Below are 57,281 nucleotides of genomic sequence, written 5' to 3' on the forward strand. Positions count from 1 at the left end.
AACCACCAGTTAAACTGGTGGTTTTGATTCTTGCCATGACCCATAAAGTATCATATAATGAGTAAGATTATGGTATTGGCATAGGAGAAAAGGGAGGAATTGCCTTGGCAGGATTAGAATCAGCATTGGTATTTGACGTAACGATGATTTTGCAGGTCGTGCTCATCGATTTGGCCTTAGGCGGCGATAATTCCATCGTCATCGGTATGGCCGCCAAGAATCTGCCGAAACATTTGCAAAAAAAGGCTATTTTATACGGTACGGCAGGGGCTATTATCCTGCGCTTCATCATGGCCTTCATCGTGTCCTGGCTGTTCCAGGTACCCTTTTTGAAGACCCTCGGCGCCGTCCTCCTGGTTTTCATCGGAATCAAGCTCATCGGAGCCGATGATGCCGAAGAAGACGTTCACGTCGAAGCCAAGGACTCGTTATGGGCAGCTGTGCGGACGATCATGATGGCCGACGCCCTCATGAGTTTAGACAACGTCCTGGGCATCGTCGGGGTCACCGATAATCACTGGGGCCTTTTGATGTTCGGCATGCTTATTTCCGTTCCCATCATCGTCTTTGGCAGTACTGTCGTCGTGAAAGTCATGAATCGCTTTCCGATTTTGGTCTATATCGGTGGAGCCATCCTCGGCTGGGCATCGGGCGGCATGGTGGCCAGCGATCCTTATTTAGCCCAATATGTCGGCTGGGCCTCTGCCAATCCGTCGGCGATGAAGGGCATTTTGCTGGCCGTTACCGTTATCGGTGGCTTTCTCTGGAAGGCCTTTCATAAGAAGGAAACGGCGGCGGCTTGATGAAAGAAAAAACTTGACATTTTCCTTCAGTGTGATATTATATATAAGTCAGGTAACGGGGCGTGGCGCAGTTTGGTAGCGCGCTTGGTTCGGGACTAAGAGGTCGCAGGTTCAAATCCTGTCGCCCCGACCATTTTATATATCGGTATTGATCCCGAGAATACAGTAAGCGATATATAAGTCATGGAGAGCTGTCCGAGTGGCTGAAGGAGCATGATTGGAAATCATGTATAGGGCGAACGCTCTATCGTGGGTTCAAATCCCACGCTCTCCGCCATAAACGAAAAGACGATCACAACGGTGATCGTCTTTTTTTATGTCTCTTTTTCAAAGGATCGGCTGCCGTAGCCGATGAAGCGCAGCAGCATGGCCTGGATGGCAAACCAGTCGTCATCCTTTTTCCATTTGTGGTGCTGGTTGATGGCAAAGGCCCCGCTGACTAAAAAGAGGTAGAGATTTTCAGCTAATCGTTCATCGAGATGAAACTGCTTTTGAAAGAGGGGGACGACGCTGTCTTTTTGGTGACTGAAAATATACTGCAGGATGTAAGGGCCCAAGTCTTCATCGGCAAAGAGGGCCTGGTATTGGCCGTGATCGGCCACGCGTTGGCAAATGGGGAGCATGGCATAATTTTCTTTGATAAAAGCCGTGCTGTCTGCCTTTTGGCCGGCTTGCAGGACCATAGCCAGCATCGTTTCCGGGGCTACTTCGTTTTCGGATATTTCCAGGGCCTCGGTGAGCACCTCATCTAAGACGGCGTAGATGTCGACATAATGCAGGTAAAAGGTCGCTCTCGTGATGTCCGCCTGTTTGCAAATGGCCGTGACCGTCACTTTCGAGAAACGCTGTTTCTACAGGAGCTCTAAGAAGGACTGCTTGATGACTTGTCGCGTATAGCGCGTGCGCCGGTCTGTCTTTCGTTCCATGGTCTTCCTCCCATCGTTTCTAGACACTTTTTGAATACTGTCTATTATTTGACACTTTATGGAAAATGATTATTGATTAACTTTCTGCTCTGAGCATAATAGATATTGAACAGAGTGCCAATAAACTTTCATAGTGTTTAATAAATTACCTGATAGTCCCAAAAGGAAATCTACCATGAACATTCAACAGATTCGCAATGCAACCCTTAAAATTACGTATCACAGCAAAACGTTTTTACTCGATCCCTGGCTCTGCGGCAAGGGAGAAACGGGCAGCTTCAGCGATATTCCCGGCCAGCCTTTCATCATTCCTGACCCGGTCAAGATGCAGATTGCCATGCCCATCTTTCCGCTCCCCATGGATGTCCGCGACGTCCTGGACGGCGTCGATTATTACGTCGTAACCCACCTTCATCCAGACCACATCGACATCGTAGCCGACGGTACGGTCGGGGCACCTCTCGATAGGAGCGTACCGGTCTTTACGCAGCATGAAGGCGATGCCGCTGTCTTGAAAAAGTCCGGCTTCCAAGACGTCCGGGTAGTGACGTCGGAAGGCCTTTCGGTCGACGGTGTGAAACTTCAAAAGATGCCCGGTCGTCACGGCACCATCATTCCCTGCGGCGAAGCCATGGGCGTCCTGTTAAGCGCAGCTGATGAAGAACAGTTATACATTGCCGGCGATACGATTTGGTATGAAGGTGTCGAACAGATTTTAAAGACCTACAAGCCGGGCGTCGTAGCCCTCAATGCCTGCGCCGCTGAAACGGTAGAACACGGTAGGCTTTTCATGGGCGATGAAGACGTGGCCTGCGTGGCTCAGACCCTGCCTTCGGCCAAACTTTTCCTGACCCATATGGATACGGTCTCTCACGCATCCTTGACGCGCCGCTCATTGCGGGGCCTCCTGGCCATGCGCGGCGTAGTCGGGTATGTCATGCCGGAAGACGGCGAAAGCGTCGCTTTTTAAGCCTTGGGCCTGATGAAGCCTTCGACGAGATGACCGCCATTCTATGAACCCATCGATATTTTCCTTGCATTTCAAGACCCGATGTGATAAACTATTCTAGCATAGGTTTTGAATGATTGATCATAGAAAGAGGTGTAAGTGGTGAAAGAAGGTATTCATCCGAAGTATTATCCGAATGCCAAGGTAACTTGCGCATGCGGCAATACGTTTGAAACAGGTTCTACGAAACCGGAACTGCGTGTTGAAATTTGCTCTCAGTGCCATCCGTTCTTTACCGGTCAGCAGCGCGCTCAGCAGGCTCGTGGCCGTATCGAACAGTTCAATAAACGTTATGGTAAAACAGGTAAATAATCAGCAGTACAAGTGGGCAGCAGAGCAGAAATGCTCTGCTCTATTTGTATGTAGAGAAAGGGAGGTAGCGCTTTGAAGAAACCGAAGATTTATGTCGGCGGCCAGGCGGTCATCGAAGGGGTCATGATGCGTAGTCCCAAGACGATTGCGACGGCCGTTCGGACCCCGTCTGGTGAAATTACGGTAAAAAAGGATGCCATTCAATCGATTGCCGAGCGGTATCCGATTCTGAAGAAGCCCTTTTTGCGGGGCACCGTTGCTTTGGTCGAATCCCTTATATACGGTATGAAGAGCCTCTCTTATTCGGCACAGGCTGCCGGTGAAGAAGAGGAACAACTGTCGAGTTGGCAGATGGCCCTTACCATGGGCATTTCCGTGCTCTTGGCCATCGTCTTTTTCCTGGTCATCCCTACGTATGCTGCTAAATTCATTCCCGGCGTTTCTGATAGTGCCTTCCGGCTCAACGTCGTCGAAGGCGTTTTGCGCCTGGCTATATTTCTATTATATATATGGGCTATTTCATTGACGTCGGACATTCGCCGCGTCTTTGAATACCACGGGGCCGAACACAAGACGATTTGGACCTATGAATCGGGCGAAGAGCTGACCGTTGAAAACGTACAGCGTCACAGCCGTCTTCACCCGCGGTGCGGCACGAATTTCCTGCTCATCGTCATGGTCGTCTCGATCTTCGTCTTTGCCTTTCTGGGCTGGCCGAGTTTTATCGAACGAATCATATCCCGTATCGTCCTCATGCCCGTCGTCGCCGGCATCAGTTATGAAATGATACGCCTGGCCGGACGGACGACAAGCCCCGTCATTCAAACCATCTTCCGTCCGGGGCTGTGGCTCCAGTACCTGACGACCCGCGAACCGCACGCCGACCAGATCGAAGTCGCCATCGAAGCCATGAAGGCGGCGAAACCCGCCGACGAAGGCGACGTAACTGAAATAAAGTAAGGAGAGAATTATGAGCTCATTTATGGATAAAGTACAGGCCGTGGAAAATAAATTCATGGACCTCGAACAGCAGATCAGCGACCCTTCGGTCATCGCCCGCCAGGAAGAATGGCAGAAACTGACGAAGGAACACGCGTCGCTCATGCCCCTCGTCGAAACGTTCCGCAAGTATAAAGACATCACCCATACGATTGAAGGCGATCAGGAAATCTTAAACGATCCCGACAGTGATGATGATCTCCTGGCCATGGCTAAGGAAGAAATGAACGGCCTGGTAAAGGAACAGGCTGAGCTTGAAGATCAGCTGCACATCCTCATGCTGCCGAAAGACCCGCGGGATGATAAGAACGTCATCATGGAAATCCGCGGTGGTGCCGGCGGTGATGAAGCGGCCCTCTTTGCCGGCGATCTGTTCCGCATGTACATGAAATATATTGAGAAACAGCCCGGCTGGAAGACGAGCATCATCAGCTCTAACGAACCGGAGTTAGGCGGCTTTAAAGAAGTCGTATTCTCCATCGAAGGTTCCGGCGTCTTCGGTAAGCTGAAGTATGAATCGGGCGTTCATCGCGTCCAGCGTGTCCCGGTCACCGAAGCCGGCGGCCGTATCCACACGTCGACGGCGACCGTTGCCGTCCTGCCGGAAGCGGAAGATGTTGAAATCGACCTCAATATGGACGACGTCCGCGTCGACTATTTCCGTGCCTCCGGTGCCGGCGGCCAGCACGTCAACAAGACGAGTTCCGCTGTCCGCATGACTCATATCCCGTCGGGATTGGTCGTCGAATGCCAGGATGAACGGTCCCAGTTGGAAAATAGGGCCAAAGCCCTGCGCGTCTTGAAGGCCCGCCTCCTCGACCAGGCTCAGCAGAAAGCCGATGCCGAATTGACGGAAGAACGGCGCAGCCAGGTCGGTACGGGTGACCGCAGTGAACGAATCCGCACGTACAACTTCCCGCAGGGCCGGGTAACGGATCACCGCATCAACCTGACCCTGTACAAACTCGATAACATCTTAAACGGCGATATCGACGAATTTATCCAGGCTCTGGCCGAAACCCGCCGGGCCGAACTGATGAAAGAAGCGGAAAATGAATAAGATTTGGACGATCGGTGCCTTGCTGCAATGGACTCAGCAGTACTTTGCAGAAAAAGGCATCGATTCACCGCGCCTGGATGCAGAAATCCTCTTGGCCCACGTTTTAAAAAAAGAGCGGATTTACTTGTATGCCCATTACGATGAACCCATGAACGGTGACGAACTGGCGGCGTATCGGGAACTCGTAAAGAAACGGGGAAGCCGCTTGTCCGTTGCCCATATCCTGGGTACCCAGGCTTTTATGGGCCTCGATTTTAAGGTAAGTCAAGATGTGCTCATCCCGCGTCCGGAAACGGAAATGCTCGTCGAAACCGTAATCGAAGCGGCCAGGGGGACGGCGCCGGTCATCATCGATATCGGCACCGGGAGTGGCGCCATTATCCTCAGCCTCTTGTCCTATTTGCCGGAGGCGACGGGATTTGGCGTCGATATTTCTCCAAAAGCCCTGGCCATGGCTTCCGAGAATGGGGAACACTTAGGTCTTACGGACCGCGTGACCTGGATGGAAAGCGACCTTTTCACCAAGGTTCCGTCCATGGCCTGTGACTGGCTGGTATCGAATCCGCCGTATTTGACGGCTCAGGATATGGCCGAGCTTCAGCCTGAAGTTCGCTATGATCCGGAACTTGCCCTATACGGCGGCGACGACGGCCTTTCCCTTTATCGGAGACTGGCTGAAGCCTCGCCGGCCTATGTCAAAGCCGGCGGTCACTGCGCCGTTGAAATCGGTGCCGGCCAAGCCGAGGATGTCATCGATATTTTCTGCCGGACCGGTTCCTATGATCATGAAAAGACCGTCAAGGATTACGGCGGTATCGACAGAGTCCTATTATTTACAAGAAAAGAGTAGACTATGAAGCAGACGAAACTTGTAGAAATTACGGATATAGAGCAACAGAAAGAAGTTCTTGAAGAAGCAGGAAGGATTATTCGCGACGGCGGACTGGTCGTCTTTCCGACGGAAACGGTGTATGGTATCGGTGCCAATGGCCTTGATGCCGACGCCTGCCGCAGCATTTATGAAGCCAAGGGCCGTCCCAGCGACAACCCCTTGATACTGACCGTTCCCGACGAAGAAGGGGCCCTCCAGGCGGCGGCTGAGATTTCACCGACGGCACAGAAATTGATGGATTATTTCTGGCCCGGCCCGTTGACCATCGTCCTGCCCAGAAAACCTATCGTTCCCGATGCGGCGACGGGAGGCCTCGATACGGTAGCCCTTCGCTGTCCCGATCACGATATCTGCCGGGCTTTTCTGCGCTATGCCGGCGTTCCCGTTGCCGGACCCAGTGCCAATTTATCGACCCGGCCCAGCCCGACGACGGCAGCCGAAGTCATGCACGACATGGACGGGCGCGTCGATATGGTCATTGACGGCGGACCCTGCCACATCGGCGTCGAATCGACGATCGTCGAATGCAGCGGCGACGACAAGGTGACCATCCTTCGTCCCGGCGGCGTCACCATTGAAATGCTGAAGGAGATCGTACCCGTCGTCGAAATGGATACGACCTTGGTGACCGGCAAAGGCGTCCCCAAAGCGCCGGGCATGAAGTATCGCCACTATGCCCCGTCGGCACCGATGACGGTCGTCGTCGGGACGGAAGATAAGGTAACGGCCAAACTGCAGTCCCTGTACGAAGGGCTTAAGGCAGAAGGGAAGACCGTCGGCTTCTTGGTCAGTGAAGAAGTGGGCAGCCATTTCCCGCACAAGAACATGTATGTCTGGGGCCATCACGACGATAAAGAAGCCCTGGCCAACCAGCTCTATACGGGACTCCTTTCCTTTGACAGCGACGTCGTCGACGTCATCTTAGCCGAAGGTGTCGATGATGAAGGTTTGGGCCTGGCCATCATGAACCGCATGAAGAAAGCAGCCGGCGGTCATGTCATCCTCGTCGATTAAGGCTTTTCCGAAGGCCTGGGAAGATGTATAATAAACTTGAATTATACCAGCATACACAGGGGAGGAATCATTGATGAAATTAGTACTTGGCGCCGATCACGGCGGATTTGAACTGAAAGAAAATATCAAAGAATATTTGAAAGAAGAAGGCATTGAATTTACCGACTACGGTACCTTGACCGGCGACCGCTGCGACTATCCCGACGTTGCTAAAAAAGTAGCGGAAGCGATTGCCGACGGTACTTTTGACCGGGGCATCCTCTTTTGCGGCACCGGCATCGGTATCGGCATTGCTGCCAATAAGGTTCACGGCATCCGGGCAGCGCTCTGCCACGATACCTTTTCGGCAGAATTCTGCCGTCGCCACAACGACGCCAACATTCTGACCATGGGCGGCCGTGTCATCGGACCGGGCCTGGCTCGAGAAGTCGTTCGTATTTTCCTGTCCACCGGCTTTGACGGCGGCCGTCACGCTGAACGCGTTGCCAAAATTGCCGACATGGATAAATGAGGAAGGAGTATTCACACATGCACGTACAAGTAATGGATCATCCGCTTATTCAGCATAAAATCACGCTCATGCGCAAAAAGGAAACGGGGTCGAAGGATTTCCGCAACCTCTTAGAAGAAATTACCATGCTCATGGGCTATGAAATCACGCGGGACCTGCCGCTGGAAAATGTAGCCATCGAAACGCCGGTGGCCTCCATGAACGGCAAGCAGATCAGCGGCAAGAAACTGGGCATCGTCCCCGTCCTCCGCGCTGGTCTGGGAATGGTTCAGGGTATGCTCAACCTCATCCCCATGGCTAAAGTAGGTCATATCGGCCTCTACCGCGACCCGCAGACACTGGAACCGGTTGAATATTACTGCAAACTGCCTGACGTTGAAAACCGTGACTTCATCATCGTCGACCCCATGCTGGCTACTGGTGGCAGTGCTTCGGCAGCCATTACCCTGCTCAAGGAAAAGGGCATCAAGAACATTAAGCTCATGTGCCTGGTAGCGGCTCCCCAAGGCGTCCAGAAGGTCAATGCCGACCATCCCGACGTCCGCATCTACGTCGCAGCCCTCGACGATACCTTGAATGATCAAGGCTATATCGTTCCTGGTCTGGGCGATGCCGGCGACCGTATCTTCGGTACGAAATAAGACATCTTTATTACGGACATATAAAAAAATCGCCTCCCATCTTGCTTGGGAGGTGATTTTCTGTCTCTTAATGGCCGCAGGACGCCAGGCTTTGAATCGATGTTAATTCATAGGGCGTTTCCTGATAGACGATATTCAGCCAGTTGTGGTAAAAGAGGTGGGCATAGCTGCACCACGTGAAGTACGGTTCCTTAGTATCGTTGTCGCCCGGGTAGTAGTGCTTGGGAACGGCGATAGGAAGGCCTTTTTTCTTATCCCGCAGGTATTCTTCCTCGAGGGTCCGACGGTCGTATTCGAAGTGGCCAAGGACGAAGAAGCGGCGGTGGTCCGGCGTGCCGATGATGTTGATGCCGTTTTCGGCTGACCGTGACAAGATTTCCAGTTCCGGTCTATTGTAGACGGCGATGTCGTCGATGGCCGTGTGACGGGACTGGGGAATGAAGTAGCGGTCGTCGAAGCCGCGCAGGAGCGGATGGTGCTTCTGGGTCAGTTGGTATTCGAAGATGCCGAAGAGCTTGGCTGAGAGATCCCTTTTGTGGATGCCGTAGTAGTGATAGAGCCCGGCCTGGGCACCCCAGCAGAAGAGGAGCGTCGAAAAGGCGTGGGTCTTGGCCCAGTCGAGGTAGGTCTTCATTTCCGGCCAGTAGTCGACGGATTCGAAGGGCATCTGTTCGACCGGTGCGCCGGTGATGATGAGTCCGTCGTAATAGCGGTCCTTGATGTCGTCGAAGACACAGTAGTTTTCATCCAGGTACGACGCATCGGTATGGGTGCTTTGATGCGTCTTTGTATGGCAGAAGTCGACTTCGACCTGGAGCGGTGAGTCGCCGAGGAGGCGCAGGAGCTGCAGCTCCGTCGGCTTCTTTAAGGGCATCAAATTGAGGATGAGAATGTGCAGGGGCCGGATGTCCTGATGGAGGGCCAGACCCTTATCAATGGTGAAGATTCCTTCGTCATGCAGTTTTTCTTTGGCGGCCAGGCCGTCGGCGATTTTTATCGGCATCGTCTGTCCCTCCTTTACAATACGAGATTAGATCGAAGCCAGGGCTTTTTCGACGGCCGTTAAGAGGTCTTCGATGTTTTCGAGGCCGATGGAGATGCGGACCGTGCCCGGCGTGATGCCGCAGGCGCGCTGGGCTTCTTCAGAAAGCTGCTGGTGGGTCGTCGAAGCGGGGTGAACGAGGAGCGACTTGGAGTCGCCGACGTTGGCCAGATCCGAGAAGATATCGGCGCTGTCGATGAATTTGCGGGCAGCCGTGTAGCCGTCTTTGAGTTCAAAGGAGAAGATGGAGCCCGTTCCCTTGGGGAAGTATTTCTGAGCCAATTTGTAGTACGGCGAAGACGGCAGGGACGGATAGTTGACCTTGGCGACTTTCGGACTATTTTCTAAGAAATCGGCGATTTTCTGGGCATTTTCAACGTGGCGTTCGATGCGAAGCGACAGCGATTCAAGGCCCTGGATGAGGAGCCAGGCGTTGAAGGGGCTGATGCAGGCGCCGAGGTCGCGGAGGGCTTTGGCGCGGATGCGGGTGACGAAACCAGCGCCGGGAATGTCTTTGGCGAAGTTGACGCCGTTGTAGGACGGATCGGGCGAAGCGAAGTCTTGGAAGCGGCCCGATGCAGCCCAGTCGAATTTGCCGTTTTCAACGATGAGGCCGCCTAAGGTCGTGCCGTGGCCGCCGATGAATTTCGTAGCCGAGTGGACGACGACGTCAGCGCCGTGATCGAGAGGACGGAAGAGGTACGGCGTAGCAAAGGTATTGTCGACGATGACCGGCAGGCCGTTTTCATGGGCAATGGCAGCGATGGCTTCGAAGTCGGGAATGTTGATGGCCGGATTGCCGAGGCTTTCGAGGTAGATGGCCTTGGTCTTGTCGTTGATCTGTTTGGCAAAGGACTGCGGATCATCGGGATCGGCAAAGTGCGTCGTAATGCCCAAATGTTTAAAGGTTTCGGTGAACAGTTCAACCGTGCCGCCATACAGGGTCGGAGCGGCGATGATTTCGTCGCCGGCACCGGCTAAGTTGATGATCGAGTAGGCAATTGCCGAGGCGCCGCTGGCCGTAGCCAGGCCGGCCGTGCCGTTTTCAAGAGCGGCGATTCGTTTTTCCAGGACGTCCTGGGTTGGATTGGTCAAGCGGCTGTAGATGAAGCCCGGATCTTTCAAGGCGAAGCGGTCTTCGGCCTGCTGGGTATCTTTAAAGACGTAAGATGTCGTCTGGTAAATCGGAACGGCACGGGAACCCGTCGTCGGATCCGGAACCTGACCTGCATGCTGTTGTAACGTTTCGAATTTGTAGTTTTTGTTTTCGCTCATAATACATTTCCCCCTGATATTTAAAAAAATATAATGTAGTATAAACTTGAAAGCCTTGTAATAAAAAAAGCTTCCATCCCTATGTAAGGGACGGAAGCACCGTGATACCACCCAATTTCACCTATCCTTCGCAGGATAAGCCTCTTCAGGTACGCAGGCAAAACTGCCCTCAATACCATAGCACTGTAACGGGTGCGCCCGGACGGTCTAATTATTCGACCAGCCTGCTCGGAGTCCATCTTCCACCATGCTTCTTGCTTTCCCTTTCACCGAATCGGGAACTCTCTGTGCCAAGTCCTATCGTGTACTCTTCTCTTCATTGCAACACTATCAAGTTGTTGACGTAAGTCTATCACCAAATGAAGGCCTTGTCAAATAATTTTTCGAAAAAAATAAAAGAAATTTTAGGTTAAACGTTCTAATATAAAGGTACTGCTTAAATATATAATGATATATACGGTATGCGAAAGATGTATCGACGATTATGCCCAAGGAGAAATGCCGCTTTCCTCGGGCGGAAGGCGGGGAATAGCTGAAAAAAGTAAAATAATTGTTGACAAGGACCGGTGAAATCTGTAAAATAAATAAGTAAGCTTTTCACTTGGACTCCATTAGCCCCGGAGAAAGAGCACCAAAAGCTTGGTCAGTTAGTTAATCAGGGAGGAATTACACAGCATGAAAACTACATTTATGGCCAATGCAGGCAACATCGAACGTAAATGGTTTGTTGTTGACGCTGAAGGCCAGACATTAGGCCGTCTTGCTGCCGAAGTAGCTAAAGTTCTTCGGGGAAAACATAAACCTACTTTTACCCCGCATGTCGATACAGGCGATTTTGTAATTGTAGTCAACGCAGCAAAAGTTAAATTGACTGGTAAGAAATTAATCCAGAAGACCTATTTCCATCATTCCGGTTATCCCGGTGGATCTAAATTCACTCAGGCCGGCCATCTGCTCGAAACGCGGCCGGAACGTGTTGTTGAAATGGCAGTTCGCGGTATGCTCCCGAAAAATAAATTGGGTGAACAGATGTACCGTAAACTGAACGTCTATGCAGGCGCTGAACATCCGCATCAGGCTCAGCAACCTGAAGTTTTGAAGTTAAACATTCGCTAATTAATACCGGGAGGAAGATTTCATGGCAGTAGCACAGTACTACGGCACTGGCCGTAGAAAGACATCCGTTGCTAGAGTTCGTCTGGTTCCGGGTCAGGGTAATATCACCGTCAATAAAAAAGAATTGAACGAATATTTCGGTCGTAAAACGCTGGAATTGGTTATTAAACAGCCCCTCGTACTCACAGGTGTAACCGAACAGTACGACGTCATCGCTGACGTTAAGGGCGGCGGCCCGTCCGGCCAGGCCGGCGCAATCCGCCACGGCATCAGCCGCGCTCTGTTGGAAGTCGACAGCGATTTCCGTCAGGCTCTGAAAAAAGCTGGTTTCCTCACGCGTGACCCGCGTGAAAAAGAACGCCGCAAATACGGCCTCAAGAAAGCTCGTAAAGCTTCTCAGTTCTCGAAACGTTAATATTTTTCCAAGATATTTTCGTCAAACCTATGCAATTAAAAAGGGGTATCTCACAATGGATTTCCATTCTGGGACCCCTTTTTTGTATCTTTTTGAAGGGAAGCCCTTGGTTGACCGAAAGGGTCCCGGCACGTGGTGCGGGGCCTTTTTGGCGTAGGGAAAACTGGCCTCAGGGCCTCAAAGATGATAAAATGGATAAGAAAATAAACTAGTGATTTGCCGTGAAGGGGGACTTCGTATGTTTACCTATTATATGCCGACGCAGGTGTTTTTTGGAAAAGGCTGTATTGCTGAATCCGGTCAGGTCTTAGCCGATTTGGGGAAGCGGGCCTTATTGGTCACGGGCCGCCATTCGGCCAAGGTCAACGGCTCTCAGGATGCCTTTACCGGAAAACTCGATGAATTGGGCATTTCTTGGTATCTGTTTGACGATGTTGAAAACAACCCTTCTATCGATACGATTCGAAGAGCGGCTGCTTTTGCCAAGGAGAAAGGCGTTGATTTCGTTGTCGGTATCGGCGGCGGTTCACCCATGGATGCCGCTAAGGCCATTGCCCTTCTCTGCACGGATGATCTCGATGATGAACAACTTTTCAAGGGGCCTTATAAAAAGCCTCTGCCCATCGTGGCCGTGCCGACGACAGCCGGAACGGGGAGCGAAGTGACCAAAGTCAGCGTCCTCACCAACGTTCATGCCGGGACCAAGCAGTCCATCAATACGCCTTTGATTTTCCCGGTCTATGCCTTTGCCGACCCGTCCTTTACGGAAAGCGTATCTCAGACGGTTACCATCGATACGGCCATCGATGCCTTGAGCCATGCGGTGGAAGGCTATATGTCGAAACTCTCGACGCCTATGAGTGACGTTTGGGCTGAAGAAGCCATGCGCTTTATCGGCCTCCATCTGACCGACTTGAAGGGCGCTATCGCCTATCCCGTCCGAGAAGACCTGCTCTACGGTTCCATGCTGGCCGGCCTTACGATTGCCCAGACCGGGACGACCATGGTTCACAGCATGGGCTACATGCTGACCTATTATCGCGGTATTACCCACGGCCGGGCTAACGGCCTCCTTTTGCCGGCTTATATGAAGCTCATGGAAGAATCGATGGCGGACAAGGCCGAACGGGTCTGGTCCATCCTCGGCCTTTCCGGGAGCGATGATTTTGCGGCCCTCATGAAAGACCTTATGGGCGACACCGTCGGCCTTAAAGATGATGAAATTAAAAAATTCGTGACCATGACCATGCCGACCAGCGGCATCAAGCGGACGCCTTATGACGTAACGGCCGCTGATTTGACGACGATTTACAAAGCGCTGTAATCGGGCCGGGCCTGATTCAGTATAGGAGGAATAGTATGGCAGAATTATTAGCGCCGGCAGGCTCTTTGGATAACGTACTTACGGCCATTGATGCCGGTGCCGATGCCGTTTATTTTGGCGGTAAGAGCTTCAATGCCCGCCGCTTTGCACATAATCTCGACGATGATGAAATCGTCCAAGCCGTAAAAACGGCTCATTTATTTGGCGTAAAAGTATACGTCACGGTCAATATTCTCATGGCCGATACAGAACTCGAGGCCCTGACGGCCTATTTACAGTCCCTCGATGCGGCCGGTGTCGACGGCATCATCGTCCAGGACCTGGCCGTAGCTCTCCTGGCCCGGCGCGTCGTGCCCAACCTGCCCCTGCACGGCAGTACGCAGATGACCGTTGCCGATGCGGACGGCGTCCGCTTCTTGGAAGAGAACGGCTTTACGCAGGCTGTCTTATCCCGTGAATTATCCCTTGCTGAGATACAATCCGTCTGCGCATCTTCGCCCCTGGCTATTGAAGTCTTTATCCACGGGGCGTCCTGCATGGCCTATTCCGGCCAGTGCCTGATGAGCAGCTTCCTCGGCGGCCGCAGCGGCAATCGCGGTGCCTGTGCCCAGCCCTGCCGTCAGCCTTATACCTTGGTCCGCGACGGCAAAGAAGTCATGAAACAAGAGGCTTACGTGCTCAGTCTCAAGGACTTAAAGGCCCTCGATTATATCGACGACCTCCTCGATGCCGGCGTCACGTCTTTTAAAATAGAAGGCCGTATGAAAGGCGATACCTACGTGCGGACTGTGGTTACGGCCTACCGCAAGGTCATCGACGCCCATTACAGCAGCCCCAAGGCTCGCAAAAAGGCCCATGCCGAAGCGCAGGCCTTATTGACGGCGGCCTTTAACCGCAGCTATCAGGACGATTTTTTGGCAGATACGGTCAGCCGTCGGACCTTGACCGAGAAGAATCCTTCGGGACGGCAGACGGCAGACGATGCCGCCATCGGTCTGACGCGAAAGCTGCCCATTTACGCCTACGTCGACGTCGATGGAGAAGGGCGATTGACACTTACGGTTTGGGATGAAAAAGCCCATACGGCAGTCGTTACGGCAGACTTTCAGCCGCAGCCGGCTTCGAAGCGTCCGGCAACGATCGATTACCTGAAAAAACAGCTGGGCCGTCTTGGTGAGACGCCCTTTGCCCTTACGGAAGTGACGGCCTGGGATGAAACCAAGATGATCCCGGCCAGCGTCCTGAACGAACTGCGCCGAGACGCTGTCGCCAAGCTGACGGAAACGATTTTGGATGACTACCAGCGGCCGGCAGCCGGAACGGCGGCACCTATGCTGGAAAGGGCCGATGTGCCGCAAAAAGGCAAGGCCATGGAACTCGTCGTCCGCTGTGATACCGTCGACGCCGTCAGGGCAGCGGCTGAACAGGGGGCTGACATCATCATTTTTGGCGGCGAATCGTACCACCATCGTCCGTTCCTTAATGCAGACTGGCAGCAAGCCGTGAAGGCGGCTCACGATCACCAGACGGCCTTATGGGCCGGGACGCCGCGCATCGTCGACGAAAGCCACCGGGCTGCTGTACAGCAGGAACTCGAACGGGCCGTCGATTCCGGCATCGATGGGATCTACGCCGGGGCCATGGCCGTCTTTACCATGGCGAAAAGAGTCGGAAAAGGCCTTCCCGTAAGGACCGACTGGTCCCTCAATATCTTTAACAGTCAGGCCGCGTCGGCCTATGCCGCCCTGGGCTGCCAAAGCGTCACGGCGTCTTTGGAAGCAACATTGCGCCAGATGCGCGATATGGCCCGCAAGGATCCTTGTCCCATTGAAGCCGTCGTAGAAGGGCGGGTGGAAATGATGGTCACCGAATCGTGCGTCATCTCGTCCTTTGCCGGCAATGGCCAAAAGAAAGGCTGTCCCAACATTTGCCAAGGCGGGGCCTACGCCCTGCGTGACCGGCGGGATGAAGATTTTCCCGTCGCCACCGACCAGTATTGCCGCAACCATATCTTAAACAGCCGTGACCTCGACATGGCGCCCTACTATAAAGACCTCGTCCGGGCCGGTCTCGCTGCCATTCGCATTGAAGGCCGGGGCCGCAGTCCTAAGTGGCTGGCCGAACAGGTTTCCCGCTATCGCCGTCTCTGTGACGGGACGGAAACCCTGGTCTTGGGAAAAGAAGACCAGACCGTTACCCGGGGCCACTTCTTTCACGGAATTTTATAATACAGGAGCAACCAATAGATGAATAAACGAAGTATGAGAATTTTGGGATTTTACCAGGTTCAGCACATGTTGGTGCGCCTGGCGCCGTCCCGCTTGTCCAAGGAAATCGCCCGTCGCCTCAAACCGATGAGCGATGCCGAGGCCATCGACCGGCAGCTGACCGATACGGAAGAAGCCGTCCGCTGCACCCAGACCGAGACCAGTACTCCTTTTGGCGGCATCGTCGATATCCGGCCGGCCCTGGAAAAAGCCAAGCGGGAAGTCACCCTTGATTCTCATGAGTGTATCGATATATGGAACAACCTTCAGCATTATGGTGAAATCAGTTCCTTTTTTGCCGATCGGGCCGGGGAGTACCCCCATCTGGCCGAACAGGCCGGCGTCATCGGCGACTTTTCGCAGCTCTCCCATGCCTTTGCCACGGTCTTTGACAATAACCGCCAGATCCGCGACAATGCATCGCCCCAGCTGATGCGCCTTCGCAGCCGTATCGTAGAACTGGAACGGCAGACCAAGCGCTACGTCAATAACGTCCTGCAAAATAAAGAATATCAGAAATATTTCCAAGATGCCCTGGTCACGGTGCGCAACAACCGCTACGTCATTCCCATCAAGCAGGAATACCGCCACGCCTTTCCCGGCATCGTCCACGATACGTCAGCCAGCGGTTCGACCCTCTACATCGAACCCTTGGCCATCGTCAATGCCAATAATGACCTGCAGTCGGCCCGCATTGAAGAAACGCGGGAAATCGAACGCATTTTCCGCCGCCTGACGGCTAAGGTCCAACAGCAGTATACCGACCTCCACGACAGCACCCTGTGTGTCGGTCAGCTGGAATTTATCTTTGCCAAAGCCCAGCTCGCCCGGCAGATGAAGGCCTGCCGTCCCGGCGTATCCAAGACGCGGCAGATCAAGCTCATTCAGGCCCGTCATCCCCTCATCGATGCCAAGTACGTCGTGCCCAACACCATCGTCCTCGGCGGCGACTACCGGATCCTGCTCATTACCGGCTCCAACACCGGCGGCAAGACCGTATCCATGAAAACCCTGGGTCTCTTGGTCCTCATGCATCAGGCAGGCCTCTTCATTCCCGTCGAAGAATCGTCAGAACTGCCTGTCTTCCGCGACGTCTTTTCCGATATCGGCGACGAACAGGATATTTCTCAGAACCTGAGTACCTTTTCCAGCCACATGAAGCAGCTGGTCTATATCTTGAAGCACTGCGGTCCGGACGACCTTATCCTGGCCGACGAACTGGGCTCCGGGACCGACCCGGCAGAAGGCAGCGCCATTGCCATTGCCATTTTGGACTCCCTCTATCAGAAGGAATCCTACGTCATGGTCACGACCCATTACAACGATTTAAAAAATTACGCCTACAATACGCCGGGCATTGAAAACGGCCACGTCGAATTCGATATGGAAACGCTGAAGCCGACGTATAAGCTGCGCATCGGTTCGGCCGGCAGTTCCCACGCCTTCAGCATCAGTGAACGCCTGGGCATGCCGAAGACTGTCCTCGAAAAGGCCAAGGAACTGCGCAGCAAGGCCCAGGACATGGATATGGAAAAGGTCCTGACCCAGCTCAATGCCCAGGCCAAGAAGCTGGACGAAGAACAGGCAGAACTGGCCTATCGCCTGAAAGAGGCACGGAAACTGGAAGACGACCTGCGCCGGGAAAAAGACAAGGTCACGTCCAAGCGGCAGGACATCATCGATGCCAGCCGCCGCGATGCCGTCGACCTCAAGCGCAGCCTTCGCGTCGAAGCTGAAAAGATCATCCGCGAACTCAAGGCCCAGACCAAGGAAGATACGACGGACCGCGAAAAGGCACGGGCTATCGAACAAGCCCGACGGGCCATCCAGCAGATTTCCCTGCCCGAAGCGGAAAAGCCGCACCGCGATCCCATTGACCGCAGCCAGTTAAAAGTTGGCCAGCAAGTCTTCGTCAATACCTTGGGCAGCATCGGCACCGTCGAAGAAATGGGCAGCAAACAGCTGACCGTGTCCCTGCGGGGCATGACGGTCCGCGTCAAATTCAGCGACGTCAGCGCACCGTACCTTGACGAATTGAAGAAAGAAAAACAGGCGGAAAAGAAGGCCGCTGCCAGCTCTTCCTATCGGCCTATCCGCTCGTCTCGCGTGGCGACGGAACTCAACATCATCGGCAAGACCTTCAGCGAAGCCCTGCCCGATGTCGAACGCTTCCTCGACCAGGCCCTGGCCGCCGGTTTCAGTCCGGTAAAGATCATCCACGGCAAGGGAAGCGGGGCCCTGCGCCGCCAGATCCACTCCTTTTTGGACGACCAGCCCTTTGTCAAAAAGTATCAACTCGACGACGTCGACGGCGGCGGTGCCGGCGTTACCTTAGTTTATTTTTAATTACGATCTCCTTCCTCTCGATGAGTATTTTCATCGAGGGGAGGGAGCTTTTTTATAAAACGAATTGACAAGGATAATGTAATATGATATATTACATCTAGAATAAATGTAACTAAAGATATTACAACTAACGACGGATCATCGCCGAGGTTTATGATGGAATAAGGTATTACAAACAGAAGGAGTGTTGTATGATGACGAAAAAAATCGCGGTCTTAGCAGCTAGTGGAAAAGTATCTCGCAAGGTGATTACGGAAGCGGTTAAACGAGGCTTTGACGTAACGGCTTTTGCCCGGAAACCGGAAAACATGACCGATGCCCAGCATTACGTCCAGAAAGATATTGCCGACTTGACGGCCGATGACTTGAAAGGCTTCGATGCCGTCGTCAACGGTTTTGGCACCTGGTCGCCAGAAACGCTGCCCCAGCATTCGACGCTGACCGAACACCTGTGCAGCATCCTCAGCGGCAGCCCGGTCCGTCTGCTCATCGTCGGCGGTGCCGGATCCCTCTTTGTCGACAAAGAACACACGACGACTTTGATGGAAACGCCGGACTTCCCTGATGACTACAAACCCGTTGCCGGGGCCATGGGCCAGGCGTTGACCGGACTGCGCCGTCATGACGACGTCAACTGGACTTATGTCAGCCCGGCTGCTGATTTTCGTGCCGATGGCGAACGGACCGGAAAGTACATCCTGGCCGGTGAAGAATTTACCTTGAACGGCAAAGGCGAATCGATCATTTCCTATGCCGATTACGCCATCGCCATGGTCGATGAAATCGAAAAGGGGAACCACATCAAGCAGCGCATCAGCGTCGTCGAAGCATAAGGACTTCCATAGAAAAAGCTTCCATGATTTTTCATGGAAGCTTTTTTTGCGTCTGCGCTTATGCTTCGGCCGTCTCTGTGATTTCGCGGGCAAAGGCTCTGGCGTGGTCGGCTTTTTTGTCGTCCATAAAGACCGTCTTATAGCCTAAATGGCGTTCGGCAAACATCGAAAGGTACTGGAGCTTCGAGTGTTTGCAGTAGCGCTTGATGCCTTCTTCAAAGAGGTCGGCTCCGTGTTCCGGTTTATAGCCGCAGGTCACAAACAGGGCCACCTTTTTGCCGGCCCAGAGGGACGGGCCGACTTCGTCGCCGTAATACTTGTTGAAGCCGTAGACGAAGCGGTCGAGGACGTTTTTCATCGGGCCCGGACAGTACCAGGAGTAGATGGGCGTGGCCAGGACGATGAGGTCGCTGGCGAAGACGGCGTCGGCAATGGGTTCGAGGTCATCGCGGCGGACGCAGGCAAAGTGCTGCCAATCCTTCTGACAGCCGCGGCAGGCGTAGCACGGATCTATTTGGTAGTCATAGAGCCAAAAGATTTGGTACTCGTGGCCGAGGTTTTTCAATTCGTCGCAAAAGGGATCGAGACACTGCTTGGTGTTACCGTTCTTTCGGGGACTGCTCATGAGAATGGTGATTTTCATCGGAATTTACCTCCTAAAGATGGTTTTGCTTTTGGAAAAGGCCCGAACCTTTAGGGGCGGCGGTGCCTTTTGTGCCGTAAATATAGTTTGATTTTATCCTATCATGGAAGATGCCTATAATCAATTGAAATATTGTATGGATTATAAAGTCGTGTCGATATGCCGGTTTTTCATAATACATACAATTATCTCATTGAATATATGCTTGGGCTATGCTACTATCGACGTATAACATGGACATACGTCTATCTGCCGGTGAAGGGGACGTCGCGCCGGTATTTGCTGAACCGTTATTTTTTCGTGAGACGGGAGGAATAGAATATGGCGTACACAAAAGCTGGTTTTACCGTTAAAAACGGCGTAGCTACGATTGAAATGAATGCTCCGGACACGCTCAATCCCTTGGATTTGAAGATGGCTCAAGACTTGTCCAAGGCCTTTGAAACCTGTGAGCAGCATGAAGATGTCAAGGTCATCGTCCTGACCGGGGCTGGCCGCGTCTTTTCCGGCGGCGGGGATATCCGCTACATGATGGATGAAGTCGAGGCCGGAAACTTTGATATCGGGCCCCTGGTACGGACGCTGACGGCTTTGACCCAGCGTCTGCGCCAATACAGTAAGCCCGTCCTCTGTGCCGTCCAAGGAGCGGCTGCCGGAGGAGGCTGTAATTTGGCCTTAGCCTGCGACATGATTTATGCCGAAGAAAAGGCGCAGTTCATGCAGGCCTTCGTCAATATCGGCCTGACGCCTGATACGGGCGGCGCTTATATCCTGCCGCGCCTCATCGGCAGGACCCGGGCTTTTGAACTGTTTGCAACGGGCCGGCCCCTTTCGGCACCAGAGATGTATGATCTCGGCCTCATTACCAAGGTGACGAAGAATGGAGAGGTTCTTGAAGAAACGATGAAGATGGCCGAAAAGCTGGCTGCCGGGCCGAGTCTCGTCTATAAGGGGATTAAAGAATTGTTGTGGCAGAGCTCTTTTCCGGATTTTGATGCCTTTATGATGGCCGAAGCGGCGATTCAAGTCCGTTCGACGAAGTCTGACGATTTTGTCGAAGGAATCCGGGCTTTCCTCGAAAAGCGGCCGGCTCGCTTCAAAGGAAAATAACCGCATGAATGGTTGAAGGAACGTTGGGGTGCCCGAGAAATACCCTGTTATACCTGCGCATACTGCCGGAGGATTTCCAGGCCGCGGGACAAGGTTTCTTCCGTATCGACCGTCGACAGGGCGATGCGAAGGTAGCGGGCGTCTTCATGGTGACCGCTGAGAAAGCGGTCGGAATGGTAGACCCGGATGCCGTGGGTCAAAAGTTCTTGTTCGATCTCCGCTCCCCGTCGTGTATCGGCAATGGGCAGCCAGCGGAAAAAGCTGTAGGGATGGCCGCAGTTGCCACCGTTTGGAAAATAACGGTCGAACAGGGCCTGGCGTTTCTTCGCTAAGAGGCGTTTCTTTTCGACGATTTCCCGGGCCTTCCCGGAGGCGATGACGGCGGAAATGATTTCGGCATCGACGGACGACGTCTTGACGTTGATGTTGTATAAAGCTTTTAATAAGTTTTCGCGAAAGGGTTCGCCAAATACCATATAGGTCACGCGCAGACCTGAGCAGATCGACTTTGACGTCCCGCAGAGGTAGACGGTCTGGTCCGGTACCAAACGGTATAAAGGTCCTTGGTAATCAGGGAGCAGGCCAGCCGTCAAAAAAGCCATAATATCGTCTTCAATCAGGATAAGGCCATGGTCTCGGATAATCCGGGCCAAGGCCTTTTTTCGCCTGTCGGTCATGGTGACCGTCGTCGGATTGTTGCACGACGGGACTAAGAAGAGGCCCCGGATCGGATTTTGGCGGCACTGGAATTCCAGGGCCTCGGGCGACATGCCCTCGGCGTCGCCGCGGATGGGGACCAGGCGCAGGCGGTACATTTTGGCCAGTTCAATGAAGTTGGCATAGGCATAGGTATCGACGGCGATGCGGTCGCCCGGTGAAAAGAGGGCCAGCAAGGCCAGGGCCAGGCCGTTCTGGGTGCCGGAAACGATGGCCATGTGATTGGCATCGGTATGGACGCCCAAGGATTCGAGCCAGCGCAGGCCCATGTCCTTGTGCCGGGGAAGTCCGGTCGGAAAGTCGTAAGTCGCCAGGGAGGAGAAATTCTGCTGGGCCAAGGCCTTTTTGGCCGTCGCCGTCAACAGTTCATTGCAGCTTTCAAAGGAACTGACGAAGCCTAAGTCGATGAGGGGCGCTGAGCCTAAATTTGCTGCCAGGGTGACCTCATTGGCTTCGCTGGCCGACACGAAGGTGCCGCTGCCGGTGACGGCATAGATGAGGCCCTTCAGTTCGCAGATTTTATAAGCCCGGGTAACGGTCGTAAAGTGGATATCGAGGAAGTTGGCCAGTTCCCGCTGAGGCGGCAGCTTGGTTCCGGCCGGAAGGGCCCCGCTGGCGATATCGTCTTCGAGCGCTTTGGCCAGAGACTGGTAGACCGGACGGGTGAGCCGCTCTCTTTCCGGTTTCCAGGTCAGTAAGTATTCATAATCATAGTGAAAGGTTGCCATAGAAATCCCTCTTTTTTATAATGCATACAATAAAATTGTTGAATGTATGTATAACTGGTGCTATCATCATATCAGTGAAAGGGATAAAACACAAGGGGGAATTCAATATGACAGCAGATAAGGTTCGTTTATTTTTTGCAGGGAAGGGGCTTGCCGATCGGATCACCGTCCGCGATAAAGTCAGCGATACGGCGGAACATTCGGCAGCCGTCATCGGTTGTGACATCGGGCAGATTGCCAAGACACTGTCCTTTTTACAGGACGGAAAAGTCGTCATCATCCTCATGTCCGGCGAAGCCAAGGTCGATAATAAGAAGTATCAGCATCAATTCGGCATGAAGTCCAAGATGGTGCCCTTTGCCCAGGTTGAAGACGTCACCGGTTACGCGCCGGGCGCCGTTTCGCCGTATCTCTTAAAGGCGGGGACCGAGGTCTACCTCGACGTGTCGCTTCAGCGTTATCAGGTCCTGTACACGGCTGCCGGCAGCCTCAACAGCACCGTACGCCTCACCATGGATGAACTCCTCGACTGTACGAACGCCAAGGGTTTTGTCGACGTTTGCAAAAACTGGCAGCCTGCGGCTATAGCAGCTTCCTAACTTTTAATCTTTATATACAGCACACAGCCCCGACAGGTTTAATCAGGAAACCTGTCGGGGCTGTTTCGTTTGCGTGAAAGATGATTCGATCAGAGTTCAATGTGGCTGAAGACGTCGCCGATGGCATCGTGGAGGACCAGGTCTGCCGCGCTGTCCATATCGGTCGTCGACTTATTGATGAGGACCAGTTTTTTGCCGCGGTAGTAGCGGACCAGGCCGGCGGCGGGGTAGACGACGAGGCTCGTGCCGCCGATGATCAGCATGTCGGCCTGGCTGATGTAGTGCAGGGACTGTTCGATGACGTCGTTGTCGAGGCCTTCTTCGTAGAGGACGACGTCAGGCTTTATCGTGCCGCCGCAGGCGTCGCACTTGGGAACGCCGGTGGAATCTTTCATATATTGGGCGTCGAAGAATTTATGGCAGTGCATGCAGAAGTTGCGGTGGACACTGCCGTGGAGTTCGAGGACGTTCTGGCTGCCGGCTTTTTGGTGGAGGCCGTCGATATTCTGGGTGACGATGGCTTTTAATTTCCCGGCCTTTTCGAGTTCGGCCAGTTTGAGGTGGGCCATGTTGGGTTTGGCGTCGAGGGCCAGCATCTTGTCGCGGTAGAAGCGGTAGAATTCTTCCGGTTGTTCTTTAAAGAAGGTGTGGCTCAGGATCGTTTCCGGCGGATACTTATAGTGCTGGTTATAGAGGCCGTCGGTACTGCGAAAATCGGGGATGCCGCTTTCGGTGGAAACGCCGGCGCCGCCGAAAAAGACGATATTGTCCGAATGTTTGACCATGTCGACGAATGTTTCAATTGCTGTCATAGAAAAAAACTCCCTTCGTTACACGCCATAAGTCTGTTTCAATAAGTCGAGTCCCGCCGGAGTGCGGAACACTTTTTCTTTAAAAGTCCGAATGGCTTCGGGCTTTAGTTGATCTTCATAGGCATTGACTAAGAAGTCGGCTTCCAGGAGGATCTGGTAATCGGCGCCGTCGACACCGCGGTAGGTGTGGTGGTGGGCGATGAGGAAGCAGACCCTGTCGATGAGCTTTTCATCAGCTCCCAGTTCTTCCAGGATAGCCCGCGCCGGTGCCGGCCCTTCGAGCTCTTGAAAATGGCCGGATGACGAGCCGTATTTTTCTTCGGCCGGATGAATGCCGATGTCGTGGAGGACGGCAGCCGTTTGGAGGACTGTTTGTTGGTCTTTGGAGAGACCTTCTAGCCGGCCGATGGTATCGGCATAGGCATAGACTTTAAGGAAATGGTGGATACGTCTGGCGTCGCCCTTATCGTAGGCGATAGCCTTTTGGATGACCTGCTCGATGGATATCATAAAAACGCCTGCCTTTCTACCGCCATTATACTACACAATGAATGAATATAAAAATATCCTGTGCTAATTTGTCAAAAACCATTGACAAAGTGTCCATTTATATCTTATGATTTTTTATAGGAATTGTTACATTTATTTATCATTTTTTACTATGGTTAGGAGTGGTTTTATGGTCATGGACGTCCTGAATTACCTTGACGATGTCCTTTATTATCCGATTTTAATGGTCATCCTCGTCGCAGCCGGCCTCGTTTTCTCCTGGAAAACACGGCTCATCCAGCTTCGCATGTTCGTTGAAAGTATTCGCGTCGTCATGGAAAAACCGACGAAAGACGGAAACGTATCGTCTTTCCAGGCCCTCATGGTTTCGACGGCATCCCGCGTCGGTACGGGCAACATCATCGGCGTATCGACGGCAATCTGCCTCGGCGGTCCGGGTTCGGTATTTTGGATGTGGATCATCGCCATCATCGGCGGTGCTACGGCCTTCATCGAAAGTACCCTGGCTCAGGTTTACAAACGCCGCAACGCCTTAGGCCACAGCTACGGCGGCCCGGCTTACTACATTGAAACGGCCATGCACAATCGGGGTCTGGGCGTCCTCTTTGCCTTATCCTTGATCCTTACCTATGCCGGCGGCTTCAATCTCCTCTGTTCGTTTAACATGCAGTCGACCTTCCTGGTTTACGACTTCTATGATCCTACGATGACGCCGTGGATCCTCGGCGCTGTCTTTGCAGCCCTCGTCGGCTACTGCCTCATCGGCGGCGGCCAGCGCATCATCAAAGTCACGTCGATCATGGTTCCGGTCATGGGCGCCATTTACATCCTGGCAGCCTTGGTCGTCGTCGTGGCCCACATTTCCAGCCTGCCTCAGGTATTTACCATGATCTTCGCCGATGCCTTTGACTTTGAAGCTATCTTCGGCGGTGTTTCCGGTTCCTGCCTCATTTACGGTATCAAACGCGGCCTCTACTCGAACGAAGCCGGTATCGGTTCGGCTCCGAATGCGGCAGCTGCTGCTGACGTCAGCCATCCTGTCAAACAGGGGTTGGTCCAGATGCTGTCGGTCTTCATCGATACCCTCTTAGTCTGCAGTGCTACGGCTTTCATGGGCCTCTTCTCGGGCGTTCCCATCACCAAAGAAGCTGCCGGTGCCGCTTACGTACAGGGCGCCGCTTCAGCCGTCTTCGGCGGTTTCGGACCGCTCCTCATCACGGTCTGCATGCTCCTCTTCGGGTTCTCGACGCTCATCGGCAACTTATACTACGTCGACAACTGTATCCGCTTCATCCATAAAGGGGCTCCGTCTCAGAGCTTCGTCCATACCTTCCGCATCGTCTGCATCGCCGTTGTCTTCATCGGCGCCGGCATGTCCATGGCTGCCGTTTGGGCTATTGCCGACATCCTGATGGCCATCATGTGCTTCATCAACATTCCGGCCTGCTTTATCCTCAGTAAAGTCGCCGTCAATGCCATGAAAGACTACCAGCAGCAGCGTGATGCCGGACAGATTCCGGTCTTTAAGGCGGCCTCGATCGGTATTGACGAAAGTACTGTACAGTATTGGAAATAAATCCTCTTGACAAATAGGGGGAGAGACCTTACAATACGCTTATATACAATGAAAATTGTATTAAATAATTAAGTGTAAAAGCTATGAACAAGACGGCCAGTATGGCGCAGCTTTTTTAGCGAACCGGGGATGGTGAGAGCCCGGCAAAGGCTGTATACTGGCGGATCACTTGGGAGCTGCAGCTGCGAACCAGCTGCCGGGCCGCGTCGTTATTGCGCGTCAAAGTGGCTGCATGAGCAGTCAATAGGGTGGTACCACGGTGATTACGTCTTCGTCCCTTTTTGGGGCGGAGACGTTATTTTTTTTCACACAGACAGAGGAGGAAGCATCATGGATTACGGTAAGACTTTACATCTGCCTCAGACGGAATTCCCCATGCGCGGCAATCTGCCGAAACGGGAACCGGACTTTTTGAAATTCTGGCAGGATCATGACATTTATAAAAAACGCTTGCAGAAACGGGACGGAGCGCCTAAGTTCATTCTGCACGACGGCCCTCCCTATGCCAATGGCAAGATCCATATCGGCCATGCTTTAAACAAAGTATTAAAAGACATTATCCTGAAATATAAGACCCAGCAGGGCTGCTATACGAAATACGTTCCCGGCTGGGATACCCACGGCCTTCCGATTGAACACGCCGTCATCAAAGATACGGGCCTCAATCGCCATGAAATGACGCCCCTCGACTTGCGAGCCAAATGCCGCGACTACGCCTTAGCCCGCGTCGAAGAACAGAAGAAGGACTTCATCCGCCTCGGCGTCCTCGGCAACTGGGAAGATCCCTACCTGACCCTTCGCAAACACGTCGAAGTCGCACAGATCGGCGTCTTTGGCGAAATGGCCAAGAAAGGCTATATCTACAAAGGCCTGAAAACGGTTTACTGGTGCCCGCACTGCGAAACGGCACTGGCTGAAGCCGAAATCGAATATAACGACGATAAATCGTTCTCCATCTACGTCAAATTCAAATCCGTCGACGTCAGCGGCCACATGCCGAAAGATGCCGATCCGGAAAAGGTATTTGCCCTGATCTGGACGACGACGCCCTGGACCATTCCTTGTAACCAGGCAATCAGCGCCAACGAAAATCTGGAATACGTCTGGGTTCGCGTCGGCGATGAATATCTCCTGATGGCCAAGGAATTGGTCGACGTCACCATGCAGGCCGGGAAAGTAACGGACTACGAAGTCCTGCCCGACGTCATGACCGGCAAGCAGCTCGAAGGCATGGTCTTCCTGCATCCCTTCTACGACCGCAAGGTTCCCATCATTCTCGGCGACCACGTCACCCTCGAAGCCGGCACGGGCCTCGTTCACACGGCTCCTGACCACGGCCAGGATGACTTTGACGTCTGCATGAAGTATGAAGCCTGGGGCCTCAAACCGATGGGCACTGTCGACGGTTCCGGCCGTTATACCGATAAGGTTCCCGGCTTTGAAGGCCAGTTCGTCTTCGATGCCAACGTACCGGTCATCAAGAAATTGGCTGAACAGAGTGCTCTCTTTGCCAAAAACACCTTCCGCCATCAGTATCCGCACTGCTGGCGCTGCAAGAACCCGATCATCTATCGGGCGACGGAACAGTGGTTTGCTTCTGTCGACGGCTTCCGTCAGAAAGCCCTCGAAGCCATCGATACGGTCAAATGGATTCCGTCCTGGGGCCATGACCGCATCTACAATATGATCCACGACCGCGGCGACTGGTGCATCTCCCGTCAGCGTGTCTGGGGTGTTCCGATCCCGATCTTCTACTGCGAAGACTGCGGCGAACACATCATCAACGATGACACCATCGGCCACTTGCAGAAGATGTTTGCCAAAGACGGTTCCGACGCCTGGTGGATGTACGACGTCAAGGAATTGATGCCTGAAGGCTATAAATGCCCGCACTGCGGCGGCACCCATTTCCGCAAGGAAAGCGACATCATGGACGTTTGGTTCGACAGCGGCAGCACCCATCAGGGCGTCCTGAAGCACGATCCCGATCTCGATTATCCCTGCGAAATGTACCTCGAAGGCTCGGACCAGCATCGCGGCTGGTTCAACAGCTCGCTCTTAACGTCCGTGGCCGTCAACGGCTACGCTCCGTATAAATCGGTCCTGACCCACGGCTTTACCGTCGACGGCGAAGGCCGCAAGATGAGTAAATCCGTCGGCAACACCGTAGCTCCCCAGGAAGTCATCGAAAAATACGGTGCCGATGTCCTCCGCCTGTGGGTTTCGTCGGCTGACTACCAGGGCGATATCCGCCTGTCGCCGAAGATCTTGAAACAGCTCTCCGACGTCTACCGCAAGATCCGCAATACCTTCCGCTATCTCTTGGGCAACCTGGCCGACTTCGACCCGTCGAAAGATGCTGTTTCCTACCAGGATATGACCGAACTCGATAAATGGGCACTCCTCCGTTTGGAACAGGTCTTCGAAGAAGTCACCGACGCCTATGAAAACTATCAGTTCCACGTCATGTACCACGCCATCCACAACTTCTGCACCGTCGATCTGAGTGCCATGTACCTCGACGTCATCAAAGACCGCCTGTACACGGAAAAGACCGATGCTCCGATTCGCCGCAGCGCCCAGACGGCGATGTACATCATCTTGGATACGCTGGTCAAGATCGTATCTCCGGTCCTGTCCTTTACGGCAGAAGAAGTATGGCAGAATATGCCGGCCGTCGATGGGAAAGAAGAAAGCGTCCTCCTCACGGATTGGCCGAAAGCCCATAAAGAATACCTGAATGCCGACCTCGACGCTCGTTGGGACCATTTCCTGTCCTACCGCCGCGACCTGACCCGTATCCTCGAAGGCGCCCGTCAGGAACACAAGATCGGCCACGCCCTCGACGCTGCCGTCACCATCTATGCCGATGGGGAAGACTACGATTTCCTCAGCTCTTGGCAGGATCAGCTGGCAACCTTGCTCATCGTCAGCGAAGCTAAACTGGTCAAAGGCGAAGCTCCGGCCGATGCCGTTGCCGGTGAAGACCACAGCGATATGAAGGTCGTCGTAGAACCGTCGAATGCCGAAAAATGCGAACGCTGCTGGATGCACACCGATACCGTCGGTTCCGATGCCAGCCATCCGACACTCTGCGCTCGCTGCGCCGGTGTCTTGAGCGAATAATTTTTCACACCATAAAGCTTTAGTCCGCGGGACTATCGCAAATTTACTTATCATGAATAGCCTGTGTCTGTCTCTGACAGCATAGGCTATTCATTTTTTTTGTATTGAAATTTTGTAGATTTTATTCTATAATGAAGTAAGTGTTCTGTTATAATGTACATTTGTGTTTTTGGAACGATATGTTCTATGGGAGGTTTTTGGTATGCATAGTTTATGGAGTGCCCTGAATCGCATCAGCTTGATTAAGCAGATCATCGTCGGCTTGATCATCGGCATTGCCGTAGCCCTGGGTTTCCCTGCCGCCGCTCGCGAATTGTCCCTGTTAGGGGTTATCTTCGTCGGCGCCTTGAAGGGGATTGCTCCGGTCTTAGTCTTTGTATTAGTTGCTTCGGCCCTTAGCCGGAAACAAGAAAATCATGAGTCGAAAATTAAAGACGTCATCATCTTATATCTCATCGGCACCTTTTTAGCTGCCTTTTTCGCCGTCATGATCAGCTACGTTTTCCCGCTGACTCTCCAGCTCGACGTATCGGCTGCCGACAATAAGGCTCCGGAAGGCATTGCCGAAGTCCTTACGACGCTCCTGAAGAATATCGTCGATAATCCGGTCCACGCCTTGATGACCGGCAACTATATCGGTATCCTCGGCTGGGCCGTCCTCTTTGGTGTCGCCGTCCGCCGCGTGTCGGAATCGACCAAGGCCGTCCTCGACGACTGTGCCAATGCGGTCACGACCTGTGTCCAGTGGGTCATCCGCCTGGCTCCCCTCGGCATCATGGGCCTCGTTGCTGATTCCATTTCTTCTAACGGCATCGAAGCCATCGTCGGCTATGCTCAGCTTTTAGCCCTCCTCGTAGGGACGATGCTCATCTTTGCCTTCGTCGTCAATCCGATCATCGTCTATGCCAAGCTTAGAAGAAATCCCTATCCCCTGGTTTGGAAGTGTATTTCGACCAGCGGCGTGACGGCCTTCTTTACGCGCAGCTCGGCAGCGAACATCCCGGTCAACATGGCTCTGGCGAAAGAACTCGGCATCGACCCCGATACGTATACGGTCACCGTTCCCCTCGGGGCTACTATCAATATGTCCGGTGCGGCCATCACCATTTCCATCATGACCTTGGCGGCCGTTCATACCTTGGGTATCGCCGTTGACTTCCCGACGGCGCTCCTGCTCAGCGTCTTGTCGGCCATCGGCGCCTGCGGCGCATCGGGTGTTGCCGGCGGATCTCTGCTCCTGATCCCCATGGCCTGCAGCCTCTTCGGTATCTCCAACGACATTGCCATGCAGGTCGTCGGCGTCGGCTTCATCATCGGCGTCCTTCAGGACTCGACGGAAACAGCCCTCAACTCGTCGACGGATATCCTGTTTACGGCAGCGGCTGATTTTGCAAAACGTTCATAGAAAGCCATCCCAGGCTATTAAAAAGGCCCTCGGGCGTCGGACTCAGTCCGGCTCTCGAGGGCCTTTACCTTTCGGTAGTTATTTATTTGATGATATAAGCGGCGACGATTTCGGCGTAGTAAGCCGTGTGGCTGTCGCGGTTGGCACCGTGGAAGCTGCCGTCGACGTTCTGCGGGTAGAATTCGTCGTTAATGTCTTTGGGAATATCGGCTAATTCCTGGTCTTTTTGGAAGAGGACCCTGCATTCCAAGGTAAGGGGCAGTTCTTTGATGCCCGGTACGGAGATGACTTCGGGATCTTCCAGGGTAAGACCTATTTTTTCAATCTTGTCGCCGTCGTGGCCGCTGGTCGTGCCGGCCTTTCCCAGGATGGAGCGGTCGAAGGCGCCGACCGGGATGTTGACCGTAAATTCCGGGTTCTTAGCCAAATGTTCATGGGTGAAGCGGTTCTGGCGGATATAGATCGTGAAAATGGTCTTGCCCCATTCGACGCCGAGGGTTCCCCAGCCGATGGTCATGGTATTGACACGGTCGCCGGCCTTGGTCGTCAACAAGACGCCCTTGGGCAGATTGGTTAAGATTTCCGGTGCTTTTTCAAACACGTTGATTTTTTCTTTCATGGCAATCTCTCCTTATATATATAAATAACTAAATATGTCTTTTCTTAGGATAGAAGTATGATACCATAGATCGATAAACTTAGGAAGTATGCACTTAAAAGTGCGATACTGTCTAAATGGGAAGCATTAAGAAAAATACTGGTTTCTTTGAAGTTGTCTGGCGTTATTTTTCATGAGATTTAAAATAGATTTTCGGTAGGGATTAGGCCTCCAGCGGCAGGGGATTGACAAGAAGGGGATTTTTGCTTTATGATGTATATACATCTAATGGGGAGGAGAATAGAAGCATGGGCAAGAGAATCGACAACACGGTCTGCCATTGTCTGAAAATGCGAAGAAGTGCCGAAAATGTAATTCATTTTTATGACACCATTCTTGCGCCTTCTGGGGTAACGGTACGGCAGTATTCTTTGCTCAATGCCATTGCCGAACATCGTGGCTGCAACGTTCGCGCGTTAGCGGAAATCACCCTGCTCGACCGATCTACGCTGGCAAGAAGCCTTAAGCCGCTTATCCAATCTGATTATATCACAGATAATAAAGCGGCAGGGACCAGAGACAGTGTGTTGGAACTGACCGAGAAAGGGGTGTCTGTCTGCCGGGAAGCGGCGGCTTTGTGGGAACAGGCACAGCGCAAGTTTGAAGAAAAATTGAGCGAAGAACAATTAGCAGCCTTAGAAGGGGCTTTGACACTACTGCAGGACTTATAATCTTTTTTTACCTTGTTTGATGTATATACAACATACATACCGATGAGAAAGGAGTGTCGAGATGAGGACTTACATGGGAGGTGTGATTGGATGACGATCGAAGAGGTTTTTAATCTTCAGCCAGGGGCTGGCGGATTGCATAATTTGCTGGATTTACATCGGGCTTTTTGGGATGAACAAGGCCTGTTTACGTTGGAGCTGCAGGTCACAGAGCAGCTGCTTAACCCTAAAGGGACCGTTCACGGCGGAACCTTATTTGCCTTATGTGACAGTGCTGTCGGTACCTACATTACCCTTCAAAATCAATGGGCGGTTACACTGGACAGTACCATCCATTTTTTCCGACCTGCCTTTTGCGGCGATACGCTGCTGGCCAAGGTGTTTGAACGAAAAAAGGGGCGCACGGTTTCGACCTTTTCTGTTGAAGTATATAATGACAAAGATAAGAGCATTGCTGACGCCAGTTTTACCATGTACTACACGAAGTAGGTATTATTTTTTTGTTATTTTTGATGTATATACAACATAAATAGGAGGAATTTCTATGGCAACGATGATGTACACACCTTTTTATTTGGGGAAAAAGCAAATCTCGAATCGTCTGGTGGCCAGTGCCATGTTTGAGTATGGCGCCGACAAGGGGAAAATTACCGAAAAAATCAAAGGACGCTATGTTGAACTCGCCGACGGCGGAAGCGGTTTAATCATTACGGGAATGCACGCTGTCAGCGCATCGGCTGCCGTCGCTCCGGTGATGGTCAATACCCGCTGCGATGGGTATGTCGAAGACCTGGCTGAGATTGCGCAAGCTGTCCATGGACGGGGCGGAACGATTTTGGTGCAGTTGCAGCACTGCGGAGATAAAACGTATTCCGGTGAAGGCTATGATCGATTGGCTGTATGCGATAAAAAAGTATCCGACGGCAGAACATATCACCAAGCGACAAAAGAAGAAATTCAAACAGTGGCTGCCGATTTTGCGGCTTCTGCCCTGCGGTGTAAACAAGCCGGTGTCGACGGAATCCAGATTCACGGCGCCCATGGCTTTTTAATCAATACTTTTCTTTCGCCATCGACGAATCATCGGACGGATGAATATGGCGGCTGCATTGAAAACCGGGCTCGGATTTTGTTTGAAGTGTATAATGCCATTCGACAGGCCGTCGGAAGTGACTTTATTGTCGGGGTGAAATTTCCCTTCAACGATTTGAATGAGCATTCCATTCGGGAAGAAGAATCCCTTTTTGTGTGCCAAGAACTTGAGCGCCAAGGCATCGATTTTATCGAAGTATCTTCGGGGATGGTCATGGACAATTCTGAGGCCTCCTTTACTCCTGTTGTCGGTAGGGATAACGAGGCGCCCTTCTTAAAATATGCAGCCCTTCTTGCTGACCGCGTAACGGTCCCGGTTATCAGCGTCTGCGGCTATCGGACGCCTGACGTGGTAGAGCGCACCTTGAGTGAAACCAAGGTGTCTGCCGTGTCCTTGGGGCGGCCTCTGGTGAGGGAACCGGACCTTCCCAATCGCTGGAAACGGGACAGACGTCCGGCTGCGTGCATATCCTGCAATCGCTGCTGTAACTCTTTTGGTGACGGCATTATTACCTGTCAAATTAAAAAGCAGATGGCCGCTGGAGCTCGTTAACCATATACAATGAGCAAGGCCTGTTAAAAAGATAACAGAAACGCCGGAAGCCCGTATAAACCTAGTGTTCATACGGGCTTCCGGCGTTTTCTAAGCTCTCAGTCGATAGTTTTCGATTGGCTGTGAGAGCCAGAAGGTTGCTGTTTTTATCTTATTTACCGCTTTCTGCGATGCAGTCGTTGATGTCGGCAATGAGGGCATCGACGTCGATGCCGTGAGCACCGGCACCCTGACCGATAGTTTCAAAATGAGCAGCCATGCAGCCGACGCAGCCAAGGCCGTACTGCTGGAAGATTTCGATGATCTGCGGGTGTTTCTGAACGGCTTCAATAATACCCGTATCTTTGGTAATCTGTGCCATAGTATATTTCCTCCTTCTTGGTTAAATACAACCCGGATGGTTTTGAAGGAACGTCCGGATTGAATCTATTATATCACACTTTTTTTATTTGTGTGAAGAAATGCTTCGTTCCTCTAATAATTGACCGTCGGGCAGGAAACTACGGAAGGTCAGGATGTCTGCCGTTGCTTCCAAGGTCATGTAGTTATCTGTTTCCGGCTGAGGTGCGACGTATTCATCGAGGCTGTGCTGCTTCCACAGGCTAGGATAGCGGACGTTGCCGGCGACGCCGGTGATGATGTACAAGGGGCCGCTTTCATCGCGCTGGAAGTTCTTGATATGGCCGCGGTCGCGGTAGGTGTGGAGATGGGCCGACAAGACGGCATCGACGCCGTACTGGTCAAATAAGGGCATCCACAGCCGCCCTTCCGGAGAAAAGCCTTCTTCCCGCGGTTCCGGACGGTTGGCAAAGCCGTACTGCAAAGGATCCTTGTGCATCAAGACGATCTTCCATTTTTTCGTCGTCTTGGCCATGTCTTCTTTAAACCAGGCGACTTCATCGTCATTTAATGAGGGCTCGAAGTCGGCCAGTTCCTGGGCCTGGGTGTTGAGGACGACGAAGTGGATGTCACCGTAATCGAAGGAATAGAACTGGTTCTGGTATTTTTCCATGTCAATCGAGGGCAGGGCGAAGAGGTGGGTGTAGGCTTCGGGCATGCGCATCTTCCAATCCGTGTTGTACGTTTCGTGATTGCCCATGAGAGGCGCTACAGGGATGCGGGAGATCATGGGGGCCACGGCGTCGAACCAGGCGTTCCACTGATAATGAGACTGTCCGTTATCGACGAGGTCACCCATGTTGATGAAGAACTGGGCATCCTGATTGCGCTGCCAGGCGGCTTGAGCCATAGAAGACCAACCGCTGTAATCGCTGGATTGGGAATCGGGGAAGATGAGGGACTTGAAGCTGCTGCCTTCGGCCGTATGGAAGGACGTCCAGGAACTGCGTTTGTCGCCGTAACCGACGCGGTATTCATAAGCCGTGCCCGGTGCAAGGTCGGTAACTGTGGCCGTGTGGATATAGGTCGTCACGCCGTCATCGTTGAAGGCGTCGCTGGAAGCGGGTAGGGCCATGATCGTATCGTCATCGCCGGTCTTGCGGTATTCCACGACGGGATTGTCTTCGGCGTAATCCGACTGCCACATAAAGGTCCGCGACGTCGTGCTGTCAGCCGTAATGACTTGGCGGATGTTCGAGGCATCGACGGATTCCGTCGGCAGGTAGTGGGCGGCAGCGGCTTTGGTGGCTCGAAGGCCCTGCTTAGCGACGGCCTTGGTGCCCGGCAGCCAGAGATAGGCGGCGACGGCGGCGACAGCCAGGACGGCTACGATGGGGATGATTAGTTTTTTTCGGGTGAATTTCATGTATTCCTCCTGTTCAAGGATCGCGTAATTAGAGTTATTTTCAATATTGTAGCTATTATAGACGATGGAGCCAACTCCAAGTCAAGAAAAACTTGACAAGGTCCGGCCTTCGATATAAGATAGATGCATCAAATAGGATATATAACGTCGATGAACGGGAGCAAGTACCGTCATGACACCCTTAACAGCGAGCCGGTGGCAGTGGAAGTCCGGCAAGAGGCCATGATTGGGAATGGGCCCGGGAGATGCGGACTGAACGCAGTCAGTAGGTTCCGCCGGAATTTTCACCGTTACCTTGAAAAGATGCATTATTGTGCATAAGAGCCGGGCCATATTGGCCAACCAGGGTGGTACCGCGGAGCTGACTTTCCTTTCGTCCCTATTTATAGGGGATGGAAGGTTTTTTTTATGAATCAGGAGGTACCATCATGGCAGTTATTTTTTCTGGCATTCAGCCCAGCGGTAATCTTACCTTAGGCAACTATTTAGGCGCACTGCGCAACTTTTCAAAAATCCAGGACGGCAACGAATGTTACTACTGCGTCGTCAACCAGCACGCCATCACCGTGCCCCAGGACCCGAAGCTTTTGCATCAGAGGACGAGGGAACTGGCTGCTATCTATTTGGCTTCCGGTCTCGATCCGGATAAATCGACCCTGTTCGTCCAGTCCGAAGTACCGGAACACGCCCTCTTAGGCTGGATGATGATCACGTCGTCCTACGTCGGCGAATTGGAACGGATGACCCAGTATAAGGACAAGGCCGCGAAACAGGGCGACTCCATTCCGGCCGGTCTCTTGACCTATCCGCCCCTCATGGCAGCCGACATCCTCTTATACCAGACCAACTTCGTTCCCGTCGGCGACGACCAGAAACAGCATCTGGAAATCACCCGCAACCTGGCTCAGCGCTTCAACCGCCTCTACGGCGAAGATATCTTCACCGTTCCTGACATCTACCTCGGCCAGGACGGCACGCGAGTCATGAGCCTCCAGGAACCGACGAAGAAGATGAGTAAGTCCGATGACAACGAAACGGCGACGATTTATCTCCTCGACGAACCGAAGGCCATTGAAAAGAAAATCAAACGGGCTCAGACGGACAGTGAAAACTCCGTCCACTACGATAAAGAACAGAAACCGGGCATTTCAAACCTCATTGAAATCCTCTCGGCCCTGACCGACCAGACCCATGAACAGGTCGAAGCGGCTTACGTCGGCAAAGGCTATGGCGCCTTTAAAAAGGACGTTGCCGAAGCCATCATCAGCACCCTGGAACCGATTCAGCAGCGCTATCGCCAGCTGGTCAGCGAACCGGAACTGGACGACATCCTCGACAAGGGGGCAGCCAAGGCACATGCCAAAGCCAGCCTTACCTATGAAAAGGCCTGCAAAGCCATGGGCTTGTTCCGTAAATAACTTCATACAACAGGTACAAAAAAAACGAGACCCGAAGGTCTCGTTTTTTTGTTGCCTATATGAGAGGTGCTTACATGCCGACTTTGTTCATCAGCTGCTGGATGAGAGCGCGCTGCTGTTCGAGTTCAGCTTTCTGGCTGCTGACCTGGCTGGCCAAAGCCTGGTTTTCCTGACGGAGGGTATTGACTTCCGACGTCAGAGCGCTGACATCGACGGACGTACCCTGACGATAGATGCGGTCGCCTTTGTTGCCGAATTTGAAGGAAACGCCGACGTTGAACATCTTTTCATCGCTAAGGGTCGTGCCGAAGCTGACCATCGTATCTGCATTGGGGCGATAGAAGGCGCCGAGGGCTAAGGCGTTTTCACCTTTGTAGTTACCCATAGCGGCAGAGGCTGAAAATTTATCTTCCGGGTTGAATTCCAACGGATGGAGACCGGCTAATGCGGCAGCACCGGCACCGACTTTGTCGACGCGGTCGTTCAAGCTGCTGACGCGGCCGTCTAAGCTGCTTACCTGGTCCTGCAAGTTGCTGACGTCACTGTTCAAGTTGCTGACGCCCAAGGTATCTTTCCAGCCCTTGATGTCCGTTTCCGTCAAATTAGAGCCGTCGCGGTCGGCTTTCTGGTCGAGTTCCGGCTGGATAGCGTCTTTAATGGCACTGTCATCGACAGAAATCTTATAATTTACACGGGATTTATCGTCGTTATAAGTGCTTTCGATTTTTACATTATCCCCTTCAGACAAGGTGATGGCATCGACGTAGCCGACCGTATTGGTTTCAATACCTAAGGCTTCCTGCCATTTTGCAACCTGGTCCGGAGTAATGTTGCTGGCATCAAGGTTAGCTTTTTTAGCGGTTTCATCAGCGACACGTCTGAGCTGAGCGACGTTGACGGCATCCGTATCAGTCGTGCCGGCTGCGACGTTGGTGATCTGACGAGTCAAGATGGAGCTTACGCGGCCGTCGCTGGTGTAGGTCGTAGCACCGACGCTGACGGCACCGCCAGTCGATTTGAAGACGCCCAGTTCCGTACGCTGCTGGCCTAAGGCCGTCGTAAAGTCCTGATTCTGAGCCGTCCAAGCGTTTATGGCATCGGTAGCAGCGACAGCTTCAGCTTGAGCTGCGGCCTTGGCCGTTACGGCTGCTGCATATGCTTCTTGTTCAGATGCAATGGTACTGCCCTTCGTATTCTTAATAATTTCGTCTTGTTTATCAACTTCAGCCGAAGCTGTATAATAAGCTTGATTCAATTCATTATACTTTGCGATTTGAGTGGCATAGGTGGTAGCGAAAGTTTTGGAAACGTCGCTGGCGCTGATGGCACCGGCCAAGGCCTCTGCCGTGCTCGGTACGTAACTGCCGTTGCCATCGTCAGCAAAGGGAACGTAGCCGATGGTGTTAGCTGCACGGTCAGCGACTGAGGAAAGGCCTAAGGCCACACCGGTCGAAACCTTTACATTCGCATTCGTGCCTAAGGCGACGCCGCTGTAAGCAACCTTAGCGCTCTGACCTAAGGCGACACCATATAAGCTGTTGGTCTGGGCATTCTTACCGATTGCGATGCCGCCGATAGCCGTAGCGCCGTTGCCGATAGCCATGCTGTCGACAATAACGCTCGTATTTTGAACGCCGTCATTTTGAAGGTATTTATAGAAGAGGCCTGCCGTAGCGCCCTGGCCGATGGCGAGGCCTGAAGATGAACGGGCCCCAAAGCCGATGGACAGACCGTTGACGTTGGAATAGGCATTTTGACCAAAAGAAACACTCTTTTGAGCAGCAAAAGCACCGGCGCCTACGGTCGTGGAGTTACTCATAGCAGTAGCATAGGTACCGATAGCTGTGGCGTAACCGCGGGCAGCGTAAGTACCGAGGCCGATGGCTGTATTGCCCGTACCGGCGCCGTCAATGTCATTACCTTCTGAAACACCGTCGACGCCTTCGCCGTTGGCGTTGTTGTTTTTCGGTGTTCTTTTCATAGTACTATCACTTGAAGAATTATAGGTCTGGCGATAGTCGACGATCTTCGTTTCTGTCGACTTGACTTCTGCGCCTTTATCGACGACCTGCGTACTGGTAGGTGCCTTGCCGACACCGACATAAGAGCCGGTCAAGCCGGCAGCATTGACGGAGGACGTCCCGCCGATGGTAGCCATGCCCAGGAGCATGACGGCGGCGACTTTCGCGAGAAGGTGCTTTTCGTTTTTGGTGTTCATAGTGAAATCCTCTTTTCTTGTGGTATGATTTTGATGAAAATGGTCAGATTTATACTATCATAAAAACCTTCACAATCGCCATAATCAGTCGCTTTAAGTCTATCTTGTTTCAATATAGACACGTGAAATTTTATAATGAATCCAGTGGCTCTTAATGGGTATGAAGGTTTTTTGATACGAGAATGGTACAACAAGGTGTGATTTTTTCAAGCCTATTATATCACTTTTAAGACACAGTTCAAGATATTTTTAAGGAGTATGTATATCTTTTTTGGATAGATAATCGTAATTTTGAGCTGTAAAAGCGATGGAAGTGACATTTTATCGTCTTAAAACAAAATATTGTGGATTTAAGAGAAAAAGACGATTAATAAATATTAACTTGAAATAGCTTATATATGAATACAAATAAGAATAATATGGGCGTAAATTAATAAAAATAAAATGTTTGCCGAATTATGAAATGCGGCACTGCCTAAACGATGAATAATGACTTAAGATTATAGTTGATAAACACACTTCGGATTGCAAATAAATAGCAAATAACAACAAGCTAATATCTATGGATTGTAAATACTACTTATTAAACCTGATTTATCTTATCCTATATAACGGTATGTGTCAATATAATTTTGTCATTTTTATATTTTTTTTAGGATGAATCAGGAGATTCGTGACATAATTATGTCTGACTCTTTAGGGGATGGAGTAGTAAGTGACAGGTTACTGTTTTAGGAATGCTTTATTCTTTTAATGTATTATATAGAGGAGGGAGATGATGAGCGATGAGATTCTCTCTGAAAGGGAAAGGAAAGAGTAGCTTTTATTGACAGCTATGGTATACTCTGGGTAGGCTCTAAATCGCTTTGCCATCGGGCGTATTTGGGGGCCGGACAGCTCTGCCGGAGGGCGTTCTTTTTCTTTCGCCGAGAAGGAATTTGACAAGATGGTGTAGAATATCTATCGTAAGGTAATCTAGGTTTTAATATATTGCTTGGAGGTAGTCATTATGACTCTCAGTTTATTTTGGTCACGCTATACGTTGGAACTGCAGGAGCAACATTTGCGTGAAGTCGATGCCTTTTATCATTATTTGATTGCCCGGGAACGGTGGAACTGGTTACTGGCTAAAATTCCGGAACAGGATCAGATCAAGATCCTCTGCGGCCACAACCACGGCAAAGATGCTTGGACGTGCCGCACCTGGTTTGATCACATGCTGGAATGGATCAAGGCCAATAAACCGCCGGCCGTCTATGATGCCGTCGTCGACAAAATCCATATGATTGAGGAGAAACCGATTGAGGAATTAGAAAAACAAGCTGCCCGTAACATTTCGCCGGAAGAATTGGAAAAACTCCATCGTGCCGGTTATTTTCAATGCGTGGCGGCACCGGATAAAGTACCCGAAAGTGAGTAAATGAAAGCAGGTGAGGGAATGACTTTTGTACTGCGCATGATAACCGCCTTGGTCCTTATGTTTTCGCTGACGGCTGCCCTTCCGGCAGCGTCTGTCCAGGCCGATACGGTCCGCGTACTGCCCATCTCTGGTGACATCGATGGCAGTCAGGTGGCCTTTATTCAACGAGGCCTGCGTCAGGCTGAAGAAAACGGCGACACGGCCGTCGTCATTCCTATCAATACCTTAGGCGGCCGCGTCGACAGTGCCTTAAAGATACGCGATATGATCATGGCCTCTGACGTACCGGTCATCGCCTACATCACGTCGCGGGCCTGGTCGGCAGGCGCCCTTATCGCCCTCTCGAGCCGCCACATCATCATGGCGCCGGGAAGCAGTATCGGGGCGGCTGAACCGATACCGGACACGGAAAAGAACATCGCTGCCTTAAAGGCTGAATTCAGCGCGACAGCAGCTCAAACCGGCCATAATCCCGGTGTGGCGGAAGCCATGGTCGATAAGACCAAGGGCTATCCGGGTTATGCAGAACCGGGAAAAATCCTGGCCTTGTCAGACGGACAGGCTAAAGAATTGAACGTATCGGACGGTTCGGCTGATACCTTGTCGGATGCCTTGGCCCTTTACAGCCTCGGCGATGCCCAGACGATTTACGTAGATAAAGATTGGCGTGATGATATGATCGGTATTTTACAGAATCCCTATGTACGTACCTTGTTCGTAGCCTTGATCATTGCCGCCCTCTTGGCAGAAATCAAGATGGCCGGCATCGGTGCCGGCATTGCAACGGCCGTCGTCTTTGGCGGTCTGCTGCTCTATTCCGGCAATGAACCGCTGGTGGCAGATCTCAAGATTATCGCCGCCTTTTTGGTCAGCCTGTTGTGTATCGGCCTTGAATTGGCTTCGCCGGGCATCGGTATCTTTGGCCTGGCCGGTGTCGTCCTCTTGTTTGGCAGCCTGTTCTTTATGCTCGGAGCGACGTATGAGTCGGTCTACATCCTGGCCGGCGGGACCGTCTTGGCCATCGTTGTATTCTACTTCTTGGGACGCCACTTGCCCAAGAGCTCTCTCTTTGATAAATTGACCCTTAAGAACCGTTCGACTAAGGAAAAGGGCTATACGTCGCAGGAAGACTATAGCCGTTACCTCTACGAACGGGGGACGACGATTACCATTCTGCGCCCGTCGGGAACGATCCGCATCGGCAAGGAACGCGTCGATGCCGTGGCCAATGGGTCTTTCATCGACCGCGACGTCACGGTCCGCGTCATCAGCGTCGAAGGCGGCCGCATCGTCGTCGAGCCGGAACCGGAACGCCATCCGAAAGACTGAAGCATAGAATAAAAGGAGAAAGTGAGCTATAATAAGACTATGTATAAACGGTATTATCATAGTCAAAGCTTTCAAAATAGGAATGCCTTCCCCTGTGCGGAAGGAGCTGCCCGAGGACTGGCAGAGGCACTCGGGCCGTATGGTTCGTGTGAAAAGAGAAAGGTGGCGAAGTTTGCTGCGGCCTCTGCAGCACAGAAGGGTTCACCGTGTCCGCAAGTACCTGTGCGGACTGTGTTTTGCGCAGCATCTGCGTTATGAGTCTTGTATCTTTCTTAGCCGTGCCCATCTTTATCATTGCCCTGGCGGTTGTCGTCATCGCACTATTTTTGCACTTCGTGCCCATCGGCTTGTGGATCTCGGCCATGGCCGCCGGCGTCTCCGTAGGCATTGTCAACCTCATCGGCATGCGCCTGCGCCGTGTCGTCCCGTCGAAGATCATCCTGCCTTTGGTCAAGGCCAATAAGGCCGGCCTCGATGTCAACGTCAATCAGCTGGAAGCCCATTACCTGGCCGGCGGTGACGTCGACCGCGTCGTCGATGCCCTCATTGCCGCCCACCGGGCGACGATGTCCCTGACCTTTGAACGGGCCTGCGCCATTGACCTGGCCGGTCGAGACGTCTTGGAAGCCGTTCAGATGAGTGTCAATCCGAAGGTCATTGAAACGCCCTTCATTTCGGCCGTTGCTCAAAACGGGATTGAATTGAAGGTACGGGCCCGGGTCACGGTTCGCGCCAATATCGACCGCCTCGTCGGCGGTGCCGGCGAAGCGACGGTCATTGCCCGTGTCGGCGAAGGGATCGTTACCAGTGTCGGCTCGGCTCAGGATCACTCCGAAGTGTTGGAAAACCCGGATAAAATCAGTAAGACCGTCCTCAATAAGGGACTCGATGCCGGGACGGCTTTTGAAATCTTGTCCATCGATATTGCCGACGTCGACGTAGGCCGCAACATCGGTGCCCGCCTCCAGACCGACCAGGCCGAAGCCGATAAGCAGATTGCTCAGGCAAAAGCCGAAGAACGGCGTGCCATGGCTGTCGCCAAGGAACAGGAAATGCAGGCCTATACCCAGGAAATGCAGGCCAAAGTCGTCGAAGCCCAGGCAGAAGTTCCTCTGGCACTGTCCCAGGCTCTGCGCGAAGGAAAATTAGGCGTCATGGACTACTACAACATGAAGAATATCATGGCCGATACGGACATGCGGACGGCTGTCGCCCAGGCCGGCGTGCCTAAGACCCAGTCGGCGCCGACCGTAAAGGATGACCACCACGACCATCACGATGGAAGCCATTCGGAACAGTAGGTGATGACCATGGATTTTGTATGGATGATTATCGTCGTCGTCCTGATGGCGGTATTGCCCGACCTGTTGCGCCGCAAGCGGAAGTACCCGCGGAGCAAAGGTCCCATTCCCGTGCCGCCGCGGCGTAAGCCGGCCCCGAAAATAGAAGAACCGGAACCGTCCTTTCCCGAATGGGAGGACCTGGCCGATGAATTCGACTTGCCCGATGAGCCGCAGCCGATGCCGCAAAGAGCAGCCGCCTCGCCCCGTGCTGCGGAAGCGCCTCTGCGATCGGTGCCGGTCGTCGTGCCTCAGCGCGTTCGTCCCCGGCCTTGGAGCCAATTGACGCCTCCGGCCAGAGAACTGTACGCCGGCTTCGTCTGGTCAGAAATCTGGCAGGAGCCGCTGGCACACCGCAAGGGATTTATAAAAAAAGAGAGAGGATTTAACCATAAATGATTGAAGAAAGAGAAGTTGGTCTTAAAGGGATTCCCGGTCTCGTTATTACATCCGGTGAAAAAGCAAAAGGCGTCGTCTTGTTTTATCACGGCTGGTCGTCGCAGAAGGAATTTCAGGCCGTCCGCGGCCGCATCTTAGCCTCTTATGGTTACGATGTCGTCATTCCCGATGCCGTCAATCACGGCCATCGCGGTACCCTTGACTATGAAAGCAAGGCCGTCTACGCTGATTTTTGGCAGACGATTTTCCAAAACATGATGGAAGTACCCCTCATGCTGGAATATATTTCGGAACACTGGCCGAATACGCCCATTGCCGTCATGGGCCATTCCATGGGCGGCTTTACGGCCCTCGGTGCCTGGAGTCTGTTTACCGAGTTCAAGACGGCCATCGTCATGAACGGCTCGGGCTGGTGGGAAGAATCGGAACGGCGGTTCCGTTCGTCTCTTCACATCGAAAAGCCCCGGTCTTACCGCTTCTTACAGATGCAGTTTGCCGCCATGGATCCTTATCAGCATATGGATCGCCTCAGCGGCCGTTCTCTCTTGTCGCTCCGCGGCGGTGCCGACGATGTCGTCGATGGAGCCGCGCAGGAGCTCTACCTTGAAAAATTAGCCAAACACAGCGACGTCAAGTCTCAGTCCGTCGTCTACGATGGCCTCGGCCACTTCGTCACGACCAATATGATGGGCGATGCCGCTGCTTGGCTCAATCAGGAATTGAAGGCCTAATCTGCCACCGTAGATCATGATGACGATTACCCGTAGGCCCTGACTATGAAAACAACAACCGCATGGACGCGGACGCTTAGCTTTCTATCCTTTCGGATGAGGCCGGGCGCATTTCGTCTTTGCCGTTGTTGTTTTTTTTAGCCCTTTTTGAAAGCCTGCCTTGACAGGGGCCATGGAAATTTTTATGATAAGGTGACACGTTATGATATGAGTATAAGAAGGGGGAAACACTGTGAAACAACGCCATTATTTTTATTTGATCCTGGCTTTTATCGGTGAATTGTTCGTAATCGGTCAATGGTCGCTTTTTCGCCATAGCCTGCCCATACCGGAAATGCCGCTGTTAGCGATTTTTATGGCGCTGCCGGTCCTATATGTCATACCCTACGTCTTTTCGGCCGTTTTGCCGCCGTTGGTGACGCGGGGACTGACCCGTTTTGCCGGCTATTGGTTCTCCTTTTCGTACTACGCGACGATGCTCCTCATTCCGGGGCTCTTGTTGTGGATCGCTGCCCAGCTCATGGGCCGCAATGACTTGTGGCAGGGGACGATTTCCGTCTATTACAGCGCCTTCGCCTTTGCTCTTTCGTGGCTGCTCTTGGCCATCGGTGCCTGGCGGGGCCATCACCAGATCGTGCGGACCGTCGATATCGAGACCGACAAGCCTATTGACCGCGACTTTTCCATCGCCTTCGTCAGTGACATCCATTTAGGGGCTGTCCTGGGAACGTCCTTTAGCCGTCAGCTGACGCGGGATGTCAATGCCTGCCGGCCCGATATGGTCCTCATGGGCGGCGATATCATCGACGGCGACTTGCAGTACGTCTTAAAAGAAGACAGTTTTTCCGGTTTTGAAGGGCTCAAGGCTCCATCCGGCGTCTTTGCCGTCATGGGCAATCACGATACGTACGGTGAAAACTTGGCCTTGGAAGCAGACGTCTTAGGTCGCTACGGCGTCCGGGTTTTGAACGGCGACGTCGTGACTCCCATCCCGGGGGTGACCCTCTTTGGCCGGGAAGATTATTATATCGCTCCGGCAGCACCAGTTCGCAAGGCCGATGACGCAGCTTTTTCGATTTTTATGGAACACGAACCGATGCATATTCATCAGGCAGCTGAAGCCGGCTGGGACCTTCACGTCAGCGGTCATACCCATGCCGGCCAGTTTTGGCCCAATCGATTGGTGACCAGCCGTATCTTTGCCATGGACTACGGGACCCGTAAATTCGGAAAGATGACGGCTATGGTCTCCAGCGGATACGGCGCCTGGGGTGCCTTATTCCGTTTAGGTCCGTCGCCGGAAGTGGTCGTCATTCGCGTCCATAAAAAGGGTTGAGTCTCGATTTTTACGATAAGAGGGGGAACGATGATGGGAAAAAGAAAAATTTACGTCTTAGCCTGCGGCGGTACGATTGCCGGCAAGGCCGCGTCGGCTGACGACCTGACCGGATATGAAGCCGGTAAAACGTCGATTGGAGAGCTTTTGGATGCCGTGCCGGCTGTAAGCGACTATGCCGAAGTGAAAGGGGAACAGTTCGTCAATATCGACAGTTCGGACATGACCGAAGCCTTATGGCAGGCCTTGTCTGCCCGGATTCAGGAAGTGGCCGACCGGGATGACGTCGACGGCATCGTCATCACCCATGGTACCGATACGATGGAGGAAACGGCGTACTATCTCGATCTTACGGTTCACACTCGTAAACCCGTCGTCCTCACCGGATCCATGCGGCCGGCGACGGCTATCAGTGCCGACGGTCCTTTGAATCTCTTGGAAGCCGTGCAGGCCGCTTCTGATACCGCCCTTGGCGACTGCGGCGTCGTCATCGTCATGAACAGCGTCATCCACAGTGCCCGCTTCGTCGAAAAGACTGATACGACCCACGTCGACACCTTTAAGGGACGGCAGATGGGTTGTTTGGGCTATATGCAGGATGGCCGTCCCATGGTATATCAAAAACCGCTGCGTAAACACACCTTTTCTTCAGACTTAGTTTCGCCGCCGACCCTTCCGTCCGTTGCCGTCGTCTACGCCTATGTCGGTCTCAGCGCCGACGACGTTGTGTCTCTGGCTCGGGGGAAAGAAGGTCTGGTCATGGCCGGTCTCGGTCACGGCAAGATGCCGGCTCCCGTCTGGGAGGCCCTGCAGCCGCTGATAGAAGAAGGTCTCGTCGTCGTCCGGGCAGCCCGGGCCGTAGGCGGGATGGTCACGCCCGTTCCGGCGTACGAAGGAACGGTGACGGCCGATTCCCTGACGCCGCAGAAGGCCAAGATCCTCTTGCAGCTGGCCCTGTGCCAGACGAAAGACCTGTCTGAAATACAGGCTTTCTTTGACGCTTATTGATGGGAACGAAGGGCCCTGCGCCTTCCCTAATGAGGCCGGGTGTGATAAAATAAATAAGATATATAAACTACAGACATGTTATCGATGTAGCCCTTACGACAATATAGATAGGAGCGATTGAATCATGAAAAAGTACAAAAAATTAGTAGTACTGACGGCTTTAACTGCAGCTCTCAGCACGTCGGCTTTGGCTGCCGGCACCGGCATTACCGATATTCGCAATTATTGGGGCAAAGATGCCATTCAGTATTTTTATGACAATCATTATGTCAGCGCTGCCAACGGTCAGTTCCGTCCCAACGACGATATTACCCGTGAAGAAGCAGCTTCTGTCATCGACAATATGATCGGCAAGGAATCGACGGTCAAGACGACGAAATTCAGCGACGTCAAAGGCCGCTGGTCCGAACGGGCGATCGCGTCCCTCGTCGATAAACAGATCATGAACGGCTACAGCAACGGCACCTTTAAGCCGCAGCAGAAAATCACGCGTGAAGAATTTGCCGTCATCGCCTATAACTATATGACCTATCAGGGCATGACTACCGTTGAAGGCGCGGCTCCTTTCGCCGATGAAGCCAAGATTTCGACGTGGGCCCGTCAGGCTGTCCATGCCTTGGCCGCTGCCGGCTATATGAAGGGCGGCAACTACAACATGTTCAACCCGAAACAGTACGTCACCCGCGGCGAAGCGGTCAACGTCTTGTACCGCATCATGACCGGCGTTAAGGTAACCAACCAGAGCCAGGACAATTTGGAAGACAAGGCTTTTACCAACATTAAAGACGTCTACGGTTCGGTCAAAGCCTTTGCCAATGACGGCATCATGTACTGGCAGGGCAACAAGCTCCACATCGGCGTAAAAGATGTTAAGAACCGTCAGAAATTAGCCGATGCCATTGCCAGCGATAAAGATATTCCGGCCGAATCGGTCTATGTCCAGAAGTCGACGTACAGCTATAACGATTATAAGAACCTCATGGCCCAGGCCGAAAAGATTTATAAAGCTACGGAATCGACGGATGCTGCCGTCACGACGGCACCGGATTACCTCAATGAAAAAGTTATCCTCACCGTTCCTTCCATTTCGAAAGAAACGCAGAACAACCTCAATAAAGCGCTGGGGAGTGCCCTTAAGATCGTCATTCAGTAATCAAGGAGGTCTCTCATGGTACGACAGAAAATCGCTGCCTTCTTGGCAGCTGCGATGCTCCTTTCGGCAAGCCCGGCCCTGGCCGAGGCCCCGTACACCGATTTGGGGACTATGGCTGACCGCCAGGCCGTCGATTACTTGTATGACACGCAGTGCCTGACTTTTATTACCGGAAATTCCTTTGAGCCGAACCGCATCCTGACCCGCGGTGAATTGGCCCAGCTCTTGTATAATGTCGCCGGAAACATCCCCTTGGTCCAGCCGGGAACGTCGGCCTTAAAAGATGTTTCTCAAGGGACGGCCGGCGATGCCATGAATGCCGTCGCCGCCCAAGGCATTTTGACGGGCTATCAGGATGGAAACTTCCAACCCGAAGCCCCGGTAAGCCGCGAAGAATTTGCCGATGTCATTTACCGTTATCTGCAGTATAACCGCATGGCTGACCCCGACCAGGAAGTGACGCCCTACGCCGATGAAGCCCAGGTTTCGCCGGCCTATGCTCAGGCCGTTTCTATCCTGCACAGCAAGAATATCATGGTGCCGGCAGACAACTATTTCCGCCCTAAAGAAGGGATGACCCGGGCCGATGCGGCACAGGTATTTTATCGGTTCATGCATTCTGACGGCGACTATACGTCTCATGTGCAGATCGAATCCCAGGTGATGAAGGCCATCAATGCCGAATACGGTTCGGTACTGGCTTACTTCCAAAGAGGCACCATGTATTGGGACAACGATGTCCTGGTCCTTGGCATCAAGGGCAGCCCGAGCAAGTACTTAACGAAACGGATTGCCGAAGATGTGTCTAAGCCCGAAGCCGTTCAAATCCGCCGCGTGTCCTTGAGCCACGCTGATTACAGCCAGCTCATGAACCGCGCCATCCATACGATCGTCGATAAGGAAGGCGTCCAAAATTACGTCGGCGCGGTGCCGGACTACGTCCATGAACAAATCGTCGTTACCGTTCGCCATCCCGTAAGCCAGGCGACGCTGTCTGACCTCGTCAGTCGTGTCGGTGCCGGACGGGTTCGCTTAGAAACCATGGTCACGGCCGGTCAGACGGCTACGGTCCAGGTTCCCGGCGTCGACGCTGCAGCATCGGGTGAAACGGCTACGGTCGAAACGACTGGCCAGACCGCCAATCGGAGACTGTACGCAGCGGCCCTCGATGATACGACTTCGTCGGCTGTGACGTCCGTCCAAAATGACGCTATGAACTAAAGAGTGAGCAGTATCGAAGGTGCTGATAAGCGGCATCTGACGGCGCTGTCTATGAGGCAGTGCCGTTTTTCTTTTTCTTTATTTTCGCCCCGTCGCCGGGCTGTTTCGGCAGGGGTGCAGGCAAGAAAAATTTTACTGTCTATTTATGCAATGTTTTGAATTAACGTTCAAGATATAGTAGCTCAGGCAGGCATCTTATGCTACAATGGGTACAGAAGTTTGATGAGATAGAGGAGAGGATGACATGACAAACTTTTTGCCGTACGCTATTATAGCGGGTATTGCAATCGTCTTTTTTGTAATTTGTTATATTATGTATTCCAGTGGGGAAAAATCAGAGAGTAGTCCCCAACCGGAGAAACAGAACGGGAAGACGAAGACGCGGACGCGCTACGACGGCGAACCGCAGCCGCGGAAGGTCCAGCACCGCCGGCCGGCAACAGTTAAACATGCCAGACAACTGCCGAACTTGGCAGTCGAAGAAGATACAGAACCCTTGCCCAAAGTTCCGAAAATGAACCTTGGGGAACGGCGGGAACATCCGGAAGAAACGGCTTTCGTTACGACGAAAGGCGAAGCCGTCCGCCACAATGGGCGAATCGTCTATCGAGAAGCCTCTGTGCCCGTCCGCAGAGGTCCTAACGCCGACAGCGTCGATGCCACACAGGTCTTGTCGCGCGACGAAATCCTGGAAGCCATGGAAAAGGTGGATAAGGAAGAAGCGGCAGCCTATAAGGCTCGGGAAGAAGAAGCGAAACTGGCCCGTCAGCGTCAGGATGAAAAAGAACGAGAAGAACAGGAACGGCAGTTAACGGAAAATCGAGAACGCCGTGAACGGGCTCGTCATGCCGTCGCTGCGGCCAAGGCTGAAGCCGATAGCCGTGACGGCCGGCGCCAGTGGTCGGAAGATTTGTCCGATACCAAAGAAGAAAAGCCGCCATTGGCCGATATGGCCGCTGTCGTTTCTGCCGATTTGGCCGAAAAGACCCGCGCCGCTGCCGGCAGTGCCCCGGCTGTCGCTAAGGCTGAACCGATGGCCGATGTCAAGATTACACCGGCACGGCCGCAAGAAAAAGCGCCGGCTGCGAATACAGCAGTTCCGAAAGCGAATCGTGTTTCTGAAGAAACGCAGGTCCTCCGTACGCCTGATGTGAAGACGCCGGCTACAGAAGGCGCCGTCGTCAGTGAAGGCATGAAAGCCGTCGCTTCCCAGCTGGAAAAGACCCAGCGCATGGAACCGATTCACATCGACGCTGCGACGACAGCCAAGAAAAGCAGTCCCGATGAAACGATGGTCATGCCGCCCGTACGGGCCCATAAGTCTCAGGAAAAGGCAAAGCCCGTCGTCAAACCGGCTCAGACGTCGTGGGAAGCGGGCACGTCTGGCCTCGACCTGCGGACGCCGCCGGCTTCCAGTGACTTGCACCGTCCGTCCCTTTGGGAGCAGGACAGCACCGTCGAATCGCCTGTCGTCCGCCAGTGCGTATCCCACTTTTTGCGTCAGTACGGCGTCGTATCGCCGGAACTGCAGCAGCAGACCGAATACATTACGTCGGCTGCCTTTGATCAGATCGGCTGTAAGACCGATGCCGAACGGCAGCAGGCCATGGCGCCCCTCATTGCCCAGGAAGCGCTGCAAAACGTCCAAAAGGCCTATGCCGCTCATCCCGATGACTATGTAGCCACCATTGCCCTTCAGGCTTTTTATGACATCATTAACGGCTCGCCTATTTCGACGCGCCACCTGGTCGCCATCGACGCCTTGAAGGTCATGCCCTACCTGTCTCAGAGCCATTACCAGATTTTGGCGATCCTCTTACTGTTCCTGTATTCGAGAAACTCCCACAATGTCGACAAAGATTCGTTCTGCCAGTACATTGATAAGTATATCTATCCATTCCTGGAAGGGTTCCCGACCGAACGGCCGTACTATCAGCAGCTCGACTACCTGCACTGCACGGCTTTTGAAGTGAAGGAAACCCACTTTGCAGAAATCCTGTCCGACTCCTATCCGCTCCTGTTCCGCTACCGCGGCTTTACAGAAGAAGAACTGCGCAAGGCCTTAAAAGGCATGCGCCTGTCCGACGAGTTCATCGTTCCGTCCTTTAATTCGCCCTTAGTCAAGCTGGCTATGGTCGATGAAAGTATGGCCAAGCGGTTCTTCCGCATGACCGGCCTCACCGACAGAAATATTCAGGATCACATCCTTCGTCTGGCTAAGAAACGGCCGGCTAATTTCAGCGGTGAAGAAGCCCTGGATATCATGGAAGACATTTCGCCGGTCCTGGCGGACCTCGGTGATATTTGGGACAGCTCGCTCCTGCGCGTGTCGACCCTGTCCCTGTTAGGTCTCTACTTGGCCCAAGGATTCGTCAAAGAAATCATTGGCGAAGAATTTGATCTGTCTCGTTGGTTTGAATAAGGAGTTTTAGTGTGAAAAAGATTCGTAAAGCCGTCATCCCTGCCGCCGGTTTTGGCACCCGTTTTTTGCCGGCTACTAAGGCGACGCCGAAGGAAATGCTGCCTATCGTCGATAAACCGACGATCCAGTACATCGTCGAAGAAGCCCTGCAGAGCGGCATTGAAGAAATCCTCATCATCAGTGGCCATGCCAAAAGGGCTATTGAAGACCACTTCGATACCAATCCGGGATTGGAAATGCATCTCGAAGAAGGCCGCAAGACGAAACTGCTCAACATGGTGCGCAGCATTTCGGAAATCAACATCCATTATATCCGTCAGAAACACATGCGCGGGTTAGGCGATGCCATTCGATGCGCCCAATCGTTTATTGCCGATGAACCCTTTGCCATCCTCCTCGGCGATGATGTCGTCTATAACGATACCGACCCGGCCTTAAGGCAGATGATTGACCTTTACAATGAACTCGATTCGACGATTTTAGGCTGTCAGGAAGTTCCCTTGCCGAAGGTTTCGTCCTACGGCATCGTCCAGGGGATTCCCGTCGAAGGAAAACCGGTGCTGAAAGTTCAACAGGTCATTGAAAAACCGTCCGTTGAAGAAGCGCCGAGCCAGACGGCCGTCTTAGGCCGCTACATCGTGACGCCGGATATTTTCGACATCCTCCAGGATACGAAACCGGGCAAGGGCGGAGAAATCCAGCTCACCGATGCCTTGCAGACCCTGGCCTGCCAGAAGGCGGTCTATGCCTACTGCTTTGAAGGCAAACGCTACGATGTCGGTGACAAACTGGGATTTTTGAAGGCCAATGTCGAATATGCCCTTCGTCGGCCCGATTTGGCAGAACCTTTCCGCAAGTTCCTCTTAGAAACGACAGAAAATCATTGATGAAAGCCGCTGCTGACCTTCTCATTCGGAGGTCGGCAGTCTTTTTTTTCTATGCTGATTTTCTATTTAATGTACACGAAAATAGTATTGATTGAAAAAATAAGCCATGCTATAATAAGGGCAGAAAGAAGGGGATTTTATGAAGATTGAAGAAGGGACCATTATCGCTATAAAAGAAGCGGGCAGCGCTGAAATCAAAGTTGGCCGCCATTCCGACTGTATCGCCTGCGGTGCTTGCGACGGAGCTGACAACATCGTCGTCACGGCTGTCGATCCGTTGGGCGTCAAAGTAGGGCAGCACGTTCGCTTTGAATTCCGCGATGTCAATATCGTCATCGGTGCTTTTATCTGCTTTGTCATGCCGCTCTTAGTCTGTGCTGCCGGTGCTTTTGCCGGCCATTTCCTGGCCTTGTCCCAAGGCTTTGATACCGTTCAGACGGCTGTCATCGGCGGTGTCATCGGTTTCATGATCGGTGCTGTCGGCGTAAAGCTCTTCGACCGCTCGCTGTCAAAAGAAGAATCGTCGAAACCGAAAATTATTGAAATCTGCTATTAAGGTCATATTAAAAATCGCCCGACTGATGGAGGTTGTTTCTTCCACGGCGGGCGATTTTTTTTGCGCTTAAGGTTCCGTTCAATAGCTCTGCGGCAGGTCTTTTTCCAGGGCCAGTTCCGTTCCATCTTTGAGGGTGATGGCCGTAATCTCTAAGGTGCTGGTCGTATCGTCAATATTGGCCGAACGGATGAGGGCATACTGCGAGGGAATCAAGGGATTGAGGAGGAACTGACTTTCATAGGTGCTCCTGGCAGCCGACGTCGACAGGCGCAGGGGCGACGTATAGAGGACGGCGTTATCGCTGCTGCGGTGCAGGGTATAGATGGCCTTGATGGTGGCAATCTGTTCGCGGTCCTGATGAAAGATGGGGGTATAGCTCAGGCGGAGAAAGGTCTTGTCCTGATCGGATACGAGCTTGGCCGATACGTCTTGAAGGGTCACGATGGCATCGATTTTTTGCCGGACCGGTTTATTGTAGACGTCGAGTTCATGATTCATGACGGCTTGGAGGTCGTTTATGAAGCCTTTGGCATCGGAAAGCCCCGTAATCCGCCAGGTATCGGACGGCGTCTTTTCCATGGTGACCGTACAGGGGACGGTGGCGTCGAGCTGCTCGTTATAGAGGTTAAAGGTAATCGTGTTGTCCTGACTCCAGTCGGCGGAGTCGATGTGCCATCCCGAAATAGGAATCGAAAGGCCGGCGCTTTTCAAGGTGTTGCGGAGGCTGGCAGCGACCGTGTTGTACTGGTCGTTATCGGTGTTTCCCGCCAGAGTCCAGGTGATATACAGGTCGGCTGCAGAGACGAAGGCCGAACGCAGGGGAGAATGGATGACGCTGAGGACCAGGGACTGGTCTTCACGGGCCGTCTTATGGAGGATGAGGGCATCAAAAAATTGTCCCGTCAAGGCTTCTTGGTCGACATAGAGGTTGAAGGTTTCGACGTCGCCAGCCTGGACGGAGCGGATGATTTGCTTGGCGGCGTAATCGGGCATCTTCACATAAATCTGGCGATAGGCGCTAAAGGCGGTTATGATACAGCCTGCAAGGATGAGCAAGGCCAGCACGACTTTGCCGTCCCACAGGGTCAGTACTCTTTTTCTCATGGCATATCCTTTCTGGGGCATGGTAAAACCTTATTTTCTCATTATACCATAGATAGGCCGTCAGAGTTAGCCTCGTCCCTTTATTCTTGCCCGAAATCTTCTCTTTTGGCAAGCCGGTGGGGGGTTCAATGCCAGAAAGAACGAAATATGTTATAATGAGAGCACGATAACCGATAGAAAGGGAGGTTGATGCCTGTGATTACCCTACAGGATGTGAAGTCGGGTACTTCTTACAACGTAAAAGAAGGAACGACGCTGCAGCAGGTTTATGAGGAATATGGCCCCAAAGGCGATATGCCCATTGCCGCTGCCCTCTATAATAATGAATGTGTCGGCCTCAAGACGAAAGTAGATCAGAGCGGCGATGTCGACTGGCTGCCGATCAATTCGATGGAAGGCAACCAGTGCCTGATACGGACGGCCATCTTGCTCCTGGTCCGCGCTGTCAGCGATCTCTACCCCAATGGCAAGGTACTGGTCAAGCATGCTTTGCGCAAAGCCTTGTACTGCGAGTTGGAAATCGGCCATACGGTCACCTTTCACGACGTCGAAATGATAAAGACGCGGATGCATGAAATCGTCGACCAGGACGAAGCTATTTCCCAGGTCATCGCCAGCACGGAAACGGCCATGGCCATGTGCCGCAACCGCAATATGGAGCGGGAAGCGGAACTCCTTAAGCACGTCGACGTCACCCATATCCTGGCCTATCAGTGTGGGCCGACGTTTGACTACTACATGGGGCCCCTCCTTCCCAGCATGGGCTATTTGACCTGCTTTAACCTGCGGCCTTATGCGCCGGGCGTCATTTTGGAAACGCCGACTGTCGGCAATCCCAATGAACTGCCGGAATACAAGGAAATCCCCAAGATGGCACGCCTCTTTTTGGATGCGGAAGAGTGGGGACGCATCGTCCGCTGCGAATACGTCTACGACTTGAACCACTATATCGAAAACGGTACGATCCAGGATATGGTCGACGTAGCCGAAGCACTGCAGGAAAAGGAAATGGGCCAGATTGCCGACTACATCGTCAGCCGCCGTCCGAAAATCAAAGTCGTCCTCATCGCAGGGCCTTCGTCGGCCGGGAAGACAACCTTCTGCAAGCGCTTATTGACCCATTTGCGGGTCAACGGTCTGCGGCCCTTGGGCATTTCTCTCGACGATTACTTCTATAATCGAGAAGACACGCCGAAAAATCCCGACGGCAGTTACGATTTTGAATCCCTGCGGGCCATCGACGTTCCCTTATTCAATCAGCAGATCGACGACCTCAATCAGGGCAAGGCCGTTCGCCTGGCTCGCTTTGACTTCGTTACCGGTAAGCGTTACTTCGACGATACGCCGGTTACCTTAGAAAAAGGCCAGCCCGTCGTCGTAGAAGGCCTCCATGCCTTGAACGATTCCCTGACCTACATGCTGCCGCGGTATGAAAAGGCCAAGATTTCCCTCGGCGTCCTGACCCAGATCCGGATCAACGACCACAACCGGATTTCCACGTCGGATACGCGCATCATCCGGCGCATGGTGCGGGATCAGCAGTTCCGCGACCGCGGTCCCATGGCGACCATGGATATTTGGGCCGACGTCCGCCGCGGCGAAGAACAGAATATCTACCCCTATCAGGAAGATGCCGACAAGATTTTCAATACGGCCCTGCCGTATGAACTGTCGGTCCTCAAGCCTTATGCCGAACCCTTGCTGGAATCCATCGAGAAGGACAGCGTCCACTATGCTGAAGCGCAGCGGCTATTGAAATTCCTGCGTCCCTTTAAGGGCGTCGACGCCTCGGTCGTACCGCGGAACTCGCTCTTGCGGGAATTCATCGGGCCTGAAAAAAGAATTGACAAAGCCTAATCAGATAGATATAATAGTATAGTCGAGGTAGAAATATGAAACTACAAGTCGAAGAAGCACTAAAAGAAGCGGGGAAGTCTTTTCCCTTCTCTTTTGAATGTCCGGCTGCCGAACTGGGTGATGTGGACGAATTTCCTTGGAAAGATGCCACGGTAGCAATCGACGGGACGTATGGATTCGATGGCAATCATATCGTTGTACATGGAAACATACGGGTATCCGGCGGCTACACCTGCAGCCGATGCTTGTCACCGGTATTGGTGGATCGGAATGAAACACTGTCTGAAGTCTATGGTACGGAAGCAGGGCTTCCAGAGGACGTATTGCCCTACAATGGGGAATACATCGATTTGACGGAGACAATTAGAGAAACGTTGATCCTCAGCGAGCCTATGAGGGTGTTGTGCCGGCCTGACTGTAAGGGACTTTGTCCGCAGTGCGGTGCAAACCTGAATGACGGACCCTGTAGTTGTCCTACCGACAATATTGACCCGAGACTCGACGTCTTGGCTCAATTATTACGATCCAAAGAAGAGCGCTAGAAATAACGTACCATGTGATCTAAGGAGGTGCAGACCATGGCAGTACCAAAGAACAGATTATCCCAGACTCGTCAGAAGATGCGTCGCGCAAACTGGAAATTGACAGCACCGGGTTTCGTAGAATGCCCGCAGTGCCACGAAGCAATGATGCCTCATCACGTATGCCCGACTTGCGGCTACTATAAAGGCAAACAGGTTGTCAACAACACAACGGCCGAATAAGGTTGTACATAAAAAAGCCGGTTCATGAATGTCATGAACCGGCTTTTTTGTGTGCTTTTTTATAAGGGGATTGAGCTTTCACACTCAGCTGAAGGCGTCGACAGCGTGATGCAGTCTAAGGATTCGCTTTGTTATATTCATCGACCTGCTTTTTGAGGCAGTTTAAAAAGGCTTCTGACGCACGGGACAGGAGTTGGTATTTTTTCCAGGCTACGACACAGGAGAAATACTGGGCCGGCTCTAAGGGGATGTACAGGAGGTCTTCGACTTGCTGATGATAAAGGCCGGACAGGGTCATGGCATTGGTGAGGCCGCGTTTTATGAGAAGTGAAGCGTTTCCTACGAGGTCAAAGGAACCGACGATGTTCATATCTTCGGTCTTAAGGGTGCCTTCGGACCAGGCTTCAAAGTCGAAAGAATGGGTCGTTCGGCGCGACGATACGAGAAGGGGCATGTCGGCGATAATCTCTGGTGTAATCGTCTTATAATGACTCCAGGGACTGTCGCTTTTGGTGATGATACCGACCTGGTCTTTTTCGGGAAGGGCGATGGATTCAAAGTCCGACGCATCGAAGGGTTCGATGAATAAGCCGAAGTCAATCAGACCGTGGGATAATTTTTCTTCGACGATGTCGGCATTGCCCGTAAAGAGGTTGCACGTGACCTGGGGATGTTGGATGTGGAGGTCTGTAAAGGCATCGGTCAGGAAATGCATGATCCGCGTTTCCCCGGCGCCGAGGCGGATACAGCCCGTTAAATCGGTCTGATCATCACTGATTTCAGACTCGGTCTGACGGACGAGGGACAGGATTTCTTCGGCGCGCTGGCGGAGATGGATGCCTTCTTCAGTCAGTTTGGTGTTGCGGTTGGTCCGGATGAACAGCTGCTTTCCCAGTTCCTGTTCTAGATCTGCAATCTGCCGCGATAAGGTCGGTTGGGTAATGTGCAGGGTGTTGGCCGCTTCGGTCATGTTTTCTTCCCGGGCGACGGCCAAAAAGTATTCCAACGTTCGTATTTCCATAGTTACCTCCTGGCGTATGACGTAATGTGTTACTGTTAGTATACGTTTTTTTTAGGGCACTTGCAATACGCTGGAGTAATGTCTAGGTATTGAATATAACACTTTTACATTCCTAACCATCTTTGTTAAGATGAGGATGTCCCAAGGACAGGAGTTAGAAACGTTGAGAGCTGAAATCGTCTCAGTCGGTCGTAAGGTGAACGGACAAGGCGATGGGAAATAAGAAAGGGCTCTGAAATACGTTTAAAGAATGTCTAGGTATTGAATATAACACTTTTACATTCCTAACCATCTTTGTTAAGATAAGGATGTCCCAAGGGACAGGAGTTAGAAACGTTGAGAGCTAA

52 protein-coding genes, 2 tRNA genes and 2 other annotated features are annotated in these 57,281 nt (G+C 52.7%); of the genes, 41 read left to right on the forward strand and 13 right to left on the reverse strand.

Annotated features, from left to right (window positions below):
* Positions 1 to 104: 104 nt before the first annotated feature.
* From HMPREF3201_RS05995 to HMPREF3201_RS06005, 3 genes are all read left to right on the forward strand, one after another.
* Positions 105 to 803: a TerC family protein gene (locus HMPREF3201_RS05995; RefSeq protein WP_062412200.1), complete on the forward strand. Its 699-nt coding sequence runs from the start codon at positions 105 to 107 to the stop codon at positions 801 to 803.
* A 56-nt stretch (positions 804 to 859) separates the two neighbouring features.
* A tRNA-Pro gene (locus HMPREF3201_RS06000) sits at positions 860 to 936 on the forward strand.
* Positions 937 to 988: 52 nt separating this feature from the next.
* Positions 989 to 1,080 (forward strand) — tRNA-Ser (locus tag HMPREF3201_RS06005).
* 37 nt (positions 1,081 to 1,117) lie between these two features.
* On the opposite strand, the gene HMPREF3201_RS06010 is transcribed toward HMPREF3201_RS06005, so the two are convergent.
* A complete protein-coding gene (locus tag HMPREF3201_RS06010) occupies positions 1,118 to 1,636 on the reverse strand; it encodes a TetR/AcrR family transcriptional regulator (protein WP_062412201.1) in 519 nt (172 codons plus the stop codon).
* A gap of 268 nt (positions 1,637 to 1,904) precedes the next feature.
* Here HMPREF3201_RS06010 and HMPREF3201_RS06015 point away from each other — a divergent pair, with 268 nt between their 5' ends.
* From HMPREF3201_RS06015 to upp, 8 genes are all read left to right on the forward strand, one after another.
* On the forward strand, positions 1,905 to 2,699 hold the full coding sequence (locus HMPREF3201_RS06015) for an MBL fold metallo-hydrolase (RefSeq protein ID WP_062412202.1): 795 nt from the start codon (positions 1,905 to 1,907) through the stop codon (positions 2,697 to 2,699).
* Between the two features lie 141 nt (positions 2,700 to 2,840).
* Positions 2,841 to 3,050 carry a 50S ribosomal protein L31 gene (rpmE, locus tag HMPREF3201_RS06020; protein WP_062412203.1) on the forward strand — a complete coding sequence of 70 codons (210 nt, stop codon included), beginning with the start codon at positions 2,841 to 2,843 and terminating at the stop codon, positions 3,048 to 3,050.
* A 72-nt stretch (positions 3,051 to 3,122) separates the two neighbouring features.
* Positions 3,123 to 4,010 (forward strand): DUF1385 domain-containing protein, encoded by an 888-nt coding sequence (locus HMPREF3201_RS06025; protein ID WP_062412204.1) that lies wholly within the window; start codon positions 3,123 to 3,125, stop codon positions 4,008 to 4,010.
* A gap of 10 nt (positions 4,011 to 4,020) precedes the next feature.
* Positions 4,021 to 5,109, forward strand: coding sequence for a peptide chain release factor 1 (gene prfA, locus HMPREF3201_RS06030; protein WP_062412205.1), 1,089 nt, complete (start codon positions 4,021 to 4,023; stop codon positions 5,107 to 5,109).
* A complete protein-coding gene (gene prmC, locus HMPREF3201_RS06035; RefSeq protein WP_062412206.1) occupies positions 5,102 to 5,959 on the forward strand; it encodes a peptide chain release factor N(5)-glutamine methyltransferase in 858 nt (285 codons plus the stop codon). The genes prfA and prmC overlap by 8 nt, the downstream gene beginning before the upstream one ends.
* Positions 5,960 to 5,962: 3 nt before the next feature.
* Positions 5,963 to 7,015 (forward strand): L-threonylcarbamoyladenylate synthase, encoded by a 1,053-nt coding sequence (locus HMPREF3201_RS06040; RefSeq protein WP_062412207.1) that lies wholly within the window; start codon positions 5,963 to 5,965, stop codon positions 7,013 to 7,015.
* 73 nt (positions 7,016 to 7,088) lie between these two features.
* On the forward strand, positions 7,089 to 7,526 hold the full coding sequence (gene rpiB, locus HMPREF3201_RS06045) for a ribose 5-phosphate isomerase B (protein WP_062412208.1): 438 nt from the start codon (positions 7,089 to 7,091) through the stop codon (positions 7,524 to 7,526).
* Positions 7,527 to 7,543: 17 nt separating this feature from the next.
* Entirely contained in the window at positions 7,544 to 8,167 is a 624-nt protein-coding gene (gene upp, locus HMPREF3201_RS06050; protein ID WP_062412209.1) for a uracil phosphoribosyltransferase, read from the forward strand.
* A gap of 67 nt (positions 8,168 to 8,234) precedes the next feature.
* Here the strand turns inward: upp and metA are convergent, their stop codons facing one another.
* Positions 8,235 to 9,170, reverse strand: a complete 936-nt coding sequence (gene metA, locus HMPREF3201_RS06055) for a homoserine O-succinyltransferase (RefSeq protein ID WP_062412210.1) — start codon at positions 9,168 to 9,170, stop codon at positions 8,235 to 8,237.
* 27 nt (positions 9,171 to 9,197) lie between these two features.
* Positions 9,198 to 10,484, reverse strand: a complete 1,287-nt coding sequence (locus HMPREF3201_RS06060; protein ID WP_062412211.1) for an O-acetylhomoserine aminocarboxypropyltransferase/cysteine synthase family protein — start codon at positions 10,482 to 10,484, stop codon at positions 9,198 to 9,200.
* A gap of 83 nt (positions 10,485 to 10,567) precedes the next feature.
* Positions 10,568 to 10,813 (reverse strand) — a binding site (T-box leader).
* 346 nt (positions 10,814 to 11,159) lie between these two features.
* Here HMPREF3201_RS06060 and rplM point away from each other — a divergent pair.
* The 6 genes from rplM (at position 11,160) to HMPREF3201_RS06090 (ending at position 18,785) form a co-directional block, all read left to right on the forward strand.
* Positions 11,160 to 11,600, forward strand: a complete 441-nt coding sequence (rplM, locus tag HMPREF3201_RS06065; RefSeq protein ID WP_062412212.1) for a 50S ribosomal protein L13 — start codon at positions 11,160 to 11,162, stop codon at positions 11,598 to 11,600.
* A 22-nt stretch (positions 11,601 to 11,622) separates the two neighbouring features.
* Positions 11,623 to 12,015: a 30S ribosomal protein S9 gene (gene rpsI, locus HMPREF3201_RS06070; RefSeq protein ID WP_044505002.1), complete on the forward strand. Its 393-nt coding sequence runs from the start codon at positions 11,623 to 11,625 to the stop codon at positions 12,013 to 12,015.
* 238 nt (positions 12,016 to 12,253) lie between these two features.
* Complete coding sequence (locus tag HMPREF3201_RS06075; RefSeq protein ID WP_062412213.1) at positions 12,254 to 13,339, forward strand: iron-containing alcohol dehydrogenase family protein; 1,086 nt, start codon at positions 12,254 to 12,256, stop codon at positions 13,337 to 13,339.
* A gap of 35 nt (positions 13,340 to 13,374) precedes the next feature.
* The gene (locus HMPREF3201_RS06080; protein ID WP_062412214.1) at positions 13,375 to 15,567 is read left to right on the forward strand and encodes a U32 family peptidase; all 2,193 of its coding nucleotides are present in this window, start codon (positions 13,375 to 13,377) and stop codon (positions 15,565 to 15,567) included.
* Positions 15,568 to 15,585: 18 nt separating this feature from the next.
* Positions 15,586 to 17,952, forward strand: a complete 2,367-nt coding sequence (locus tag HMPREF3201_RS06085) for an endonuclease MutS2 (RefSeq protein WP_062412215.1) — start codon at positions 15,586 to 15,588, stop codon at positions 17,950 to 17,952.
* Positions 17,953 to 18,143: 191 nt separating this feature from the next.
* On the forward strand, positions 18,144 to 18,785 hold the full coding sequence (locus HMPREF3201_RS06090; RefSeq protein WP_227163175.1) for an NAD(P)-dependent oxidoreductase: 642 nt from the start codon (positions 18,144 to 18,146) through the stop codon (positions 18,783 to 18,785).
* Between the two features lie 58 nt (positions 18,786 to 18,843).
* On the opposite strand, the gene HMPREF3201_RS06095 is transcribed toward HMPREF3201_RS06090, so the two are convergent.
* Positions 18,844 to 19,428 (reverse strand): flavodoxin family protein, encoded by a 585-nt coding sequence (locus HMPREF3201_RS06095; RefSeq protein WP_062412216.1) that lies wholly within the window; start codon positions 19,426 to 19,428, stop codon positions 18,844 to 18,846.
* 321 nt (positions 19,429 to 19,749) lie between these two features.
* On the opposite strand from HMPREF3201_RS06095, the gene HMPREF3201_RS06100 reads away from it, so the two are divergent.
* Positions 19,750 to 20,538 (forward strand): enoyl-CoA hydratase/isomerase family protein, encoded by a 789-nt coding sequence (locus HMPREF3201_RS06100; RefSeq protein ID WP_062412217.1) that lies wholly within the window; start codon positions 19,750 to 19,752, stop codon positions 20,536 to 20,538.
* Positions 20,539 to 20,585: 47 nt separating this feature from the next.
* On the opposite strand, the gene HMPREF3201_RS06105 is transcribed toward HMPREF3201_RS06100, so the two are convergent.
* On the reverse strand, positions 20,586 to 21,983 hold the full coding sequence (locus tag HMPREF3201_RS06105) for an aminotransferase-like domain-containing protein (protein ID WP_062412218.1): 1,398 nt from the start codon (positions 21,981 to 21,983) through the stop codon (positions 20,586 to 20,588).
* A gap of 107 nt (positions 21,984 to 22,090) precedes the next feature.
* Here HMPREF3201_RS06105 and HMPREF3201_RS06110 point away from each other — a divergent pair, with 107 nt between their 5' ends.
* Positions 22,091 to 22,582: a YbaK/EbsC family protein gene (locus tag HMPREF3201_RS06110; RefSeq protein WP_062412219.1), complete on the forward strand. Its 492-nt coding sequence runs from the start codon at positions 22,091 to 22,093 to the stop codon at positions 22,580 to 22,582.
* Between the two features lie 89 nt (positions 22,583 to 22,671).
* Here HMPREF3201_RS06110 and HMPREF3201_RS06115 read toward each other — a convergent pair whose 3' ends face one another.
* The gene (locus HMPREF3201_RS06115; RefSeq protein WP_062412220.1) at positions 22,672 to 23,394 is read right to left on the reverse strand and encodes an NAD-dependent protein deacylase; all 723 of its coding nucleotides are present in this window, start codon (positions 23,392 to 23,394) and stop codon (positions 22,672 to 22,674) included.
* Between the two features lie 18 nt (positions 23,395 to 23,412).
* A complete protein-coding gene (locus HMPREF3201_RS06120) occupies positions 23,413 to 23,904 on the reverse strand; it encodes an HD domain-containing protein (protein ID WP_062412221.1) in 492 nt (163 codons plus the stop codon).
* Between the two features lie 169 nt (positions 23,905 to 24,073).
* Between HMPREF3201_RS06120 and HMPREF3201_RS06125 the strand changes: the two genes are divergently transcribed.
* The 3 genes from HMPREF3201_RS06125 (at position 24,074) to sstT (ending at position 30,011) form a co-directional block, all read left to right on the forward strand.
* Complete coding sequence (locus HMPREF3201_RS06125; RefSeq protein ID WP_062412222.1) at positions 24,074 to 25,480, forward strand: alanine/glycine:cation symporter family protein; 1,407 nt, start codon at positions 24,074 to 24,076, stop codon at positions 25,478 to 25,480.
* A 330-nt stretch (positions 25,481 to 25,810) separates the two neighbouring features.
* Positions 25,811 to 28,606 (forward strand): isoleucine--tRNA ligase, encoded by a 2,796-nt coding sequence (gene ileS, locus HMPREF3201_RS06130; protein ID WP_062412223.1) that lies wholly within the window; start codon positions 25,811 to 25,813, stop codon positions 28,604 to 28,606.
* Between the two features lie 202 nt (positions 28,607 to 28,808).
* Positions 28,809 to 30,011, forward strand: coding sequence for a serine/threonine transporter SstT (gene sstT, locus HMPREF3201_RS06135; protein ID WP_062412224.1), 1,203 nt, complete (start codon positions 28,809 to 28,811; stop codon positions 30,009 to 30,011).
* Positions 30,012 to 30,093: 82 nt separating this feature from the next.
* Here the strand turns inward: sstT and HMPREF3201_RS06140 are convergent, their stop codons facing one another.
* Positions 30,094 to 30,630, reverse strand: a complete 537-nt coding sequence (locus HMPREF3201_RS06140) for a flavin reductase family protein (RefSeq protein ID WP_062412225.1) — start codon at positions 30,628 to 30,630, stop codon at positions 30,094 to 30,096.
* Between the two features lie 287 nt (positions 30,631 to 30,917).
* Here HMPREF3201_RS06140 and HMPREF3201_RS06145 point away from each other — a divergent pair, with 287 nt between their 5' ends.
* The 3 genes from HMPREF3201_RS06145 (at position 30,918) to HMPREF3201_RS06155 (ending at position 32,985) form a co-directional block, all read left to right on the forward strand.
* Positions 30,918 to 31,340, forward strand: a complete 423-nt coding sequence (locus HMPREF3201_RS06145) for a MarR family winged helix-turn-helix transcriptional regulator (RefSeq protein WP_062412226.1) — start codon at positions 30,918 to 30,920, stop codon at positions 31,338 to 31,340.
* Positions 31,341 to 31,430: 90 nt separating this feature from the next.
* Positions 31,431 to 31,829: a PaaI family thioesterase gene (locus tag HMPREF3201_RS06150; RefSeq protein ID WP_062412227.1), complete on the forward strand. Its 399-nt coding sequence runs from the start codon at positions 31,431 to 31,433 to the stop codon at positions 31,827 to 31,829.
* A gap of 55 nt (positions 31,830 to 31,884) precedes the next feature.
* Complete coding sequence (locus tag HMPREF3201_RS06155) at positions 31,885 to 32,985, forward strand: oxidoreductase (protein ID WP_062412228.1); 1,101 nt, start codon at positions 31,885 to 31,887, stop codon at positions 32,983 to 32,985.
* 151 nt (positions 32,986 to 33,136) lie between these two features.
* On the opposite strand, the gene HMPREF3201_RS06160 is transcribed toward HMPREF3201_RS06155, so the two are convergent.
* Together HMPREF3201_RS06160 and HMPREF3201_RS06165 are read right to left on the reverse strand one after the other, a co-directional pair.
* Positions 33,137 to 33,346 (reverse strand): DUF1858 domain-containing protein, encoded by a 210-nt coding sequence (locus HMPREF3201_RS06160; protein WP_044504989.1) that lies wholly within the window; start codon positions 33,344 to 33,346, stop codon positions 33,137 to 33,139.
* An 84-nt stretch (positions 33,347 to 33,430) separates the two neighbouring features.
* Positions 33,431 to 34,750: a purple acid phosphatase family protein gene (locus HMPREF3201_RS06165; RefSeq protein ID WP_062412229.1), complete on the reverse strand. Its 1,320-nt coding sequence runs from the start codon at positions 34,748 to 34,750 to the stop codon at positions 33,431 to 33,433.
* A 141-nt stretch (positions 34,751 to 34,891) separates the two neighbouring features.
* Positions 34,892 to 35,134 (forward strand) — a binding site (T-box leader).
* Between the two features lie 44 nt (positions 35,135 to 35,178).
* Between HMPREF3201_RS06165 and trpS the strand changes: the two genes are divergently transcribed.
* Positions 35,179 to 36,168 carry a tryptophan--tRNA ligase gene (gene trpS / locus HMPREF3201_RS06170; RefSeq protein ID WP_062412230.1) on the forward strand — a complete coding sequence of 330 codons (990 nt, stop codon included), beginning with the start codon at positions 35,179 to 35,181 and terminating at the stop codon, positions 36,166 to 36,168.
* 70 nt (positions 36,169 to 36,238) lie between these two features.
* On the opposite strand, the gene HMPREF3201_RS06175 is transcribed toward trpS, so the two are convergent.
* Positions 36,239 to 38,386 carry a YadA-like family protein gene (locus tag HMPREF3201_RS06175; protein ID WP_062412231.1) on the reverse strand — a complete coding sequence of 716 codons (2,148 nt, stop codon included), beginning with the start codon at positions 38,384 to 38,386 and terminating at the stop codon, positions 36,239 to 36,241.
* 1,009 nt (positions 38,387 to 39,395) lie between these two features.
* Between HMPREF3201_RS06175 and HMPREF3201_RS06180 the strand changes: the two genes are divergently transcribed.
* The 12 genes from HMPREF3201_RS06180 to HMPREF3201_RS06235 all read left to right on the forward strand — a co-directional run bounded on the left by HMPREF3201_RS06180 (position 39,396) and on the right by HMPREF3201_RS06235 (position 52,188).
* Positions 39,396 to 39,806: a hypothetical protein gene (locus HMPREF3201_RS06180; RefSeq protein ID WP_062412232.1), complete on the forward strand. Its 411-nt coding sequence runs from the start codon at positions 39,396 to 39,398 to the stop codon at positions 39,804 to 39,806.
* An 18-nt stretch (positions 39,807 to 39,824) separates the two neighbouring features.
* The gene (locus tag HMPREF3201_RS06185; RefSeq protein WP_062412233.1) at positions 39,825 to 41,135 is read left to right on the forward strand and encodes an NfeD family protein; all 1,311 of its coding nucleotides are present in this window, start codon (positions 39,825 to 39,827) and stop codon (positions 41,133 to 41,135) included.
* 254 nt (positions 41,136 to 41,389) lie between these two features.
* Positions 41,390 to 42,436 carry a flotillin-like protein FloA gene (gene floA, locus HMPREF3201_RS06190; RefSeq protein ID WP_062412248.1) on the forward strand — a complete coding sequence of 349 codons (1,047 nt, stop codon included), beginning with the start codon at positions 41,390 to 41,392 and terminating at the stop codon, positions 42,434 to 42,436.
* 9 nt (positions 42,437 to 42,445) lie between these two features.
* A complete protein-coding gene (locus tag HMPREF3201_RS06195; protein WP_062412234.1) occupies positions 42,446 to 42,874 on the forward strand; it encodes a hypothetical protein in 429 nt (142 codons plus the stop codon).
* Positions 42,871 to 43,605: an alpha/beta fold hydrolase gene (locus tag HMPREF3201_RS06200; protein WP_062412235.1), complete on the forward strand. Its 735-nt coding sequence runs from the start codon at positions 42,871 to 42,873 to the stop codon at positions 43,603 to 43,605. Before HMPREF3201_RS06195 ends, HMPREF3201_RS06200 begins: the two co-directional genes overlap by 4 nt.
* Before the next feature lie 232 nt (positions 43,606 to 43,837).
* Positions 43,838 to 44,941, forward strand: a complete 1,104-nt coding sequence (locus HMPREF3201_RS06205) for a metallophosphoesterase (RefSeq protein WP_062412236.1) — start codon at positions 43,838 to 43,840, stop codon at positions 44,939 to 44,941.
* A gap of 33 nt (positions 44,942 to 44,974) precedes the next feature.
* On the forward strand, positions 44,975 to 45,949 hold the full coding sequence (locus HMPREF3201_RS06210) for an asparaginase (RefSeq protein WP_062412249.1): 975 nt from the start codon (positions 44,975 to 44,977) through the stop codon (positions 45,947 to 45,949).
* Positions 45,950 to 46,073: 124 nt separating this feature from the next.
* Positions 46,074 to 47,102, forward strand: coding sequence for an S-layer homology domain-containing protein (locus HMPREF3201_RS06215; protein WP_062412237.1), 1,029 nt, complete (start codon positions 46,074 to 46,076; stop codon positions 47,100 to 47,102).
* 15 nt (positions 47,103 to 47,117) lie between these two features.
* Positions 47,118 to 48,323, forward strand: a complete 1,206-nt coding sequence (locus tag HMPREF3201_RS06220; protein WP_062412238.1) for an S-layer homology domain-containing protein — start codon at positions 47,118 to 47,120, stop codon at positions 48,321 to 48,323.
* A gap of 244 nt (positions 48,324 to 48,567) precedes the next feature.
* Positions 48,568 to 50,745 carry an LPO_1073/Vpar_1526 family protein gene (locus HMPREF3201_RS06225; RefSeq protein ID WP_062412239.1) on the forward strand — a complete coding sequence of 726 codons (2,178 nt, stop codon included), beginning with the start codon at positions 48,568 to 48,570 and terminating at the stop codon, positions 50,743 to 50,745.
* An 11-nt stretch (positions 50,746 to 50,756) separates the two neighbouring features.
* Entirely contained in the window at positions 50,757 to 51,632 is an 876-nt protein-coding gene (gene galU, locus HMPREF3201_RS06230) for a UTP--glucose-1-phosphate uridylyltransferase GalU (RefSeq protein WP_062412240.1), read from the forward strand.
* A 139-nt stretch (positions 51,633 to 51,771) separates the two neighbouring features.
* Positions 51,772 to 52,188 carry a SoxR reducing system RseC family protein gene (locus HMPREF3201_RS06235; protein WP_044504970.1) on the forward strand — a complete coding sequence of 139 codons (417 nt, stop codon included), beginning with the start codon at positions 51,772 to 51,774 and terminating at the stop codon, positions 52,186 to 52,188.
* 78 nt (positions 52,189 to 52,266) lie between these two features.
* Here the strand turns inward: HMPREF3201_RS06235 and HMPREF3201_RS06240 are convergent, their stop codons facing one another.
* Positions 52,267 to 53,292, reverse strand: coding sequence for a hypothetical protein (locus HMPREF3201_RS06240; RefSeq protein ID WP_062412250.1), 1,026 nt, complete (start codon positions 53,290 to 53,292; stop codon positions 52,267 to 52,269).
* 195 nt (positions 53,293 to 53,487) lie between these two features.
* On the opposite strand from HMPREF3201_RS06240, the gene HMPREF3201_RS06245 reads away from it, so the two are divergent.
* From HMPREF3201_RS06245 to rpmF, 3 genes are read left to right on the forward strand one after another with little or no spacing between them, the layout of a single operon-like run.
* Positions 53,488 to 55,149, forward strand: coding sequence for a nucleoside kinase (locus tag HMPREF3201_RS06245; protein ID WP_062412241.1), 1,662 nt, complete (start codon positions 53,488 to 53,490; stop codon positions 55,147 to 55,149).
* A 35-nt stretch (positions 55,150 to 55,184) separates the two neighbouring features.
* Positions 55,185 to 55,691, forward strand: a complete 507-nt coding sequence (locus tag HMPREF3201_RS06250) for a YceD family protein (protein ID WP_044504967.1) — start codon at positions 55,185 to 55,187, stop codon at positions 55,689 to 55,691.
* A 36-nt stretch (positions 55,692 to 55,727) separates the two neighbouring features.
* The gene (rpmF, locus tag HMPREF3201_RS06255) at positions 55,728 to 55,913 is read left to right on the forward strand and encodes a 50S ribosomal protein L32 (protein ID WP_044504966.1); all 186 of its coding nucleotides are present in this window, start codon (positions 55,728 to 55,730) and stop codon (positions 55,911 to 55,913) included.
* Positions 55,914 to 56,028: 115 nt separating this feature from the next.
* On the opposite strand, the gene HMPREF3201_RS06260 is transcribed toward rpmF, so the two are convergent.
* The gene (locus HMPREF3201_RS06260; protein WP_062412242.1) at positions 56,029 to 56,934 is read right to left on the reverse strand and encodes a LysR family transcriptional regulator; all 906 of its coding nucleotides are present in this window, start codon (positions 56,932 to 56,934) and stop codon (positions 56,029 to 56,031) included.
* Between the last annotated feature and the right edge of the window lie 347 nt (positions 56,935 to 57,281).

This window comes from Megasphaera sp. MJR8396C, assembly GCF_001546855.1.
Taxonomy (GTDB): Bacteria; Bacillota; Negativicutes; order Veillonellales; family Megasphaeraceae; genus Megasphaera.

Excerpts from the sequence above, each read along its gene's own strand:
- HMPREF3201_RS06015 (WP_062412202.1), top strand. The coding sequence starts at position 1,905 with ATGAACATTCAACAGATTCGCAATGCAACCCTTAAAATTACGTATCAC.
- prfA (WP_062412205.1), top strand. The coding sequence starts at position 4,021 with ATGAGCTCATTTATGGATAAAGTACAGGCCGTGGAAAATAAATTCATG.
- prmC (WP_062412206.1), top strand. The coding sequence starts at position 5,102 with ATGAATAAGATTTGGACGATCGGTGCCTTGCTGCAATGGACTCAGCAG.
- HMPREF3201_RS06040 (WP_062412207.1), top strand. The coding sequence starts at position 5,963 with ATGAAGCAGACGAAACTTGTAGAAATTACGGATATAGAGCAACAGAAA.
- rpiB (WP_062412208.1), top strand. The coding sequence starts at position 7,089 with ATGAAATTAGTACTTGGCGCCGATCACGGCGGATTTGAACTGAAAGAA.
- upp (WP_062412209.1), top strand. The coding sequence starts at position 7,544 with ATGCACGTACAAGTAATGGATCATCCGCTTATTCAGCATAAAATCACG.
- metA (WP_062412210.1), bottom strand. The coding sequence starts at position 9,170 with ATGCCGATAAAAATCGCCGACGGCCTGGCCGCCAAAGAAAAACTGCAT.
- HMPREF3201_RS06060 (WP_062412211.1), bottom strand. The coding sequence starts at position 10,484 with ATGAGCGAAAACAAAAACTACAAATTCGAAACGTTACAACAGCATGCA.
- rplM (WP_062412212.1), top strand. The coding sequence starts at position 11,160 with ATGAAAACTACATTTATGGCCAATGCAGGCAACATCGAACGTAAATGG.
- rpsI (WP_044505002.1), top strand. The coding sequence starts at position 11,623 with ATGGCAGTAGCACAGTACTACGGCACTGGCCGTAGAAAGACATCCGTT.
- HMPREF3201_RS06075 (WP_062412213.1), top strand. The coding sequence starts at position 12,254 with ATGTTTACCTATTATATGCCGACGCAGGTGTTTTTTGGAAAAGGCTGT.
- HMPREF3201_RS06080 (WP_062412214.1), top strand. The coding sequence starts at position 13,375 with ATGGCAGAATTATTAGCGCCGGCAGGCTCTTTGGATAACGTACTTACG.
- HMPREF3201_RS06085 (WP_062412215.1), top strand. The coding sequence starts at position 15,586 with ATGAATAAACGAAGTATGAGAATTTTGGGATTTTACCAGGTTCAGCAC.
- HMPREF3201_RS06090 (WP_227163175.1), top strand. The coding sequence starts at position 18,144 with ATGATGACGAAAAAAATCGCGGTCTTAGCAGCTAGTGGAAAAGTATCT.
- HMPREF3201_RS06095 (WP_062412216.1), bottom strand. The coding sequence starts at position 19,428 with ATGAAAATCACCATTCTCATGAGCAGTCCCCGAAAGAACGGTAACACC.
- HMPREF3201_RS06100 (WP_062412217.1), top strand. The coding sequence starts at position 19,750 with ATGGCGTACACAAAAGCTGGTTTTACCGTTAAAAACGGCGTAGCTACG.
- HMPREF3201_RS06105 (WP_062412218.1), bottom strand. The coding sequence starts at position 21,983 with ATGGCAACCTTTCACTATGATTATGAATACTTACTGACCTGGAAACCG.
- HMPREF3201_RS06110 (WP_062412219.1), top strand. The coding sequence starts at position 22,091 with ATGACAGCAGATAAGGTTCGTTTATTTTTTGCAGGGAAGGGGCTTGCC.
- HMPREF3201_RS06115 (WP_062412220.1), bottom strand. The coding sequence starts at position 23,394 with ATGACAGCAATTGAAACATTCGTCGACATGGTCAAACATTCGGACAAT.
- HMPREF3201_RS06120 (WP_062412221.1), bottom strand. The coding sequence starts at position 23,904 with ATGATATCCATCGAGCAGGTCATCCAAAAGGCTATCGCCTACGATAAG.
- HMPREF3201_RS06125 (WP_062412222.1), top strand. The coding sequence starts at position 24,074 with ATGGTCATGGACGTCCTGAATTACCTTGACGATGTCCTTTATTATCCG.
- ileS (WP_062412223.1), top strand. The coding sequence starts at position 25,811 with ATGGATTACGGTAAGACTTTACATCTGCCTCAGACGGAATTCCCCATG.
- sstT (WP_062412224.1), top strand. The coding sequence starts at position 28,809 with ATGCATAGTTTATGGAGTGCCCTGAATCGCATCAGCTTGATTAAGCAG.
- HMPREF3201_RS06140 (WP_062412225.1), bottom strand. The coding sequence starts at position 30,630 with ATGAAAGAAAAAATCAACGTGTTTGAAAAAGCACCGGAAATCTTAACC.
- HMPREF3201_RS06145 (WP_062412226.1), top strand. The coding sequence starts at position 30,918 with ATGGGCAAGAGAATCGACAACACGGTCTGCCATTGTCTGAAAATGCGA.
- HMPREF3201_RS06150 (WP_062412227.1), top strand. The coding sequence starts at position 31,431 with ATGACGATCGAAGAGGTTTTTAATCTTCAGCCAGGGGCTGGCGGATTG.
- HMPREF3201_RS06155 (WP_062412228.1), top strand. The coding sequence starts at position 31,885 with ATGGCAACGATGATGTACACACCTTTTTATTTGGGGAAAAAGCAAATC.
- HMPREF3201_RS06160 (WP_044504989.1), bottom strand. The coding sequence starts at position 33,346 with ATGGCACAGATTACCAAAGATACGGGTATTATTGAAGCCGTTCAGAAA.
- HMPREF3201_RS06165 (WP_062412229.1), bottom strand. The coding sequence starts at position 34,750 with ATGAAATTCACCCGAAAAAAACTAATCATCCCCATCGTAGCCGTCCTG.
- trpS (WP_062412230.1), top strand. The coding sequence starts at position 35,179 with ATGGCAGTTATTTTTTCTGGCATTCAGCCCAGCGGTAATCTTACCTTA.
- HMPREF3201_RS06175 (WP_062412231.1), bottom strand. The coding sequence starts at position 38,386 with ATGAACACCAAAAACGAAAAGCACCTTCTCGCGAAAGTCGCCGCCGTC.
- HMPREF3201_RS06180 (WP_062412232.1), top strand. The coding sequence starts at position 39,396 with ATGACTCTCAGTTTATTTTGGTCACGCTATACGTTGGAACTGCAGGAG.
- HMPREF3201_RS06185 (WP_062412233.1), top strand. The coding sequence starts at position 39,825 with ATGACTTTTGTACTGCGCATGATAACCGCCTTGGTCCTTATGTTTTCG.
- floA (WP_062412248.1), top strand. The coding sequence starts at position 41,390 with ATGAGTCTTGTATCTTTCTTAGCCGTGCCCATCTTTATCATTGCCCTG.
- HMPREF3201_RS06195 (WP_062412234.1), top strand. The coding sequence starts at position 42,446 with ATGGATTTTGTATGGATGATTATCGTCGTCGTCCTGATGGCGGTATTG.
- HMPREF3201_RS06200 (WP_062412235.1), top strand. The coding sequence starts at position 42,871 with ATGATTGAAGAAAGAGAAGTTGGTCTTAAAGGGATTCCCGGTCTCGTT.
- HMPREF3201_RS06210 (WP_062412249.1), top strand. The coding sequence starts at position 44,975 with ATGGGAAAAAGAAAAATTTACGTCTTAGCCTGCGGCGGTACGATTGCC.
- HMPREF3201_RS06215 (WP_062412237.1), top strand. The coding sequence starts at position 46,074 with ATGAAAAAGTACAAAAAATTAGTAGTACTGACGGCTTTAACTGCAGCT.
- HMPREF3201_RS06220 (WP_062412238.1), top strand. The coding sequence starts at position 47,118 with ATGGTACGACAGAAAATCGCTGCCTTCTTGGCAGCTGCGATGCTCCTT.
- HMPREF3201_RS06225 (WP_062412239.1), top strand. The coding sequence starts at position 48,568 with ATGACAAACTTTTTGCCGTACGCTATTATAGCGGGTATTGCAATCGTC.
- HMPREF3201_RS06235 (WP_044504970.1), top strand. The coding sequence starts at position 51,772 with ATGAAGATTGAAGAAGGGACCATTATCGCTATAAAAGAAGCGGGCAGC.
- HMPREF3201_RS06240 (WP_062412250.1), bottom strand. The coding sequence starts at position 53,292 with ATGAGAAAAAGAGTACTGACCCTGTGGGACGGCAAAGTCGTGCTGGCC.
- HMPREF3201_RS06250 (WP_044504967.1), top strand. The coding sequence starts at position 55,185 with ATGAAACTACAAGTCGAAGAAGCACTAAAAGAAGCGGGGAAGTCTTTT.
- rpmF (WP_044504966.1), top strand. The coding sequence starts at position 55,728 with ATGGCAGTACCAAAGAACAGATTATCCCAGACTCGTCAGAAGATGCGT.
- HMPREF3201_RS06260 (WP_062412242.1), bottom strand. The coding sequence starts at position 56,934 with ATGGAAATACGAACGTTGGAATACTTTTTGGCCGTCGCCCGGGAAGAA.